Below are 56,343 nucleotides of genomic sequence, written 5' to 3' on the forward strand. Positions count from 1 at the left end.
GGAGAGCATCGGCATCCTGAGCGATCGCGAGCGCGAGGTCGCGGTGCTGGTGCTGCAGGGCAAGACCTACGCGGAGATCGGCGAGACCATCTTTATCTCGCCCCGCACCGCCGAGCACCACATCGCCCGCATCCGCCGACGCCTGGGTGCGACCTCGCGCTCCGACCTGATGGCGCGCCTGCGCATGGCGCTCGACGACGACGGGTACGCCGCCGATCCTGCGCCGGAAGCCGGCGCGGAGACCGCGCAGCCCGCCCGCATCCTCGCCGCCGCCAAACCCCTATGACCCACCCCGCGCTATGGGGGTTCCCCCCGACGCGCACACGCACCCCCTCGACCTAACGTCGATCCCAAGCAACAACCGTGAGGAGACCACAATGAGCGTGACGCTGGCGACGATGGCAGATGCGCTGATCGAATTCATCCTGAGCCTCCTGCGCGACCCGGAGGCCGCCGCCGAGTTCGAGGAGGATCCGGAGGGCGCGATGGCGGCGCGCGGGCTGAGCAATGTCTCGTACGCCGACGTCTGCTCGGTGGCCCCGGTCATCGCGGAGAAGCCCCACGTGGTCCCGGTCTCGCAGCCGGTGGTGGTGCCGGTGCCCGTGGCGCCCAAGCCCGAGTGGAATCCGGTGGTCAAGGAGATCAAGACGATCACCACCCAGCTGCAGTACACCCACATCGACGACCGCGACACCATCGTCGATCAGTCGGTGAACCAGAACATCTGGGCGAACGGCGACGTCAACCAGACCTTCGGCAATGAAGCAGTCGTCGCCTCCGGCGACAAGGCCATCGCGGCAGGCAACGACGTCGACCAGGACACCACGCTCGATCAGTCCACCGACATCGACGCCGGCAACGACGTCAACATCGGCAACGACGAGACGAACACCGACATCGACGGGTCCTACAACGACACCACCGAGACGACCACGGAGACCGACAACTCCTCCGACGTGGACCTCACCGACTCGGCGAACGACTCCTCGACGGACGTCGTCGTCGACGACTCCTTCAACGACACCACCGAGACCACGGTCGACACCTCCGTCGACGAGGACACCACCGTCGTGTTCGACTCGGGCAACGACGTCGTCATCGAAGACACCTCGGATGACACCCTCTGACACGCCCTCGGAACGGCGGGTGGGCTCGCAGGAGCTCATCCGCCGTTCCGGCGCGTCCGCACCCCAGACCCAGATGCGCCGGTCGCCGGCGCCGCCGCCGTACGAACCGCCCGCCAAGGCCGCGAAACCGGAGCGCCCCGCGCTGCACGACAAGGCCGCCGCGCCCGTCCTGGTCAAGATGCCGCCGCCCGCCGCCGTGCGCCTGGCGCAGATCAGTTGGGTGCTCAGCCTGGTCGTGGGCGCCATCGCCGTGGGGTACCAGTTCGTCATCCGCCAGTCGATCGACCCCGACATCGAAGCGATCGTCCGCGGGGTCGACGGCTCCCGCCCCGGCGAGACCGTCAGCACCGCCGCCGACATCGTCTTCTGGTGCGTCTTCGGCGCTCTCGTGACGGTGCTTCTGGTGCACATCACCTCGTTCGTGTCGTTCAACAACCGTCGAGACAACGCGCGATGGTGGATGCTCGGCACCCTGCTGTTCCTGGCCGTGTCGGTCCTGGCGGCGCGGCAGTTCGTCGCCGTCGGCGACCGGGGCGTGCCGCTCGACCGTCTGTTGCTGATCCAGCTGGGGCTGTTCGCGCTGGGCCTGCTGTTCTCCGTCATCCCGGCGGCCTTGCGCTGGACGCGGCGCAAGCACGACATCCGACGCGGCAGCCCCGGCGGCTCCGCGGCGGACTTCTGACGAAGCGGCATCCGATCCTCCCCGGTCGGATGCCGCTTCCCTTCGTTCTAGGCCGGACCGCCCGAGAGCACGGCGGATGCGCCGACACGATCGCCGCTGCCGGAGTCGGGGCCCAGGAGATCGGATGCCGCGCCCTCGACGCTGCGGACCACACCACGGCACAGATCGGCGGTGTGGCGGTCGGTCAGGGGCGACTCCGCGAGCGAGCGCCACTGGGTCAGCAGGGCATCGATGCGTTCGCGCTGCGCCGGTGCCTGCGCGTCGGCGCCGAGGCCGAGGCGTCGGACCGGGGAGAGACCGGACGCGCCCACGATGCGCTCCGCCTCGGCGAGCGCTGCGGCGTCGAGCTCGGGCGGCGCGGTGCGCAGCTCGGCCAGGAGCGACAGCTCCCGCAGGTCGTGGCTCTGTGCGGTAAGACGTTCGATGGAGGCCAGCAGCCCCGCCGTCTGCGGGCGGGGGCGCTCGCGCACGAGCCGCTCGACGCTGTGCAGGATGCCGCGTGCCTTCAGCGCGAACGCGCGGCCCCGGAACTGATCGTCGACGAAGCGCTGCACCTCGACCAGTCCGCTCTGCTGCACCAGACGGTCGGACAGGGCGGACGACGAGGTCGCGCCGCCGCGGATCAGCGCCGCCGCCAGACGGACCCCGAACAGGCCGAAGCGCCGCAGCAGGGAGCGACGCACCTCGACGCTCAGCGCGGTGTCGTCGGTGGCACGGATGAAGCGGTCGACGGTCAGCAGCAGCCGGTCGCGCGCGGCGCGATCCATCAGGGCGATGTGACGCAGGGCGATGAATTCGCTCTCGCGCAGCGTCCGGCCGCCCTCGGCGAGCAGGCCCGCCACGGGCACCACGTCGAGCGCGAGGGCGCGCAGCTCCCCGTCGCGGCGGTACCGATCGGCGATCTTCGCAGCCGACAGCAGGGAGTCGATGCGGCCCGAGCCGATCTCGTCGGCGCGCGAGAGCGCGGCCAGGGCGTTCACGGTCTGCGACTCCCCCGCGGCGGTGTCGCGGAAGGCCTCGAGGAACTTGAGGTCTTCGGCGTGCACGTGCCGGAGCAGGTAGATGATGGCATCCGCGGCCGTCGGGGTGTCCCGCGGGAGGAAGAAATCGGTGGAACGCGCCGAGTTCTCCACGCTGAGCGAGGCGATGCCCGGGGTGTCGATCAGCACGGTGGAGCGCAGACTCTCACTCGGCCACGCGACGTCGATCCACGCGACCTCCTCGGCGGTGTAGCCGCCCATGTCGAGGACCAGACGCCCCTCCTGCCGCCGCACCGGGCGCGAGATGCGCCGGCCGTCGTGCAGACGCAGATCGACCCGTGCCGTCGATCCGTAGCGGTACCACGTGATGGTGCGCGTGCACTCCCCCGCATCGGTGGGCGCGATCCGCTCGCCGATGAGCGCGTTCAGCAGCGTCGACTTGCCGGCCTTGACGATGCCGGCCACCGCCAGCCGCAGGGGCTCGCGCAGCCGCGCGCGGAACGACTCGAGCACCTCCACCGCAGCGGTGTCATCGGCGTACACGCCCAGGGCATCGTCGACGATGCGCGCGACCTCGGTCAGTCCCGCGCTCATCGCCCGACCGCCGCGGGGGCGGGGCGCGGCGCCTCGACGCCCGCCGCGGGGATGCGCCCCCGCAGCGCCTCGATGTCGCGCAGCTGCGCCTGCAGCTGGCCGATGCGCTTGTCGCGATCGGCGGTGTACGTCGCCGCGGCCTGCTTGGCCACCAGGACCGAGTCGCTCAGTGACCGGTGCAGTTCGTCGGCGATGGAGCCGAAGTGGTCGCGCGCGGTGCGCTGGACGATGCGGAGGCGGTCCTTCAGCTGCTTGCCCACCTGGAACACGGTGTCTTCGATGTGGCGGCGGAGCAGGTTCTTCGCCTCGTTCTGCCGTCGCAGCAGCCGGGCCGACATGTCCTCGCGGAACGCGCGGCGGCCCACCAGCACGCCGGCGAGCAGCGACAGCGGGTTGATGAGCGAAAGGCCGACGATGCTCGTGGCCAGGCCCACCATGAGCACGCCGCCGTACGATCCGCGCACGCCGATGTAGATCTTCTCGGCCGCGCCCATCTTGCCGTCGTCGAGGTGCTGCAGCTCCTCGACCGGATCCAGCAGGCCGTCGGTGCCGGCCACGTCGATGAGCGGGATCGACTCCTCCCCCATGCGGAACTCCTCGGCGACCTGCTCCGCCAGCCACTGGGAGCGCTCGTTGGTCCACACGAACGTCTCGGAGACCGCCGCGTTCACGCGCTGGTCCACCCACTCGGCGATCTGCTCCCAGATGGGGCCGGGGTCGCCCTCGTCGATGGCCGCCTCGCCCTCGCGCTGCACCTTGCGCAGGCGATCGCGAAGGTCGTGCTCGGTGTCGGAGATGAGGTCGGCGATGCCGTCGGACAGCGTCACCTGCCACCGGGAGGTGCGGCTGCGGAAGTCGTCGGCCTTCGCCTTGGCATCCTCGAGACGGGCGATCATGCCCGGGGTGTCCTCGGGATGCTGCAGGGCGTTCAGCTCCGTCTTGACCGCGAGCGACAGCTGGTCGGCGACGGTCATGAGATCGTGCACGGCCGCGCGGCGGTTGAGGTCCTCCGCCTTGCCCAGCACGTCGCGGCGCAGATGCGCGACGAGCTCGGGGAAACCGGACTCCTCGTTGAGATCGCGGTCCTGCTGCTCGGCGGCCAGCAGACGCAGGTCGCTCGAGACGGCGAAGACGGGGACGTCGTCGATGTCGACGCCGAGGTCGTTCAGGTGCTTCTCGTCGACGCGCTGGATCTCGCGCCACTCGGGGTAGAGGTCGGTCTTCGACAGCACCGCGGCGACGTTGGGCGAGATCCGCATCGCGTGGCGGAGGAACTGGATCTCGGGCTCGGTGTACTCCTGCGACGCATCCGAGACCAGCAGCACCGCGTGCGCGGTGGTCAGGGCGGCGAGCGTCGCCAGCGACCGGGTGGACTCGAGCCCGCCGACGCCGGGCGAGTCGACGATGCGCAGACCCCCCTTGAGGATCTCGCGGGGCAGCAGCACCTCGGCCCCCACCACGTCACCGTCCTGCTCCCCGGCGGCGCGCGCGGTGACGTAGTCGGCGAGGCGCTCGAAGGGGATGTCGACACGGCGGATCTCGCGCGACTCGCCGCTCTCGCGCGAGACGAGGACGGTGGCCGAGGGCTCCTGGGCGTAGCCGACGGAGGTGGGGACGCTCGTGGCGATGTCGTCGTCGACGGCGCATGCGGGGGCGTTGATCAGAGCGTTGACGAGCTTGCTCTTGCCCTGCTTGAACTGGCCCACGATGACCACGCGCACGTGCGGATCCTGCAGGCGGGCCCGGGTGCTGGTCAGCTTCTCGGCCAGGTCTTCGCGCCCGAGGACGGCCGAGTACTTCCGGGCCCGCTCGACCAGAGCGGTGAGTTCGCCGGGGACCGCCGTCGGAGGTGTCTCCCCCGCGGGGCCGGCATCGGTGACGGGGGACGTGGGGGATTCGGCCGCTGCGCTCACGCGAGGTACCTCTCGAGATCATGGCCGGCGCCTCTTCGCGCCGGGACAACAGAAACGACGATAGCCCTGGGCGGGAATCCCGCCCAGGGCTACCGTCTGAAGGTTTCGTCTGAACGGATCTCAGGCGTCCGGCAGATCGATGACCGGAACCTCGATGACCGTCTCGTTGCCCGAGCCCCAGACCACGTCGGCGTTGATGGTCCAGTCGTTCGTCTCGGTGTCGGTGAAGTCGTCGTTGAACGAGTCCGTCACGTCCACGTCGATCGACTCGTCGTTGCCCACGTTGTCGAACGACCACGACTGCGACGCGTCGGTGATGTCGATGTCGGTGTACGACTCGTTGTACGAGCCGTCGATGGTGACGATCTCGGTGGAGTTGCCGATGTTGATGTCACCGCCGGAATCGATCGTCGTCGACTTGTCGAGCGAGTACGAGATGTCGACGTTCCCGCCCGCAGCGACGGATCCCGAGCCGGATGCCGTCACCGCACCGTTGGCGAACGACTGGTCGACGTCGCCGAACGAGGCGATGTTCTGGTTCACCGACTGGTCGGTGATCGTCGCCGAGCTGTGAATGGCCGCCGCACCGCCGCCGACGCCGCCGAAGCCGCCGTCGAAGCCGGTGTTGTACTCGCGGTTGCCGGCGTTGACCGATTCGTCGGTCCACGAGTTGTCCTCGTAGGAGTTGTGCGAGTCGACCTCGATGTCGGCGACGACCGAGTTGTCGGAGTTGTCGGAGTTGTCGTTCCCCGAGTCCGAGATGTCCCAGTTCGTGTTGCCGGAGTCGACGTTGCCGGAGTCGACGATGTCGACGTCGGTCGTGTTCGTCTCCTCGTACGAATCGTCGACATTGCCGACGTTGTCGAGGTCGACTCCGAGGTTGGTGGAGTTGTCGGTGTTGCCGACGTTCTCCCACGTGGTGTTTCCGGAGTTGTCGACGTTTCCGATGTCCCAGACCATGATCTTCGTCTCTCTTGTCTCGTGGGTGTCTTAGAAGGGCAGGTCGACGGTGTAGCTGTTGCCGCTGTCGACGATCGCGTCGATGTTGACCTCGACGGTGGTGTCGGTGTCGAAGACCTCCGAGGTGTTGAACGACCCGTCGGCGGAGTAGCTCTCCGAGTAGTCGTTGAACGAGTCGGTCACGTCGACGTCGGTCGACGCGTCGGTGTAGCTCCAGTCGACGTCGACGGTGTTGAACGAGTCGCTCACGGTGGTGATCGAGGTCTCGTTGCCGATGTTGATGTCGCCCTCGGCGTTGAGGGTGGTCGACTGGTCCACCTCGGTCGACCAGTTCACGTCGCCGCCCGCGGCGATCGAGTCGGCACCCGAGGCGGTCACCGCGCCGTTGCCGAACTCCTGGGAGACGTCGCCTCCCGAGGCGATGTTCTGGTTGACCGACTGGTCGACGATCGTCGACTGGCTCCAGATCTCGGTGTGACCGCCACCGCTGGCCGCCGCCGCCGAGCCCGTCGAACCGCCGAAGCCCGTGTTGTACTCGCGGTTGCCCGCGTTGACGGAGGCGTCCGTCTCGGAGTTGTCGACGTAGCTGTTGTACGACCCCTCGGTCCAGGAGAAGTCGACCGAGTTGTCGGAGTTGTCGGAGTTGTCGTTGAACGAGTCCGTGACGTCCGTGGACTCGTTGTTGGAGTTCTCGTTGAACGAACCGTCGACGCCGACGGTCGTGTCGTTGGTCACCGTCTCGGTGTTGGTCTCGTTGAACGAGTCCGTGACGTCGACGTCGGCGTTCAGCGAGTTGTCCTCGTTGAGCGAGTCCGCGACGCCGAGGTTGAGCGAATCGTTGATGTCGCCAGTCGTAGGCATTTCTTCCATCCCATTCCCGGGCTGCGGCCCGCAGGTGCTGTTCGTACTGTCGAGAGTAGGAACGGCGCTCGGATCCGGCATCGGGGACCTCCCCGGTATCGGTTACGGGGTGCCCCGGGGTTTTCGGGGGTGCGAGGAGGGGGTCGGGTGATTCCCCCGCGGGTGGCGACGGGATCGGCCGCCTGCCGAGGGGAGGGGGCCGGGTGGTCCCCCCGCGGGTGGCGACGGGACCATCCGCCTGCCGAGGGGAGACGGCGCAGACCTCGTCCGCCCCCCGGCGCCCGCGAATCCGCCCGCCTAGGCTGGTTCGGTGGACACCGCCGAGCTCACCGCCCTGCTCACCCCCGAAGGGCTTCGCCTCCTCGATGAGGTGGGCCCCCTGGACTCGACGGATGACGCGGCGCGCGCCGTCTCACGACTGCGGGCGGCCGGCCACTCCCCCGATCTGGTCGCCGCGGTCGTGGGCCAGGCCCGCCTGCGCGTGCGCGCCGCCGCGAAGTTCGGGCCGTTCGCCGACCGGATGCTCTTCACCCGGGCCGGTCTCGAGCAGGCGACGCGCCTGTCCATCGCCGCGCGTCACGCGGGACGCTTCCTCGCCGCGGGCGTGCGACGCGTCGCCGACCTCGGGTGCGGCATCGGCGGTGACGCCCTGGGTCTCGCCGGTCTCGGCATCCGCGTGCATGCCGTCGACGCCGACGAGGTGACCGCCGCCCTCGCCGCCTACAACCTCGCTCCCTTCGGGGACGACGCGAGCGTCGCGCACGCGCGCGCCGAAGACGTCGATCTGAGGGAGATGGATGCCGTGTGGCTCGACCCCGCGCGACGCACCGCCGGGCACGCCGAGACCCGTCAGGTGGCATCCGGTGAGTGGTCGCCGTCGCTCGAGTGGGTGTTCGACGTGCTGCGCCGCACCCCCGGCGGCGTGAAGCTGGGGCCGGGCTTCGACCGCGCGCTGATCCCCGACGACGTCGAGGCGCAGTGGATCAGCGCCGACGGTTCGACCATCGAACTCGTGCTCTGGGCGGGCGCGCTGGCACGCGAGGGCGTGCGCCGCGCCGCGCTCGTCGTACGCGGCGACGACGCCTGGGAACTCACCGCCCCGACCGACAGCGCGGACGTCGACGTCCGCGACCTCGGCGCGTTCGTGCACGAGCCCGACGGCGCGGTGATCCGGGCCCGGCTCATCGGCGAGGTCGGTCGCGCGCTCGACGCGGGCATGCTGTCGACCGGGATCGCCTACCTGACCTCGGATGCCGCGCTCACGAGCCCCTTCGTCTCGTCGTTCCGCGTGCGCGAGCTCCTCCCCGTCGACACGAAGAAGCTCGCCCAGGCGTTGCGTGCGCGCGGGATCGGGACGCTGGAGATCAAGAAGCGCGGCGTCGACATCGACCCGGCCGTGCTGCGCAAGAAGCTGTCGCTCCGCGGCGACGAGGCGGCGACCCTGATCGTGACGCGCGTCGGATCGAAGCGGCTCGCGGTACTGGCCGACCGCGTGTGAACCTGCCGTTCCCGCGGCGACCGGCGCCCGCGTGACACTCCGGAGGAGCGCCCCGGTCAGACGACGGCGAGCTGCGAGAAGCCCCAGATCAACCAGCCGACGCTGAACAGCAGCGACAGCACGGCCAGCACCATCGCCCACGCTGCGACGCCGCGGCTGTCGTGCGCCCGACGCAGCGAGAGGGCCGAGAAGACGAGTGCGACCACGCCCAGGAGCAGAAGCCACCCGGTGAAGAAGGATGCCGTCAGCGCGAGGATCGCCAGCCCGAGCGCCCACGGCGCGAGCGAGCGCGGGGCCGGCGGGACGGGCGGCACGTACGGGATGAGGTGGTCGCCGAACGCGGCCATCTCGAGCTGGGCCGTCGGCATCCGTTCCGGATCGTCGACGAACGGCTGGTCCGCCGCTGCGAGCGACGCGCCCGACGCGGGGGCGTCCCCTCCGGGCGCGGGGGGAAGCGCCGCACCGACAGGACGCGGCGGCCCCGCGACCGTGCCCTGGGCCGTGGCCGGGACCTGTGCCACCGCACCGCCGGGAGGCAGCGGCGGGTCGCCGGCAGCAGCCGGGGCGTCTTTCCGCGCGCGCCGCGTCGGCGGCGGCATCTCGGTCATGCCGGCCCGCCGGGCACCGCGGCATCCACGTCTTCGGCCACCTGGATCTCGGTCACCGGCAGCGTCGAGTCGGCGCCGAACGCCAACGTCGAGGGGCGCCGGCCCGAGGCGATGAGCTCGGCGGCGAGGGCGGCGATCATCGCGCCGTTGTCGGTGCACAGACGCAGCGGCGGAATGCGTACGGCCACGCCCGCCGCCGCGGCGCGCTCCAGCGCGACATCGCGGAGACGTCTGTTGGCGATCACCCCGCCGCCCAGCAGCAGACGCGGCACCCCGTTGCGCGCGCACGCGTCGAGGGCCTTCGTGACGAGCACGTCGACGACGGCCTCGCGGAACGACGCCGCGACGTCGGCGACGGGCACCGGCAGGCCGGCGGCCTCGTGCTGCTCGACCCAGCGCGCGACGGCGGTCTTGAGCCCCGAGAACGAGAAGTCGTAGCGGTGGGATGCCATGTCGGAGGCGCGCGAAAGCCCCCGCGGGAAGCGGATGGCGGTGGGATCGCCGTCGGCTGCGGCGCGGTCGATCTCGGGTCCGCCCGGGTACGGCAGCTTCAGCAGGCGCGCGACCTTGTCGAACGCCTCGCCGGCAGCGTCGTCCATGGTCTCGCCGAGCAGCTCCACGTCGCTCGTCAGGTCGCGCACCAGCAGCAGCGAGGTGTGACCGCCGCTGACCAGCAGGGCCACCGTGGGGTACTCGAGCGCTCCCGCGTCGGCATCCAGGATGTCGGCGGCGATGTGCCCGACGAGATGGTTGACGGCGTAGAGCGGCTTGTCGAGTGCCACGGCCAGCCCCTTCGCCGCGCCCACCCCCACCATGAGGGCGCCCGCGAGACCCGGGCCGCTGGTCACGGCGACCGCATCGAGCTCGGCGAGGGTCACCCCGGCCTCGGCCAGCGCGGCGTCGATGGACGGCTGCAGCGCCTCGAGGTGCGCGCGGGCGGCGACCTCGGGCACGACCCCGCCGTAGCGGGCGTGCTCGTCCATGCTCGACGCGATGGTGTTGCTCAACAGCTGCCGACCGCGGACGATGCCGATCCCGGTCTCGTCGCAGCTGGTCTCGATACCGAGCACGAGGGGCGCGTCCATCAGCACCAGCCCTTTCCGATCGTGGAGGTCGACGCAGAATCGGAGGAGAGGGGCGCAGTCTGGCCGATCCCTCCGGATCCGGCGCGCGTCTCCGAGTCCGCCGACCCGGATGCCGCGTCTTCCGCACGCCGCGTCGCCCACCCGCGCAGGTCGAGCTGCATGACGATCGCGTCGACGTCGTCGGGTTGGTAGTAGCGGGGCCGACGCCCCACCTCGACGAACCCCTCCGAAAGGTACAGCTTCTGGGCGACCGGGTTGTCGGCCCGCACCTCGAGGAAGACGTCGTGCACACCACGGCGCACCGCCTCACCGAGCAGCGCGCCGAGCAGCGCACGCCCCCGCCCGCGCCCCCGCGCGGACTCCGAGATGGTGATCGTCTGCACGTCGGCATCGCGCGCGCCGCGCACCGCACGCAGCCCCGCGTAGCCCACCAGCCGACCGGCCTCCTCGACGACGACGTACCAGCCGTGCGTCGATGCGAGTTCTTCGCGCATCATCGCCGCGCTCCAGGCATCGGTCGGGAACGACGCCCGCTCGAGCGCCATGATCGCGTCGAGGTCGGTGGCCGTGGCGACCCGCGTCGCCATCAGCTCACCCGCTTCGGAGCGTGCGCCGCGACGACGTCGGGGCTGCGCAGGTACAGCGGCTCCGCGCCGGTCAGCGTGCGGCCGGCGTCGAGGGCACGGGCTGCGGCGAGGGCGATCATCGCCGCCGACACCCGGGTGGCGTCGCAGCGGCGCGCGCCGGCGTCGGCGAGGCGCGCGTCGAGCTCGTCACGCGGGCTGAGGGCGGCGTCCGACAGACGCACGGGCAGGCCGTCGTCGTCGAGTCCCTCGTAGACGCTGTACGCGAATTCGCGTCGGCGGGCGTCGGTGACCACCGCGAAACGACCGGTGTCGGTGTCGGTGAGGGCGTCCGCGAGCAGCAGGCCGAGCGCGATGCCGTCGTGGCTGGGCACCGGGATCAGCGGAACACCGCGCCCGAGGGCGAAGACCCGGGCGGCGGCGATGCCGACGCGTAATCCCGTGAAGGGGCCGGGCCCCATGCCGATCGCGACGTGCGCGGGCGCGGGCGCGACCGCCGTGGCCCTCTGCAGCAGGTCGCCGATGACCTCGGCGTGGCCGAGCGGGTTCGCGCTCTGCTCGTCGACGAGCACTTCCCCGTCGCGGGCGATCGCCCCGACGGCAGTACCGAGCGACGTGTCGATGCCGATGATCACCGTTCCAGGGTATCCGGCACCCCCGACACCGTCCCGCGAAGGCATCCGACCGCCTCCTCCGCTCCGAAGAAGCACCATGGATGCCACTGCTCTGGGCCTCCGCCGCGTCGTCGTCCCGACGGGCGTCGGACCCATCGTCGTCCGGGCCGGTCGCAACGCGGGCAGCCCCGTCGCGACGGTTCTGCTGCACGGCGCGGCCGGGTCGTGGTCGACATGGGCGCCGCTGCTCGCGGCATCCACGGTCCCGCGCCTGTCCGACGTGATCGCCCTCGACCTGCCCGGATGGGGCGAGACGCCCGGTCCCGTTCCCGATCCCGCCGATCTCGCCGTCGCCGTCGCGGCGGTCGCACGCGCGCTCGGCTATCCGCGGTGGCGGGTGGTCGGGCACTCGCTCGGCGGCGTCGTCGCGCTCGATGTGGCGGCGCGCTTCCCGAACGAGACCGTGGCGGTCGGCATCGTCTCGCCGAGCGGGGGCGGGCGCCCGCGCAGTGGCACGGCATCCGGTCGCGGGTGCCGTGCGGCTGCCGGGGCTGGCGGGCATGGTCGTGGCCATGCGCGTGCTGCGCGCGCTCGGTCCGCTCGCGGCCCCGCTCCTGCGACTGCTCCGGCGCACGGGCGCGCTGCGCGTGCTCGCCCGGCCGTTGTTCCGGCATCCCCACCGCGTCGACCGCGCGGTGACCGACGCGCTCGCGACCGAGATCCGCCCCTCGGCGTTCCTCGCCGCGGCGCGCGCGTCGCTGACGCACGACGACGGCCTCTGGCGGCGCATCGCCTGCCCCGTTCGATCGGTGCGCGGCGCTCACGACGTCTTCGTCGCCGAGCGCGACGCCCGCAGCTGGGCGACACTCCTGCGCGACTACGCCGACCGCGTCCTCGACGACAGCGGGCACTTCGCCCACGTCGAGCAGCCCGGCGAGACCGTGCGCGCCCTGCGCGACGTCTGGTCCGCCGACCGCGGGCCCCGAGCGCCCCGTTCGCGCCCCCGTCGGCGAACCGTCATGGGCTGACCGCGCACCGGCGCCTCGCAGACGGGCGCGTCGGGTTCACCGGGTCAGCGTCGATCCGGGAGGCCCGGCGCGTCTCCGGCCGGGCCGTCCGACCGCCGTCAGGGCCGCCGCGAGATCGTCACCGTCCGCGGGGCATCGGCGTCGAGTTCGACGGTGTGCACCGCGATCTCGCCGCACGCGTTGTCGACGCCGCGTCCGCCGAGGTGACGCTCGATCTCGATCTCCCACCACGTGTCGGCCAGGTACTCGGCGACCCCGCGGCCCCACTCCACGATCACCGCGGATCCCTCCACGTCGATGTCGAGGTCATCGAGCTCGACCGCCGCCCCGAGCCGGTACGCATCGACGTGCACGAGGGGTGTGCCTCCGACGAGTGAGGGGTGCGTGCGGGCGATGACGAACGTCGGGCTCTGGACGGGACCACGGATGCCGAGGCCCTCGCCGATCCCGCGCGTCAGGGTCGTCTTGCCCGCGCCGAGGGGACCGGTGAGCACGACGACATCGCCGGGCCGCAGCGCGCGACCGATCGCGCGACCCAGGTCGTGCATGTCGCCCGGACCGGCGACCTCGCGGGTGCCCAGCAGCTCCTCGGGAACGCTCACGCCTCGACCTCCCGTCGGGGGACGCGGGCTCCGACGCGCGTGACGATCTCGTAGTCGATGGTGTCGGCGGCATCCGCCCAGTCCCGGGCCGAGGGCACGCCCAGGGTCGGGTCACCGAACAGCACGACTTCGTCGCCTACCGCCACGGGGTGGTCGCCGACGTCGACGACGAACTGGTCCATCGCGATGCGGCCCGCGACGGTGAAGCGGCGCCCGCCGATCGACACCGGGCCCCGGCCCGACGCCTGGCGGGGCACGCCGTCGGCGTAGCCGAGCGGGACGAGCGCGAGCGTCGTCTCGCGCTCGGTGCGGTAGTCGTAGCCGTACGACACCCCGGTCCCGGCCGGCACCCGTCGCACGGCCGCCACGGCTCCGCGCAGCGTCATCGCCGGGCGCAGGCCCAGATCGGCGGGGCTGCGGTCCGCCAGCGGCGAGACCCCGTACAGCCCGATGCCGATGCGCACGCAGCCCAGACGAGCCTCGGGGAGCGCGATCGCCGCGTTCGATGCGGCGATGTGGCGCAGGGGCGGGGTGAGCCCGACCGACGCGGCGAGCGCGACGCCCTCTTCGAACCGCGCGAGGGCGGCCCGGTCGTCGTCGAGGCTGGTGTTCGACAGGTGCGAGAACAGGCCGATCATACGAAGGCGGCCGATGCGCTCCAACCGCGCGGCCTCGGAGAAGACGACCCGCCACTGCTCCGGAGCGATGCCGTTGCGCGACAGACCGGTCTCGAGCTTCAGGTGCACGCTCGCCGGCTTGCCGCCCGCGGCGGCCTCCCCGGCGCGCTGCAGCTGGTCGAGATCGGAGATCCCGAGCTCCACGTCGTGGCGCACGGCCTCCGCGAACGACACCCCGGGCGCGTGCAGCCAGGCGAACAGGGGTGCGCGGATACCCGCGCGGCGCAGCGCCAGCGCCTCGTCGATGTCGGAGACGCCGATGCGGTTCGCGCCGCCCTCGAGCGCCGCCCTCGCCGCGCGCAGCGCGCCGTGGCCGTACCCGTCGGCCTTCACGACCGCGATGATCTGCGACCCGGTGAGCGTGCGCAGGTGCCGCACGTTCTCGGAGATGGCGTCGACGTCGATGAGCGCTTCGCGCAGCACTCCCCGCGGCATCCTCATGCGGTGTCCTCTCGAGCGGAATCGGGGGCGGGTACCGCCGTCTCGGCCGCCTGGGCGCCGACCCCGGCGGCGGATGCCGAAGCGTCGGAGCCGGATGCCGAAGCGTCGGCGCCGGATGCCGAGGCATCGGGGACGGATGCCGCGGCGTGGGCGGCTGGCGCGTCGGCGTCGGAACCGAATCCCGCCGTCTCATCGGTCTCCGCCGCCGCGGGCTGGGGCTCACCGGCCGCGGCGGGCTCACCGGGCGCGACGAGGTCACCGGGCGGCGGAGCGTCGTCGCGGGAGGCGGCGACGTCGATATCGGTGGGCGGGGCCGGCTGCAGGGCGGGGATCACCGCGGGTGGCGCGGTCATATCGCCCGCTTCGGCGATGACGTACGCGGTCGCGAGCCCGGCGTCGTGCGACATCGACAGGTGCAGGGCCGTGATGCCGCGCGCGGCCACGGTGGTCGCGGTCTCCCCGTGGAGCGAGAAGACGGGCCGCCCCGACGGCTCGGCGGCCACCTCGATGTCGGTCCAGTGCACGCCGTCGGATCCCCCGAGCGCTTTGATCAAGGCCTCCTTGGCGGCGTACCGCGCGGCGAGCGAACGGGGCTTCAGCACGCGCTCGGCCGGGGCGAACAGGCGCGGCAGCAGGCGCGGCGTGCGCGCGAGGGTCGCGGCGAACCGCGGCACGTCGACCACGTCGACGCCGATTCCGACGATCATGAGCCCTCCCCTCGCGGCATCCTCTCCATTCTGCCGGTGCCCGCCGACATCGGCCGCCGCTCGCTCCTCCCCCCGCTTCCCGCCTCACCGCGAACCCACCGACGACGGTCAAGGCCTCCGGCTTCCCGTCGCACCGTACGTCGCGCAGAGGGGCAGGAACGACGAAGGGGCCGGATGCCACGGCATCCGGCCCCTCGACGACGGCGGTCACTCCACGGTGACCGACTTCGCCAGGTTGCGCGGCTGGTCCACGTCGAGGCCCTTCGCCTCGGCGAGACCCATCGCGAAGATGTGCAGCGGCACGACGGCCAGCAGCGGCTCGAACAGCGGAGCGGCGAGCGGGATGCGCAGCACCTCGTCGGCCGCGGGGAGCACCGCGACGTCGCCCTCTTCGGCGATCGCGATCACGCGGGCACCGCGGGCGCGGATCTCCTCGATGTTGGACACGACCTTCTTGTGCATCTCGCCCGAGCCGCGCGGCGACGGCACGACGACGAACACGGGCTGACCGGGCTCGATGAGGGCGATGGGGCCGTGCTTGAGCTCGCCCGCGGCGAAGCCCTCGGCGTGGATGTACGCGAGCTCCTTGAGCTTGAGCGCCCCTTCGAGGGCGATGGGGTAGCCGACGTTGCGGCCGAGGAACAGCACCGAGCGGGTGTCCGCCATCCAGTGCGCGAGCTGCTCGATGCGCGCCTGCTCGCTCTCGAGCACGCGGGCGATCTTGCCCGGGATCGACTCGAGTTCGGTGACCGCCTCGACGGCCACCACCGGGTCGACGGCTCCGCGGACGCGGCCCACGTGCAGGGCGAGCAGGTACAGCGCGGTGATCTGCGCGACGAAGGCCTTGGTGGAGGCGACGGCCACCTCGGGGCCGGCGTGCGTGTAGACGATCGCATCCGATTCGCGCGGGATGGTCGCTCCCTGCGTGTTGCAGATCGACAGGGTCTTCGCCCCGCGCGAACGGGCGTACTTGACGGCCATGAGGGTGTCCATGGTCTCGCCCGACTGGCTGATCGAGACGACCAGGGTGCGCTCGGTGAGAACCGGGTCGCGGTAGCGGAACTCGTGCGCCAGCTCGACGTCGACGGGCACGCGCGTCCACGTCTCGAGGGCGTACTTGCCGACCATGCCGGCGTAGGCGGCGGTGCCGCACGCGATGACGAGGATGCGGTCGATGTCGGCGAGGAAGGCGTCGAGCCCGTCGAGCTCGGGGATCTCGACGCGGCCCTCGTGGATGCGTCCACGCAGGGTGTTGGCGACGGCCTCCGGCTCCTCCGAGACCTCCTTGGCCATGAACGACGACCAGCCGCCCTTCTCGGCGGCGGACGCGTCCCACGTCACCTCGAACGGCTCGACCTCGACCGGCGCACCGGAGAAGTCGGTGACCTCGACGCCGGAGGGGGTGATCGCGACGATCTCGTCCTGCCCGATGGCGAGGGCGTTGCGCGTGTGCTCGACGAAGGCGGCCACGTCGGAGCCGAGGAAGTTCTCGCCCTCGCCGAGCCCGATGACCAGCGGCGAGTTGCGGCGGGCGCCGACGACCAGCCCCGGGTGGTCCTCGTGCATCGCGAGCAGCGTGTAGGCACCCTCCAGGCGCGACACCACCGCGCGGAACGCCTGCACCAGGTCTTTGGTGCGGGCGTACTCGCGACCGATCATGACCGCGGCGACCTCGGTGTCGGTCTCGCTGCGGAAGACGAAGCCCTCGCCGACCAGCTCGCTCTTGAGCTCGGCGAAGTTCTCGATGATGCCGTTGTGGATGACGGCGAGCTTGTCGTCGTCGGCCAGGTGCGGGTGCGCGTTGGCATCCGTCGGCCCCCCGTGGGTCGCCCATCGGGTGTGGCCGATGCCGGTGGTGCCGTTGGGCATCGGGACGGCTTCGAGGTCATCGCGGAGCACCGCGAGCTTGCCCGCTCGCTTGCGCATGCCGAGGCCCCCGTCGCCGTCGATCACGGCGATCCCCGCGGAGTCGTAGCCCCGGTATTCCAGCCGCGAGAGACCCGCGATGAGGATGTCCTGGCTCGGCCGAGGACCCACGTAACCGATGATTCCGCACATAGCCTCCGAGTCTACGGGCGCGGCCTGGGCGAACCGTGCGTTGCCCGTGCGCCGAGCCGCGCCGCGCTCAGAGCTTGCGCAGCAGCACCGACTCGACGGTGTGGTCGGCCCCCTTCTGCAGCACGAGCTTGGCCCGGTGGCGCGTCGGCAGCACGTTCTCCTCGAGGTTGGGGAGGTTGATGTCGCGCCAGTAGCCGAGCGCGCGCTCGACGGCCTCGTCGTCGCTGATGTCGGCGAACACGCGGAAGAACGACGTGGGGTTGGTGAAGGCGTTGTCGCGCAGCGCGAGGAAGCGCTCGACGTACCACTTCTCGATGTGGGCCGCATCGGCATCCACGTAGATCGAGAAGTCGAACAGATCGCTCACCGCGACCTCGTGGGGCGAGGGCGGCGGCTGCAGGACGTTCAGCCCCTCGACGATGACGACATCGGGCCGGTGCACGCTCACGTGCGCGTCGGGGATGATGTCGTACCGCACGTGCGAGTAGAAGGGCGCGCGGGCCTCGTCGGCTCCCGACTTCACCTCGCTGAGGAAGTTCACGAGCGCCCGCCGGTCGTAGGACTCGGGAAAACCCTTGCGATCCATCAGGCCGCGGCGCTCGAGCTCGGCATTCGGGTACAGGAAGCCGTCCGTGGTGACGAGCTCCACCCGCGGGGTGTCGGGCCAGCGGCTCATGAGCTCGCGCAGAAGGCGCGCGACGGTGGACTTGCCCACCGCCACCGAGCCCGCGACGCCGATGACGAACGGGGTCGTGGCATCCGTCTCGCCGAGGAACTCGCTCGTGTCGGCCCCGAGGCGCCGCGTCGCGCGGGCATAGAGGCTCAGGAGCCGGCTGAGCGGCAGGTACACCTCGGCGACCTCGCGCAGGTCAAGGCGGTCGCCGATACCGCGGAGCTGCACGACCTCGGTCTCGGTGAGGGGCTGCTGGAGCCCGCCGGCCATGCGAGCCCAGTCGTCGCGGTCGATCTGACGGTAGGGGCTCAGCGACGGCGCGGGAGCGTCGGTCTCGGCGGCGGACACCCGCCCATGCTACCGGCGGGGACCGAGTCGGGACGCCGGGCCGCGGCATCCGGAATCCGCCGTCGATGGGCGCGAGCGAACCGCGCCACTACGCTCGGAGCGTGCGCCTGGGAGTCCTCGACATCGGTTCCAACACCGTCCACCTGCTCGTCGCCAACGCCCGTGCCGGCGGCCGGCCGACGGCGACCACCTCGCACCGGTCGGTGCTGCGCCTCATGCGCTATCTGCAGCCGGACGGCTCCATCTCGCCCGAGGGCGTGCAGGGACTCGTGGATGCCGTGACCGCGGCGTGCGAGCGGGCGCGCGCCGAGGGGGTCGACGAGCTCCTGGCCACCGCGACCTCGGCCGTGCGCGAGGCGACGAACGGCGAGGCGGTCATCGCGCAGATCGAGGAGGTGCTCGGCCAGCCGCTGCAGGTGCTCGGCGGCGAGACGGAGGCGCGCTTCACGTACCTCGCGGTGCGCCGCTGGTTCGGGTGGTCCGCAGGACAGATCCTGCTGTTCGACATCGGCGGCGGCTCGCTCGAGATCGCCGGCGGCGCCGACGAGCTGCCCGACCTCGCCGAATCCGTGCCGTTGGGCGCGGGCCGATCGACGGTGCGGTTCCTTCCGCACGATCCGCCGAGCACCGACGAGATCGACGCGCTGCGCCAGCACGCGATGTCTGTGCTCGCGCCCGTGGCCGAGCGCTTCGCTGCGCTCCCCCGGCCCGACCACGTGGTGGGGTCGTCGAAGGCGATCCGCTCGCTCGCGAAGCTCGCGGGCTACCCCGTTCCGGGCTGGTCGGGCATCGACCGCATGGTGCTGCCGCGCCGGGAGCTCAAGGACTGGATCCCGCGTCTGGCCCGCATTCCCGCCGATGCGCGCGAGGCACTGCCCGGCATCACCGCCGACCGCACCTTCCAGATCGTCGCCGCCGCCGTCGTCGTCGAGCGGGCGATGAAGGCGCTGGAGGTCGAAGAGCTCGAGGTGTCCCCCTGGGCGCTGCGTGAGGGCGTGCTGCTGCGCTACATCGAGTCGCTGGAGTACTGACTCCTCCCGCCGCGCCTTCCCTCCGCCCGCGCCGGTCGCTGACTTGCGGCTTATGTACAGGCTTCCGGCGCCCGGACGTACATATGCCGCAACTCATCGCCCTGCCCGGCGCCGGCGTGGCCGCTGACTTGCGGCTTATGTACGCGCTTCCGGCGCCCGAACGTACATATGCCGCAACTCATCGCCCTGCGCGGCGCCGGCGGGCACGCGAGTGAGCGCGTCAGAGCGCGAGGCGCTCCCGCACCACCTCGGCGAGACGGTCGGCGTGAGCGCGGGCGACGTGCTCCGACTCCGCCTCGACCATCACGCGCACGAGCGGCTCGGTCCCCGATGCGCGAAGCAGCACGCGACCGGAGTCGCCCAGCTCGGCGCTGCACGCGGCGACGGCCGCCTGGACACCGTCGTCGTGCACGCCGTCGCGGTCGACGCCGCGCACGTTGACGAGCACCTGCGGGTAGACCGTCATCAGCGACGCGAGCTCGGCGAGGGTCTTCTTCTGACGCGCCATCTCCGCGACGATGTGCAGGCCCGTCAGCAGGCCGTCGCCCGTGGTGGCGTACTCGCTCATGATCACGTGGCCGGACTGCTCACCGCCGAGGGAGTAGCCGCCCTCGTTCATCGCTTCGAGCACGTAGCGGTCACCGACGGCCGTCTGCAGGACCCGGATGCCATGAGCGTCCATCGCGCGGTGCAGGCCGAGGTTGCTCATCACCGTGGCCACGAGCGTGTCGTCGACGAGCGCGCCCCGCTCCTTCATCGCGACAGCCAGGATGGCCATGATCTGGTCGCCGTCGACCACGTTGCCCTGGGCGTCGACCGCCAGGCAGCGGTCGGCGTCGCCGTCGTGCGCGATGCCGACGTCGGCACCGAGCCGCACCACGGCTTCGGCGAGCACGTCGAGGTGCGTCGAACCCACACCGTCGTTGATGTTGAGTCCATCGGGATCGGCGCCGATGACGGTGACGGTCGCACCGGCGTCTTTGAAGGTCTCGGGTGACACACCGGCGGCCGCGCCGTGCGCGCAGTCGAGGACGACGTGGATGCCGTCGAGGCGGTGGGGCAGGGAGCCCAGCAGATGCAGCACGTAGCGGTCTTCGGCATCGGCGAAGCGCCGGATACGGCCGACGCCGGCGCCCGTGGGCTGTAGGCGCTCGCCCTCGAGCGCGCTCTCGATGCGCTGCTCGACGATGTCGGGGAGCTTGGTGCCGCCGCGGGCGAAGATCTTGATGCCGTTGTCGGGTGCCGGGTTGTGCGAGGCCGACACCATGACACCGAAGTCGGCGTCGTGGTCGGCGATCAGGAAGGCGGTGGCGGGAGTGGGGATGACGCCGGCGTCGAGCACGTCGACGCCGGAGGAGGCCAGGCCCGCGGAGACCGCGGCGGCGAGGAACTCCCCCGAGACGCGCGGGTCGCGCGCGACGACGGCGGTGAGCCGACGGCCCTCCGCTTTGCGCGCTTCCGCGGAACGGCCCTGGCCCAGGACGACAGCAGTCGCCTGGGCCAGGTGCAGCGCGAGTTCGGCGGTGAGGAGGCCGTTGGCCAGCCCCCGCACCCCGTCCGTGCCGAAAAGAGGCATCCGGAGGTTCGAACTCAGCGCTTGGAGTACTGAGGCGCCTTGCGGGCCTTCTTGAGACCGGCCTTCTTGCGCTCCTTGACGCGAGCGTCGCGCGAGAGGAAGCCGGCCTTCTTCAGGGTCGGGCGGTTGTTCTCGGCGTCGATCTCGTTGAGCGCACGGGCGATGCCCAGGCGCAGCGCACCGGCCTGGCCCGAGGGGCCGCCACCGGAGATGCGCGCGATCACGTCGTACGAGCCCGCGAGCTCGAGGACCGTGAACGGGTCGTTGATCAGCTGCTGGTGCAGCTTGTTGGGGAAGTAGTCCTCGATCGTGCGGCCGTTGACCGTGATCGTGCCCGAACCGGGGACGAGGCGCACGCGGGCGATGGCCTGCTTGCGACGGCCCACGGCTGCGCCGGGGACGGAGAGCACGGGGCGCTCGGTCGCGACGGCCGACTGCTCGGCCGGCGTCTCGGTGCTGTAGTTGCTGGAGTCGATGTTCGACACTGTTTCGTCCTTATCCGGCGGCGCTTACTGGGCGACCTGGTCGAAGGTGTATGCCGTGGGCTGCTGGGCACCGTGGGGGTGCTCGGCGCCGCGGTAGACCTTGAGCTTCTTGAGCTGCGCCGCGCCGAGGCTGTTCTTGGGCAGCATGCCGCGGATGGCCTTCTCGACCGCGCGGACGGGGTTCTTCTCGAGGAGTTCGTCGTAGGTGACGGACTTGAGGCCGCCCGGGAAGCCCGAGTGGCGGTAGGCCTTCTTCTGCGTGAGCTTCTGACCCGTGAGCGCGACCTTGTCGGCGTTGATCACGATGACGAAGTCGCCGGAGTCGATGTGGTTGGCGAAGGTGGGCTTGTGCTTGCCGCGGAGGAGGACCGCCGCGTGCGAGGCCAGACGGCCGAGAACGACGTCGGTGGCGTCGATAACGACCCACTCGCGCGTGACCTCAGCGGCCTTGGGGGTGAAAGTGCGCGTCACAGTAGTGCTGCTTTCTTGATCGAACGGAGGAGTTCGTGAATCCCGCTCCGGTGGTCCGTTGCGGTGTCGATGACACGGCAACAGGGCCGGTGGAGGGCTCACGTTCGGGCAACCCGCTCGCAGAGAGGCGGGCACCAAAGGACGAGCTTACGGCATCCAGATGCCACCACCAAATGCCGCCGCGCCGCGCGGCCGGATCCCCGCGAAAGGGCTGCGCCGCCCGCAGACACGACGATGCCCCGCCGCCCGAAGGCGACGGGGCATCTCACGCGGGCACGTCCACCGCGGATGCGGGCGAGAGTGAGGACGCGCTCGCGCGGGACTCAGCGCTGGAGGAAGTCGATCAGCACGCGGTTGAACTCATCGGCGTGACTGACGTTGACGCCGTGCGGCGCACCCGCCACGACGTGCAGCTCGCTGCCCGCGATGGCCTCGTGCGTGCGCTTGCCGGAACCCTCGAAGGGGACCGTGGCGTCGCTGTCGCCGTGGATGACGAGGGTCGGCACCGTGACGTGCGGCAGGTCGTCGCGGAAGTCGGTGGTGGCGAACGCCTCCATCGACTTGAGCGCGGCGTGGTGGTCGGCCTGGTTCGCGAGGCGCTCGGCCTCGGCACGGTCGGCCTCCGAGACGGCGAGCGTGCCGTCCACCGAGAAGAAGTCGGTCGTGAACTGGTGGTAGAAGGCCTTCTCGTCGTCCTTCAGCCCCTGCTTCATACCGTCGGCGGTCTCGTCGTCGAGCGGGCCCTCGGGGTTGTCGTCGGTCTTGGCCAGGTACGGCGGCACGGCCGCGGCGAAGACGACGCTGTGGATGCGGTCCGCTCCGTGACGGGTGAGGTAGCGGGCGACCTCCCCGCCGCCCATCGAGAAGCCGACGAGGGTCGCATCCCGCAGGTCGAGGGTCTCGAGCACGGCCTGGAGGTCGTTCGCGAAGGTGTCGTAGTCGTAGCCCGAGCGCGGCTTGTCGCTGCGCCCGAAGCCCCGGCGGTCATAGGTGACGACGCGGTAGCCGGCCCCCTCGAGGGCGGGAACCTGGTGCGCCCACGACTCACCCGAAAGGGGCCAGCCGTGGATGAGGACGACGGGGCGACCCGGGCCGCCGGTGTCGTCGACGTGCAGGTCGATGTCGGTCAGGAGTCCATGGTGTGCGGTGATCTCGCTCATGGCAGCGATGGTCGAGGGCCGACCTGAACGTCCGCCCCCGCTTGACGCAGAAGTGCGCGATGGGTAAGGGGCGCGGATACGCACAGCCCGACGAGGGATGCAACGGTTCCGGTGCCGGCATCCGGCTTCGTTAGCCTGCCCGCATGGCTACGACCCGTCTCCCCGGAATGTCCCTGCTCGCCGTCGCCTGCGTGCTGACGCTCAGCGCCTGCACCCCCGCACCCGGGAACGGCGGCGCCCCCGCGGATCCCGCCCCCGGCGCGAGCGCATCGTCGGCGGGATCCGCCGGCAGCGACGACGACGGGCGGACCGTCGTCACCGCGGTCAACACCGCCGAGGCGAGTGCTGGCGGTCGCGCTTTCGAACTCGAGCGCGAGGACGACGGGTGGCAGGTGCACGTCGCCGTCGGCGATCGCGACGTCGAGGTGCTCGTGGCCTCCGACGGGACGACCGTGAGGTCGTCGAACGACGACGACGGCATCGACGGCGACGAGCGCGCCGCGCTCGATGCGGCCGTCACCACGCTCGCGGATGCCGTGCGGATCGCCGCGACGCGCAACGCCGGCGGCGAGCGGCTCGACGAGGTCCAGCTCGAGGACGAGGGCGGAACCTGGATCTGGCAGGTGGACCTCTCCGGCGGCGGCACGGTGCGCGTCTCGGCCGCGGACGGCTCGATCCTCTGACCCCGGCGTCCGATGCAGAGCCGCTCGCCGGACGCAACCCCTCCCGCCGCAGCGGGCAGACGCGCGTGGTCCTCATTACACTCGCGCCATGAGCCCTGCCCTCGATTCCGACGGTCATAGTCCGAGCGCCCGGGTGACCCCGGGCGAGGTTCTCCCGCGGGCGGTGATGCGCCCGTGAACGATTTTGCGCTCAACATCGTGCTCGTGGTCGTCTTCGTCCTGATCGGCGGGGTGTTCGCCGCGACCGAGATGGCTCTGGTGACGCTGCGCGAGAGCCAGGTCAATGCTCTCGCCGCCCGCGGCAAGCGGGGCCAGAAGGTGGCGGCCCTGGCCCGCAACCCCAACACCTTCCTCTCCGCCGTGCAGATCGGCGTCACCGTGGCGGGATTCGCCTCGGCAGCCTACGGCGCATCGTCGATCGCCCCGTCGGTCGCCCCGCTGTTCGAGGGTCTGGGCCTGCAGCCCGGCCCTGCCGCCACCGTGGCGACCATCGCGCTGACGCTGGTGATCGCCTATCTGTCGCTCGTGCTGGGCGAGCTCGTGCCCAAGCGCCTCGCCATCCAGCGCAATGCGGCCTTCGCGTACGCGGTCGCCCCGGTGCTCAACGGGTTCGCCGCCCTCATGCGGCCGGTGATCTGGTTGCTGTCGATCTCGACCAACGTGCTCGTCCGCCTGCTCGGCGGGGACCCGAACAAGACCGGTGAGGAACTCACCGAGGAGGAATTGCGCGACATCGTGTCGAGCCACGAGGGCCTGCCCGCCGATGAGCGACGCATCCTCGACGACGTGCTGTCGCTGCGCGGACGGCACGTGAGCGAGGTCATGCGCCCGCGCCCGGAGGTCGTGACCCTGGATGCCGGGGGAACCATCGCCGAGGCGCGCGACATCGTGCGTGATCTGCCGTACTCGCGCTATCCGGTGGCGGAGCAGTCGATCGACGACGTGGTCGGGTTCGTCCACGTGCGCGACCTCTCAGACGACACCGCCCGGCCGCTGAGCGCGGTGATGCGCGAGATCCGCTACATCCCCTCCACCGCACGGGTACTGCCCACGTTGACGGCGATGCGCGCCGACGGGAGCCACATCGCGGTCGTGGTGGACGAGTACGGAGGCACGGACGGAATCGTCACCCTCGAGGACCTCGTCGAGGAGGTCGTGGGCGAGATCTTCGACGAATACGACACGGATGCCGAGCAGCCGCTCGCCGAAGGCGAGCACGGCGTGGTGGAAGGGCGCCTCAACCTGCAGGACTTCGAAGAGGCCACGGGCGTGACCCTGCCGCGCGGCGCGGCCGACACCGTCGGCGGATTCGTCGTGGAGCGGCTCGGTCGCCTCGCGCGGGCCGGCGACACGGTGGAGGTGGACGGCGCGACTCTGCAGGTGCGCACCGTCGAGCGCCGACGGGTGGCGGAACTGCTCGTGACGCGGCACCCGGTGGACGAGAACAGCTCGACGGACGGCGCCTGAGGCGTTCTTCGGTCGCCGTGTGAGGCGTTCTTCGGTCGCCGTGTGAGGCGTTCTGCGGTCGGTGCCCGCGGCATCCTCCGGCCACCGCGCCCGGGTGGCCGTCAGGCGATGCCTGCTCCTCGCGAGGCGATGGCGTCACCCAACTCGAAGTGATGCCCGTTGATGGCGAGCAGGTCCCGCTCGCCGTCGGGAAGAAAACCAGGTGGTGCCGTGGAGCTCGCGTCGCTTCGGCTGATCATGCGCCCCATGCTCACGCGTCGGGCGGGCGTCGCGTCAGGGCTTGACATCGCGTCGACACGCCCGACCAGCCCGGTTCGGTTGTGCACAATTGAGTTGCATGCAATGCTTTGGACATGCCCGCCGTCGACGCCCTCGTGTGCTTCGCGCTCTACGCCGCCAACCGCACGACCACTCAGGCCTACCGCGTCCTGCTCGACCCGTTCGGACTGACCTACCCGCAGTACATCGCCCTGGTGACCCTGTGGGCGGACGGCGAGCAGACGGTGAAGAGCCTCGGCGAGGCCCTGCAACTGGACTCGGGCACCCTGTCGCCGATGCTGTCGCGGATGGAGGCGGCCGGGTACGTCACCCGCACGCGCAGCACCGACGACGAGCGCGTGGTCGGCATCGCCCTGACCGAGCGGGGCACCGCGCTGCGCGAGGAACTCGCCCACGTCCCGCGATGCATCGCCGCCGGCGCCGGGTTCACCGACGCCGAGGCCGCGCGCGACCTCATCGACGCACTGCATCGACTCACGGATGCCATGAAGAGCCTTCGCGATCACCCCGACACGGTGCTCGACGCTGTCGGCGCTCCCCGCCCCCGGGCGTGAACGCGCCCTCCCCCACCACCCCTGGAAAGGACACCCCCATGGAAGCCCTCTACACCGCCGAAGCCGTCTCCACCGGTCACGGACGCACCGGTCATGTGACCGCCGGCAGCCAGATCGACCTCGACGTCGCGCCCCCGAAGGAGCTCGGCGGCTCGGGCCAGGGGACCAACCCCGAGCAGCTGTTCGCCGCGGGATACGCCGCGTGCTTCCACGGAGCGCTGCACGCCGTGGCCCGCGGCCACAAGGTCGCCCTGGAGGACTCCTCGGTCGGCGGGCGCGTCCAGATCGGCTCCAACGGCCAGGGCGGCTACCAGCTCGCCGTGCTGCTCGAGGTCGTCCTGCCCGGCATCGACGCCGCGCTCGCCCAGCAGCTCGCCGACGAGGCCCACCAGGTGTGCCCGTACTCGAACGCGACGCGCGGCAACATCGAGGTCACGGTCACCGTTTCGGAGGACTGACCTCCGCCCCGGCCCCGGGGCGGGGCGCTGAGCCCACGAATCGCGTCCTGTCCCGGTCTTTCCGCACCCCGGCGCCGTCCACCTCCGCTCGACGCCGGCGCGTCCGGGCACGCGTCAGCGGAGCTCGAGCTCCTGCTCGGTCTTGGCGTAGGAGCGGCGGAGCCACTGGCCGAACCCGGGCTGCGACAGGCACGCCGACGCGCTCTCGCAGGTGACGACCGGATCCTGCGACGCGTAGGTCCGGTACACGTTCACCTTCGCGTCGAGCGCCTCGCCGTCGACGTTGGTCGGCCGGTGTTGGGACGGGTAGCCGATGAAATACGTGACGGCCTCCGCCGGCACACCCACGGAGGGAGCCACGGCTCGCACCAACGAACCGACGCAGGAGTGATCCGGGTGGTCGCCCCGGGCGAACGCGCTCTCGTGCGGGATGTTCGTCGTGACGTGATCGGGGACGCCCGCGCCGATCAACTCGGCGAGGGTGTCGGTCAGGCGGCTCGCATCGAGCACCGGTCCCTCATCGATCGGGCGGAGCGCGGGAACGGTCCCGTTGATGAGCTGCGTGAGCCCGGCATCCCCGGTGCTCGCGAACCCCTCCGCGTTGAGGTTGCCGTCGGGCAGCCGCAGAACGGTGATCGACAGGCGGGCGTCGTCGACGGGCACGAAACGCGTGACGCGCGCCCCACTGAGCAGTGTGATCTCGCGCGTGTCCCACGGCGAGGTGCGGCCCCGCATGAGGTCGTAGGCGGCACGGATGCCGGCCTCCCTCTGCTTCGCGTACCCGAGCCCGCGTCCGGCATCACCGGCGGTGACGAACACCGTGCGCAGCGTCGCCCCCGACGCGATCACGCCCGCGAGGTGGGGATTGGCGAAGATGATGTCGTCGTCGGCGTGGGCCCAGACCGCGACGGTCGTGTCACCGGCCGGCTCCTCGAAGGCGGGCGAGACCTGCCGCGGCGATGCGCTCGGAACCGAGGCGATCGGGCTGAGCTGCACCCAGGCCCCCTCCGGTCCCGCCGAACGGCGGACTTCGCGGTACAGCAGGGCGCCGCCCGCGCCCAGCGCGGCGAGACCTCCCACCGCGATCCCCCCGAGCACCATCGTGCGTCGGCTGAGGGCGGGACGACGTCTCGCCAGGCGGTCCGGATCGGCTGGGTCGCCCGTCGAAGGCTCGTCGATGTCACTCACGGCGACTCCGTCCTGTCATGCGCCCCCCGGCGTCGGATTTCGGGTCCTCGCGCCCGCGGGCGCCCCTCGACGTTATCGCGCTCGTTCGAGCGGCCCGGGCGCGCCGCGGGTCGGGCGGTTGGTTCCCCCGGGCGACCGCGGGGGTCGACGTCGCGGTGCACGACGAACGCATCGGCGATCCTCAGCGCGCACCTAAGGACGGTCGTGACACTCGCCCTATGCAGATCTCCTCTCCGCCGCGGTCGCTGTCGCCCGTCGCTCTGCGCGTTCGAGCGGTGCTCAACGAGTGGGACCCCATCGGCGTCCATTTCATCGGTCAGGGGTGGCCGGACGACGAGTACGACGACCTGATCCTGCCCGTCCTGCACGCTCTCGACATCCGCCCGTCCGTCGACGAACTGGCCGCGGAGCTCAAGGCTGTCGTCGAGGTCGACTACGGCCTGCCGACTCCCGACGGATGCCATGACGCGGCGCGTGCGCTGCTCGCTCTCGACTCCTGAGCCCGCGCGGTAACCGACCGATCCGCGGTCGGGCAAGCCCTCCCACCCGGCCGAACGCCCGCTCTAGGGTTCCGAGCATGGTCGATCTCAGCCGCCCGCAGACACCCGATCCCTACCCGCTCCTCCCTGCCGTCGCCGCATTCGACGTCGTCAGCGACGACATCGACGACGGGCGGCCGCTCGATGACGCTCAGGTGGCCGACAAGGGCAACACGTCCCCCCACCTGCGCTGGACGAACGTTCCCGAGGGCACCAAGTCGTTCACGGTGACGTGCTTCGACCCGGATGCACCGACGCCCAGCGGCTTCTGGCACTGGGTTCTGGTCGACCTCCCGGCCGACGTGCGAGAACTGCCGTCGGGTGCCGCGTCGGCGCCCCTCCCCGCGGGCGCCTTCCACCTGCGCAATGACGGCGGCGAGGCGGGCTTCATGGGTGCTGCTCCCCCACAGGGCGACCAGCCGCACCGGTACTTCTTCGTCGTGCACGCCGTCGGCGCGGACAGCCTCGGCATCGCGCCGGATGCCAGCCCCGCCGTCGCCTCCTTCACCCTGGCCTTCACCACCCTCGGCCGCGCCATCCTGCACGGCACCTACCGCCACTGATCGACGATGACGCCGTGAGTCGGGGTCCGGCTCGATCGGGATCCCCTTCGTCCGGCGGCGCCCGGCTTCGTCCGACCGACGAGCGGCTGCGACCACCCTCGCGCACCCGTCGCTCGCCGTTCACGTTTCGGGTGTATGAAGACCGTAACCGGGTGAAACAGCAGGTGACATTGGCCTGTTAGTGTTCGCGAGGTGGGATCGACGCAGGTCGATCGGGGGGAGGCCAGGTCGTGACTATCGACCTTCGAGACAGCGGATCCGCATCGGATTCACAATCGCCGGCACCGGAGCCATCGAAAGCGCCCGTTGCGGCGGAGCGGCCCGCGCCCATGTATCCTCGCGACCCCTGGCGTCGCCTCTATCGTCGCAACCTCGTCGTCACCGACCTCCTGTCGCTGATCTGGGTGGTCTACGGAACGCAGCTGCTGTGGTTCGGCCTGGGGAACGCCCAGCTCGCCGCGCGAAACGACGGCCGGATCAGCGATCTGTCGTACTGGACGTTCTCCGCCATCCTGATCGTGACGTGGATGTGGGCCCTGGCCTTCGTCGAGTCCCGCAGCGACCGGGTGATCGGAACGGGCTCGGCGGAGTACGTCCGCATCGCCGACGCCAGCTTCCGCCTCTTCGGCACCGTCGCCATCATCGCCTTCCTGACGCAGATCGACGTCGCGCGCGGCTACCTCCTCATCAGCCTGCCGCTCGGCATCCTCGTCCTCATCTTCACCCGGTGGATCTGGCGGCGGTGGTTGATCGAGCAGCGCTCCAAGGGGCGGTATTCGGCCAACGTCCTGCTGGTCGGCTCCCTCAGCTCGGTCACTCAACTGGCTCGCGAGTTCGCGCGGACGCCCAGCGCGGGGTATCGCGTCGTCGGGGCGTGCGTGCCGAACGGCAAGATCGCCGACGTCATCCCCGGTACGGAGATCCCGGTGATGGGACATGTGGGAGACGTCACCCGCGCCCTCGAAGTGACCGGGGCCGACACCGTGGCCGTCACCAGCGCCGACGACCTCCCGGCCGACAAGGTGAAGCAGATCTCGTGGAGTCTGGAAGCCGGGCGGCAGCACCTCGTGCTGGCACCGAGCATCATGGACATCGCCGGTCCTCGCCTGCACACCCGTCCCGTCGCGGGCCTTCCCCTCATCCACGTCGAGACACCGAAGTTCTCCCGGGGCCAGAGCTTCCTCAAGCGCACCGTCGACCTCGTCGCCGCATCGGTGGGCATCATCCTGTTGAGCCCGCTCCTGGCCTTCCTCATGCTGGCCGTGCGACTGTCCAGCGAGGGGCCGATCTTCTTCCTGCAGACGCGCGTGGGTTTCCGCGGCCGCGAGTTCCGGATGATCAAGTTCCGCTCGATGGTCGTCAACGCCGAGGAGCTCCTGGCTCAGCTGGCCGCCCAGCAGCGGGACTCCGGCAACGAGGTGCTGTTCAAGATGAAGAACGACCCGCGGGTGACCCCCATCGGTCGCATCATGCGCAAGTACAGCCTCGACGAGCTGCCCCAGCTCTTCAACGTGATCGGCGGTTCGATGTCGCTGGTCGGCCCGCGCCCCCCGCTCCCCTCCGAGGTCGCCGTGTACGCCGACCATGTGCACCGGCGCTTCCTCGCCAAGCCGGGCATCACCGGCCTCTGGCAGGTCAGCGGACGCTCGTCGCTGTCCTGGGAGGAGTCGGTCCGGCTCGACCTGTCGTACGTCGAGAACTGGACCCTCCTCGGGGACTTCGTCATCCTCGGCCGCACCGCCCGCGCCGCGCTGGCCCCGGGCGAAACCGCCGCGTGACCCTCTTTCCTTCCGTCCCTCATCCGCGCGGCGGCGTCGTCGGCGTGCGGCAACATTCACCTGAAAGGCTCCCATCGTGCGTTTGTCTGTAGTTGGTTGCGGCTACCTGGGGGCCGTGCACGCCGCGGCCATGGCATCCATCGGTCACGAGGTCGTCGGTATCGACGTCGATGAGCGCAAGATCGCCGCGCTGAGCAAGGGGGAAGCGCCCTTCTTCGAGCCCGGCCTGCAGGAGATCCTCACGGAGGGCATCGCCTCGGGTCGCCTGTCGTTCACGACCGACATGTCCGCCGCGCAGGGCGCGAAGGTGCACTTCGTCGGTGTCGGCACGCCTCAGCAGGCGGGCGGTTACGCCGCCGACCTCACCTACGTCAATGCCGCCGTCGACGGCCTGCTCCCCTACCTGAGCGAGGGAGACATCGTCGCCGGCAAGTCCACCGTGCCGGTGGGCACGGCGGCCGGTCTCGCGCCGCGCGTCGCCGAGCGCGGGGCCACCCTGGTCTGGAACCCCGAGTTCCTCCGCGAGGGCTGGGCCGTGCAGGACACGGTCGACCCCGACCGCCTCGTCGCCGGTGTGCCCACCGAAGACGGCGCCCCCTCCGCCGAGGGCGAGCGCACGGCGCAGGTGCTGCGCGAGGTCTACCACCCCTCGATCGCCAAGGGCACGCCCTTCATCGTCACCGACTACGCCACCGCCGAACTCGTGAAGGTGTCGGCGAACGCGTTCCTGGCGACCAAGATCAGCTTCATCAACGCCATCGCCGAGATCGCCGAGGTCACCGGTGCCGATGTCACGACCCTGGCGGATGCCATCGGTCACGACGCGCGCATCGGTCGCCGCTTCCTGGGTGCGGGCATCGGCTTCGGCGGCGGGTGCCTGCCCAAGGACATCCGCGCCTTCTCCGCCCGCGCCGAGGAGCTCGGTCGCGGCGAGTCGGTCGCCTTCCTCCGCGAGATCGACGCCATCAATCTGCGTCGCCGCGACCGCGCCGTCGAGCTGACCACCGCCGCGCTCGGAGGCAGCGTCTTCGAGAAGAAGGTCGCCGTGCTCGGCGCCGCCTTCAAGCCGCACAGCGACGACATCCGCGACTCCCCGGCGCTCGACGTCGCGGTGCGGCTGCACGGCCTCGGGGCTCACGTGACGCTGACCGACCCGGCCGCCATCGACAACGCCCGTCGCATCCATCCGCAGCTGACCTACGAGGAAGACCTCGACACGACGCTGCGCGACGCCGACGCCGTGATCGTCGTCACGGAGTGGGACGAGTACCGCCGGGAGCTCTCGCCCGAACACGCCGCGTCGCTCGCACGCGGGCACGTGGTCATCGACGGACGCAACTGCCTCGACCCCGCCGCCTGGCGCGCCGCCGGGTGGACCTACTTCGGCATGGGTCGCCCCTGAGCGCCACCCCGCGCCCGCAGACGCCCCGGCCCCACGGCCGGGGCGTCTCTCATGGGGCAGGGGGCAGCGTCAACGGTCGCGACGGATCTCGCCGCGCGTCGTAGACCGGTTCCATGTCGACGACAGCATCGAAGCCCGACTCCCCCACCGATCTGCACAAGCGGTCGTGGAAGTACGTCCTGCGCAAGACCGTCCGCGAATTCGGCTCGGACCAGTGCACCGACATCGCCGCGAGCCTGGTCTACTACGGGGTGCTGGCGCTCTTCCCCGGACTCATCGCGGTGTTCTCCCTGCTGGGCGTCGTCGGGCAGAGCGACGCCGCCGCCGAGACCGTCCTCGGAATCGCCCGCGACGTCGCCCCGGGCGGCACGGTCGAGCTCCTCGAAGAGCCGGTGCGCGAGATCGCCTCCTCCCCGGCGGCGGGCTTCGCCCTGGTCACCGGACTCGTGCTGGCCATCTGGTCGGCATCCGGATACGTCCGCGCTTTCGGTCGCGGGATGAACCGCATCTACGAGATCGAGGAGGGTCGCCCGTTCTTCAAGCTCCTCCCGGTGCAACTGCTGCTGACGGTCGTGACGGTCGTACTGGTCGCCCTCTCCGCGCTGCTGCTGGTGGTGTCCGGCCCGATCGCCCAGGCGATCGGCGACGGACTCGGCCTGGGTGATGCGGTGGTCACGACATGGAACATCGCCAAGTGGCCGGTGCTCCTGGCCGTCGTGGTGGTGATCCTCGCGATCCTGTACTACGGCTCCCCCAACGCCAAGCAGCCCAAGTTCCGCTGGATCAGTGTCGGCGCGATCGTCGCGATCCTGATCCTGGCGGTGGCGACGGTCGGCTTCGCCGTCTACGTGGCGAACTTCTCCAACTACGACCGCACGTACGGCTCGCTCGCGGGCGTCATCGTGTTCCTGCTGTGGCTGTGGATCGCCAACATCGCGATCCTGTTCGGCGCGGAGTTGGATGCCGAGCTCGAGCGCGGTCGGCAGCTGCAGGCCGGCATCCCCGCCGAACGCGAGCTCCAGTTGCCGCCGCGCGACACCACGAAGATCGAGAAGACGCGCGAGAAGGAGGAGAAGGACGTGGCCGAAGGGCGCCGCATCCGTCAGTCGCACGGGACGGACGCAGACTCGTCGGACACGGCGTGACGCTCTGGTGTGCCGGCCCCGCCCGCCCCGCCGATCGATCGCTCCCTCGGGGTCGGGGTCGGCAGGCGCCCACCCCGGCGCCGGTGGACCTCGCCTGTGGATGAGTCCGGAGGCCCCGCGCATGCGCATGTCAAGATGTGCATGCCGCACCGAGGAGCCCCATGAACATCACCCCGATCCGTCTCCCTTCCGACCCTGCCGACGACGGCGATGACGTCGACGACATCGCGGGCGGCTTCGCCCCGCACTGCCCCGGCTGCCTCCGCACCTGCGACCCCTGGGAAGCCGGTCGCAGTGCGGCGTGGCGGTGTCCGGACTGCGAACTCGTCCTGATCGGGTGACCAGGGGCGGGCTACGCTGACCCCGTGGTGGCCAGCATCCTGATCTCGATCTCCGCCGTCGTCTCGGCGGTGCTCGTCGGTTTCGTCGCGCGCCGCATCCTCGGCACGGCGGTGGGATGGCCCCGCAGCATCGTCGTGGGCCTGCTGGTATTCGTGCTGGGCGTCCCCTCCGCCGCCTGGACCCTGCGGCAGACCGGTCTGGCGCAATCGGGCGACGCGATCGCCGCCGAGGAGGTCTGGCTGTGGGTCGGCCTGGTGGCCCTGTCTCTCGCGTGGGTCTTCGCCCTCGGGGTCGCGGCACTGGTGGCCAGCGAGGCCATCTTCCCCACACGTCCCCTGCCGAACCCGGTCGACCTCGTCCGCGCTGCGCTGCGCCAGCGCAAGCGCACCCGCCGGTATCTCGAGATCCTCGCCATCGCATCGCGTCACGGCGTCGGCTGGCTTTTCCACGGGGGGCGCTCCCGGGTCGAAGACCAACTGAGCACGTCGGAGGAACGGGCGAACGCCATCGTCGCGACGATCAACGACGCCGGCGTCAGCTTCGTCAAACTCGGCCAGGTGCTCTCCACCCGCCGCGACCTCGTCCCCGAGCCCTATCTGAGCGCCCTGGCCTCGTTGCAGACCAAGGCGACCGCCCTGCCCTGGGCGACGGTGCAACAGGTCATCGAAGCCGATCTGGGGTCACCCGTCGGCGACGTGTTCGCCGAGGTGGAACCCACGCCACTCGCCGCGGCATCCGTGGCGCAGGTGCACCGGGCGCGGCTGCTCGACGGCACACGCGTGGTCGTGAAGGTGCAGCGCCCCGCGGCACGCGCCCAGGTCGAGGCGGATGCCGACATCATCGGCCGGCTCGCCCACCGCGCCGAGGCGCGCACCCGCGTCGGCCGCGACCTGCGCCTGGAGGCGGTTGCGCGGGGCTTCACCGCCACCCTCCTCGAGGAGCTGGACTACCGCATCGAGGCACGCAACACCGCCATGATCGGGGCGACGCTCGACCAGATCGATCGCGCGGAGCCGGCTCGCCGGGGAGTGGTCACCGTCCCCCGCGTCTTCGCGGACGCGTCGCACCAGCGAGTGCTGACGATGGAGCTCGTCGACGGCGCCGCGCTGAGCGACTCCGCCGACCGACTGGCCACCATGGATGCCGAGCAGCGCGACCGCCTCGCGCAGGTGCTCATGTCGACGGTGATCGAGCAGATCCTCGTGTTCGGCGTCTTCCACGCCGACCTGCATCCCGGCAACGTGCTGCTGCGCAGCGACGGGACGTTGGGCCTGATCGACTTCGGCGCGGTGGGGATCATCGAGCGCAGCCGCCGTCAACAGCTCACAGCTCTGCTGCTGGCCGCGCTCAGCGAGAACGACGTCGCCGCCGCCGATGCGCTGCTGCTCATCGTCGACGTCCCCGACGATCTCGACATGGACGCCTTCCGTCATGACGTCGGCGTGGTGCTCACGACCGAGCACCTCCGCACCACCGGGCACGGATCGATCTTCACCCGCATGGTCGACGTCATCCGGCAGCACCGCATCGCGCTTCCCGGCGAACTCGCGTCGGCCTTCCGCAGTTTCGCCACGCTCGAGGGATGCCTGCGGGTGCTGGTCGACGATTTCGACATGGCCGGGCGCGCGCTCCCCCTCATGCCGATGCTGCTGCGGCGGACCCTCTCGCTCTCCCGGATGGCGACGGACCTTCAGGCGCAGTCCGTCATCGCGCTGGCACGCCTCGAACAGGTCCCCCGGCGACTCGATGCCCTGCTCACCGGCGCCGAGAAGGGGTCGATCGGCATCACGCTGCGCGGACAGGACGGCTCCGACGTCAGCGGCATGCTGTCCCGCGCGACCGGCGAGATCGCGTCGACGCTCGTGTCGATCGCCGCGGTGGTGATCGCCGTCGTCCTCGTCATCGCCGGCGGCGGCCCCGTTCTGGGCGGATCGATCACCTTGTTCGCGGTTCTGGGTGCGGTGATCGGTCTCTTCGGCTTCCTCGGTCTCCTGCGGATCGTGCGACGGGGGTTCACTCGTCGCACCTGACGGCCCCTCCCCGACCGTCGCTCGCGAGGGGACCGCCGCTCTCGATCGCCTCGTGCAGTCGCCGCTGCAGAACGCGCGCGCCGTCGCGCGTGAGCGCGAGGGACACTCCGATGCCCGTTTCGATGACGATCCACGTCTCGGTGTCGTCGACGCGTCGCAGAGCGCCGATCTCGAGCTCGGTCTCGTCTCCCGGGCCCCTCGCCTCGCCCGGTCGTGCGCGGACGGTCGCGGCGATCCCCGCACTGCGGTGGTCTTCGTCATCGGGGTGCACCGTGTGACCGTGCGCGGTGACGCACCACCCGTGGATGCACCCTCGTTGCTCGTCGCGCCGGGGGGAGAGGGACTCATGCATGCCTGACACCTTTCTCACGGGACGTCGCCGAAGGCGACGACCAGAACATCGGTGGGCACGAACGAAGTGAATCGCGAACCTCCGACATCGCCGTCAGCGCGCGGGAGGAAGGCCCCGCGGAGGCGTCGGGATGAGATCGCTCAGGGGGACGTCCAGCACGTCGGCGAGCGCGACGAGGGTGCGCAGGCGGGGGTTCGCCGCGGTCCCGGGGTTGGATTCGCCCTTCTCCAGCTTGCGGTAGGTAAACGTGGCGAGTCCGGCGGCGTGCGCCACCTGCTCCTGCGACATCCGCTTCGCCGTGCGCGCCCGCAGCATGCGCTCGCCGAGATCGCGGGCGAAGTCGGTCCAGGGCGTGGGCTCGTCGCTCATGCGTCCAGCTTGCAGGTCCGCCCACGCTCACATGAACATGTAAACATGCCTCTCGGGTTCACTGCTCCCCCTCGCACCAGCGATGCCGCCGGGTGAGGATTCACCGTCAGCGGGTGAGTCGACCAGCGATCACTCGCCCCCTCCGCGCGGTCACGGCTCGCGACCCTCCCCCGCCGACCCACCCGGAGCAGTCGTTCGGCGCCCCCCTCGCGCCGCGGTCGACGAGCCGCACCGAACGGTCGGAGGCACCTCGCACCCGCCCGCCCGACCACCGGCGCCCGCCCCCTCCCCCCGGAGGGGGCCCCGCCACCCTCGGAGCGGGCCACGGGGCGCTCGCGCTTCTCGTCGACTCACCCCCGACTCGCCCGCATCCCCCTCGCGCCTCACCCGACCGTGGACGAACGACGTCTTCGCACGACCGGGATCGGTGGGGCCGAGACCGCGGTACAGGGTCCGCCTCCGCTCCGCCGGCGCGGCTTCCCGGGCCGATGCCGCGGGCCGAAGTGCCCGCAAGAGGTCGAGGGGTGACGAGGGGGGTGACGAAGGAGGGGGTGAGAAAGGGATGACAGAGGGGATGAAAGATGCGATTTTCGCCGGATCGGCCTCGTCCTCACCCGCAGGATCATCTCTACGCGGCTGACGCTTCGCCGCGCCGACGAGCCTCTTCGCCCGCCCGAGGAAGAGGACGTCGCCACCACCTGGAGGTTCTGATGCTCATCGACGTGGACACCATTCCCACCGGCGTCCGGGCCACACGACGGATCAGCCGGTTCTGGGCACCCCGCCCTGAATCCCTCTCCCTCCTGCGCGAAGCGCTCACGAGCGACGTCGTGCTGCTGCGCGGTCCGGCGGGCGTGGGGAAGACGTCCCTGCTCCGGCAGTTCGCGGCATCCCTCGACGACGACACCGAGCGCGGAGTGCAATTCATCGACGGCAGCGTCACGCCTCCCGACAGTGCGCCGCAGCTGCTGGCCGCCTTCGCCGACGGGCCGCGCACGCACGTCCTGGTGGTCGACAACCACGTCGAGGGGGTGGGACTGTCGACCGAGCACCTCCTCGAGCTCCTCCGTTGCGACCCGGACCTGCGGATCGTGGTCGCGACGCGGCAGACCACCGGGCTGGAGAGTCCGCTGGTCACGCTCGAGTTCGACGTGCACGTGCTCCCGACCGACCACCTGCTCCTGACGAGGGACGAGCTGGCCGCCGTCCTCGCTCTGAACGGCGTGGTGACGACCGACGTCGGAATCGACGCGCTCGCTGAGCGGACCTACGGCTGGGCGGCGCTCATCCAGCTCGCTGCGGCACGCCTGCGATTGGAGGGTCTTCCGCTGCGCACCCGCGCGGAGGCGATGGCGGTGGCCGACTACGCCAATGCGGCCTTCACCGCCGACCTCGAGCAGCGTCTGAAGATGCCCGTCTCGGATGACGTGCGTCTGCTCGCCGTCGCGCCCCACGTGACGGTCGCGATCGCGGATGCCATGGGCGTGAACACCGTCGAGGGTTCGACGGGCGAATTGGTCGCCCACCTGCAGGCAACGGGGTTCATGTGGCCCAGCTCGACGCGACTGACGCTGGCCGAGCCTGTCCGGGAGCAGTGGTTGCGGGAGGTCACCGCACGTCGCCCCGACGACGTGGGCCGAGCACGCCTGCGTCTGCTCGAGCACCTGGTCACCGGGGGCGAACCCCTGCTCGCGGCCCAGTTGGCGGCGGACGCCGAGCAGTGGGCGGTCCTCGCCGACGTGCTGCGCTCGTCCGGTCCGGAGATCTGGGCGCGAGACGCGGAGGTCTTCGATCGGCTGGTCGCGATCCTCCGCACGCGAGCACCCAAGACGCCCGCGGTGGTCGATGCGCTGCTCTCCCTCGATCCCGAGATGGCGGCCTCGCTGGACACCCCCGCACTCGTCATGGCCGCGCTCGCCCAGCTGCCGGATGCCAAGATCGCCGCAGCGAGCAACATCGACACCTTCGCGCTGCGCGTGAGCCTGCTCCGCGCGGCCGGCCGGTTCGCCCTCGCGACCGAGACCGCCGCGCTGCTCGACGAGGCCGTCCGCCGCTCCCGAGACCTGAGCCCCGAGGTCATGTGCGAGGCGTGGTATCAGGTGGGGATGACGGCGTTCGCGATGGGGACCCTGCGCGAGGCGCGCCTGATGCTGAGTCAGGCCGAACGCATCGCTCCCCCCGCCCGGCGCATGAGCGCGCGGGGCGCCATCGCGGTCATCGACCTCCTGGAGGGCGACGTGCGCGGCGCGCAGCAGGTGGTCGCACCGGACCGGGACGACAACTGGCGCGGCTCTCCCTGGGGCGAGGGCATCCGGCTCGCCGAGGCGTGGCTGCGACTCGAGTCGGGTGATGCGCCCGGCGCTCGCGCGATGCTCGACCGACTCCCTGCGACGGCCGGGGCGCGGGAGCTGTGGCCGTTCGCCGCGGCCGTGCACGCCCTGTCGTTCCTGCTCTCCGGGTCCGCGTCCGACGCCCTCGGGCTCCTGCGCACCTGGATGTCACGGGCGAGAAGCACGCCACCGTCGCACTTCCAGTCCACCCAGATGCTCACCGCGCGCGCGAAGGTGCTGATCGCACTGCGTCAGGCGCGCAAGGCCCTGTCCTTCTTCGAGGGGCCGTTCGCGCTCGCCCCGGCGACGGCCCCGGCCATCGCCCTGGCACAGCTGTACGCCGGACGACCGCACGAAGCCTTCGTCATGAGCGTGAAGTGGGGGGCGCATCAGGAGCCGTCGCCCAGAGCGGCGCTGGAGAGCCTGGTCGTCGGAATCATCGCCGACGTGCGGCTGAACGGCGGCGCGGCCCACCGCACGGCCGCTCAGCGCGCCGAGGCTCTGAGCGCGCGGCACGACCTGTGGAGTCCGTGGAGCGCGATTTCGCCGGAGGACCGCGCCTTGGTGCTGCCGATGCTCTCGCCCGCCGCGCGCGACGAGATCACCCGACGTTGCTCGTTCTTCGCCTCGTCGGTGAGCGTGCCGCATCTGACCAAGCGGGAACAGGTGGTGCTCGCCCACCTGACCCCGACGTCGACGATCGCCGACATCGCGAAGGCGCTCGTCGTCTCCCCCAACACGGTCAAGACGCAGCTGCAGAGCCTCTACCGCAAACTCGAGGTGTCCGATCGCGCCAGTGCGATTCGGGCGGCGCACGCCTGGGGGCTCATCGAGGCCGAGACGGATCTCTGAGGGAGCGTGCGCGCCGTCGGCGCCGCGCGCTCCCGACGACCACCCGCGCGAGCGCCAGGATCACCATGACGACGATGACGCCCGGCGCGGACAGGGGCACACCCGCTCCGCGGAGCACCAGCAGGATGACCACGAGCGCCGCGAGGGGCAGCAGCCACACCGCGATGCGGCGGACGCGCCGAAGTCCGGCTCCCCGTGCCCTGTCGCGGCCGCTCATCGGGTCGAGGCGTCCCGTCGCCCGGCCGCCCGATGATCTGCCGCGACGTGCAGACCGAAGACGCCGAACCAGGAAATCGCGAGCGTCGCGGCCGTGAACTCGAAGTTGCCCCCCAGCACCGTGTCACCTCGGAAGAGGGCGATCATCGCACCGGTGAGGGACGTGGACCCCACCGCGACGAGCGTGACGACGCTCGCCGCGCGCATCCACGGACGGCGCCGCAGCGCGGCGACCTGGCCCATGGCCACGATCGCCAAACCGAAACCCAGGACCGCGAACGAGATGTGCACGAGGTCCTGCGGCAGCGCCCCGGGGGTGAACGGCACGGGACACCCGGGTGAGCACGTGATCACGGAGGCCACGGCGAAGCACATGCCGCACGCCAGCAGCGTCGTCGCGACCGGCCAGCCGACCACGTACCCGTCTCCGTGCGCGACCGCTGCGCGATCGACGAGGACCGCGGCGACAGCAAGCAGAAGGAGTGCGAGATTGAACAGCGGGGCCGTCGGCATCCCGGTCGCTCCCAACTGGCTCACGTAGTGGACGCTCGGCTCGGCGACCCGGCACATCCAGATGAACGCGGCGCTGGCGAAGGCCGAGAAGCTCCCCACCAGGGCCAGCCGCCCCGGACTCACGCGCGCGCGCCGGGATGGTGCGCGAACGGGCCGTTCGAGGGTGTCGGTCATCGGCTCCTCCTGATCGGGCTCGGCAACCCTACCGCTTCCGGCTTCGCGCGCCTGCGCGGGCGGGTGATGCGTCGACCCTCCGGGGTGATTTTGGCCGTATCGGCCCGATACACGCCCGCGGGATCGCCATGCTGGAGTGGCGGGCAGAGCGACCGCGTCGCCGGCGAGCCGGGGGGCCGCCCCGCTTGATGCCGTCGCTCTGCCCGCACCCGCCTCGGTGTCCCGTCGGTCGACACCCAGCGCGCGCATCGCATCGTGGCGGGCGAATCAACGGGTGAGAAATGGGCGCGATCAGCCACCGAGCGCCCACGGGTGTGCGAACCTCGACACCGAGCGGTCGCCGAGCGGTTCTCCCCCAAACGTTCCGACTCACCGATGGTGCCCGTTCATCCCCCGATGCGCGGTCCCGTGGCTCCTGCCCCAGCCGCGGGACCGCGCACCCTCCCTCGGGCGGCCGCCGCACGGCGCCCCCGTCGCGAGAGCACCGGATTCCGGGGAGCGAGACGCCGGATCGGAGGACGGACGCCTCCCCCTGCGCCGGCTCGCCCGGGTACTCGGCATCCCACCGGCGGATTCGAGCGCGGGCGCCGCCGCCGGGTTAGCGTGGTGCGATGCGAAACGTCCCCCTCGGCTCGAGCGGCCTGACCGTTCCCAACGTCGTCGCCGGCATGATGCGCATCGACGACATGTCGGACGCGGACGTGCGTTCGCTCTACGAAGCCGCACGGCACGCGGGGATCGACTTCTTCGATCACGCCGACATCTACGCGCGGTCGTTGCATTCCGCCGAGCGCCGATTCGCTGAGGCGCTGGGGCTCAGCGCCTCCGAACGTGGCGAGATCCGCCTGCAGACCAAGGCGGGCATCGTCCGCGAGGGACCGTACTTCGACTTCTCCTACGAGCACCTCGTGTCGTCGGTGGAGGAATCCCTCCGCGCGCTGCACACGGACTACATCGACGTCCTCCTCCTGCACCGTCCCGACGCCCTGGTCGAACCGGCCGAGGTGGCGCGAGCGTTCGACCACCTCGAGAGCACGGGCAAGGTGCGGGCCTTCGGAGTCTCGAATCACACCCCGCGCCAGATCGATCTGCTGCGAACCGCCGTTCGGCAACCGCTCGTGGCCAACCAGGTGCAGCTGTCGATCGCGCATGCGCCGATCCTGACCCAGGGCCTCGCCGCCAACATGGAGAGCGCGGCCCAGTCCGCCGTGCTCGACGGCGGCGGCCTGGTCGAGTATTGCCGGATCGCCGGCATCACCCTGCAGGCCTGGTCGCCGCTGCAGGGGACGCGCGGCGGCGGCACCTTCCTCGCCAATCCCGAGTACCCCGAGCTCAACGCGGTCATCGATGAGCTGGCGCAGAAATACGACGTTCCGCCTCTCGCGATCGCGGTGGCGTGGATCACCCGGCATCCGGCCGACATGCAGGTCGTCCTGGGGACGACGAACCCGGGGCGCCTCACGGACGCGGCCGTCGGATCCGACCTGCGCCTCACGCGAGCCGAGTGGTACGCGTTGGTGCGGGCGGCCGGCTACCTCGTCCCCTAGGAAAGCGCACCCGGATCAGTCGCCGCGGCGCTTGCGCCGGCCGCGGGTGATCACGATGATGCCCCCGATGACGACCACCGCGGCGGCGATCAGCGGGATGAGGACGAAGCTGAAGCGTCCCGCCTCCGCCTCGGAGTCGGGTTCGCTCTGGGCCGAGTCGTCCGCCGAGGACGCGGACGGGCTCGCCGGAGCGGGGCTCGGCGTCGCGGGCGCCGGTTCCGCCGTCGCCGCCGACACGGAGACCGTCACCTGTCCGAGGACGGACTCGCCGGTCCCGACCGCGATGACGACGTCACCGACTCGCGTCGGGGTGAACTCGACGGTGGCCGTGCCCTCGGAGACGGGCGCTTCGGCCGTGGTGGCACCCGTCTCCACGCCGTCACCCGAGAACGCCCCGGAGTCGGTATCGGCGAGGCCGAAAGTGGCGGTCTGGAGTCCGCCGAGGCCGGATGCCGTGACGGTCGTCGTCTCCCCCAGCACCACGGACGCGGGGGCCGCGGTGAGAGATGGCGTCGCCGCGGTCGCGGGGGACGCCGCGCCGGCGAGCGCCACGAGAAGGACGGCCAGAGCGGGCAGAGACATTTTGATGCGCACGGGGGATCCCTTCGTCGGTGCCGGTAACGCTAGCCAGCGTCGAGGGTCCGCGCGGGACGGTGGACGGCGGGGCTCACGCGCGATATGGCTCGCGTCGCACCCGCACGTTTAAGCTGTCAGCAGCCCGCGGGAGGAGGACCGGATGAAGTTCGTCACGCACGTCTCCGTCGGTCCGCTGCTCTGTGCGATGAGCGCGATCATCTGCGCGATCCCCACACTCCTGCTGCCGGCGGACTCGCCGAACGCCCCGAAGACTGCTCTTCTGGCCGTCGGCGCCGTGGTCTTCGCCGCGGGCGTCATACGCGTGCGGAGGGAAACACTCTCCCGGAGAGAGGCGTCTGCGGAGCGCGACGACGAGAACGGATCCTGATACCGCACGTGCGCGGGTGCGACCTCCGCGTCACGCGCTGATGGACGCCTCGAGTGCATCGGCGATGACGATCGAGATCGGCTCGGTGGGCACGTCCCACGCGGCCGGAATGCTCGCCTGCGCGCGTCGCCCCGCCGACGCCGAGGCGGTCCGGGCGAGGATCATGCCGCGCGAGCGAAGGGGCGCGGAGCCGCCGACTGCGCCGGGGAGGCAGCGGGGACGGGCTCGTCCATCGCGATGTCGAGGCTGAGTCCGCGGGAGGAGTTGGCGTCGTTCGCCATGCGCTTGAGCAGGTTCTGGTCCAGCGTCTCGGGCTGCTCGGAGTCGAACACGAACCGAAGCGGGATCGACGGTTGCAGCCAGATGGTCGAGCGGCCGGCGGGCTCCCCCGGTCGGTGCACCCAGGAGAGGGTGAAGCTCTCACCGCGGCGCAGCTTGGTCGCGACGACGACCTTGACATGCGCCAGGAGACGGTCGTCGATGCTGATCGGTTCGGTCGTCGTGCCGTAGTAAAGCTTCGCCATGATGTGCCCCTCTGCTCGTTGCTTGAGAACGAACTTACTAGGTAGACTAGCGAATAGGCAAGCGAGATATTAGGAACGCCGATGAAGAGAGACATCACGACGCCTCCGTCGTACTGGTACAGCGACAGCGCGGAGGACGATCGCGGCGCCCGCGTGATGGAAGCGCTGCGCTCCTACCGTGCGGCCGAGATGGACATGCGGCGACGCACGCAGACATCCATGTCGATGGGCGAGAACGAACTCCGCGTCCTGCGCCACCTCACCCGTGCGTGCGCAGCAGGGCGGGAGGTGACGCCGATCGATCTGGCTCGGCACCTCGGCGTGTCGACGGCGTCGATCACGGCGCTGCTGGACCGTTTGGAACGCTCCGGACACCTCGAGAGACGACGGCATCCCTCCGACCGTCGCAAGATCCTCGTCTCGTCGACGGGGCACGCCGATGTCGAGATGCGCGACACGCTTGCTTCGATGCACGCGCGGATGATGCAGGCGACCCGGGGAATGAGCGATTCCGAGGCCGAGGCCGTCACGTCGTTCCTGCACCGCATGCAGTGCGCCGTCGCCGACGTCTGCCACTCGGCCGGGACGGACTGCTGCGCGATCGCCACGCGACCGGCATCGCCCACCACGACAACGCGCCTGCTGCCCACGGGGGCCGCCGCTCCGGAGGTCGCCGCGTGAGCGCGTCGGTTCAGGCGGTCGTCAGGATGCACGTGGACGAGAAGGCGGACGTCGTGCTGTCGATCGCCCCGGCCGCCGGGTGGGTCGTCGAGGAGGACCTGCAGATCGTCGTCGACGGCGAAGTCATCTCCGCCGTCGAGCAGATGGACGCGCACGGAACGCGACTGCACCGTGCGACCCTCCCCGCCGGCACGGCGGAGGTCGTCTATCGCGCCCAGGTCGCACCGCCGACCGCGCCGGCCCCGTCCGACGACGTGGACCCGGTGCGGTATCTGCGTCCGAGTCGGTACGCCCCCTCCGACGACCTCGGCGATGCCGCAGACGCTTTCGCCGGGCTCAGCCCGCGCGAGGCCGTGGAGCGCATCCCCGCCTGGGTGTTCGAACATCTGTCGTACGTCCCGGGCTCCAGCGGGCCGACCGACACCGCGGTCGACACGCTCCGGGCGGGTGAGGGCGTCTGCCGCGACTACGCGCACCTGACGGTCGCGCTCCTGCGTGCGAGCGGGGTGCCGGCGCGCCTCGTCTCCGCGTTCGCCCCGGGGCTGGAGCCGATGGATTTCCACGCGGTCGTCGAGGCCTTCGTCGACGGACGGTGGGAGGTCGTGGATGCCACCCGCCTGGCGCCCCGCGACCACCTCGTCCGCGTCGCCACCGGCCGGGACGCCGCCGACACGGCCTTCCTCACGACGCTCTCGGGGGCGATGACCCTCGAGTCCGTCGAGGTGATGGCGGTGGCCGACGGCGAGATCATCGCCGACGACCACTCCCGAGCCGTGCTCATGCGCTGACCCCCACAGGGCGGACAAGCACGCGATCGGCCGGTGGGCGAGAGGGGTTCGCCCGTCCCGATGGGGACTCCGCTGCCCCTCGAGCGGCGGACTTCCCGCGAGATCCGGAGGTCGCGGCGGGGGCCGCCGTCACCCCGTCGGGTTCCCCGCACGGTCATTCGGCGACGCGGACGACCTCGGCGATCACCCGGGGATCGGCAAGCACGCGGAAGTGGCCGCCGCCGGCCAAGCGGACGTTCCGGGCCCCGGCGAGCTCGCTTCCCTCCGGGATGTGCGGGTCGAACGCCCCGTACACCGACACGATGCGCGCGTTGGCGTCCGCAGACGCGGCCAGCGCGCGCATCGTGGCATCCCCCGACGCGAAGGCACGCAGCGAGGGCGTCGGCATGAGACGGCTGTAACGAGAGCCGCCGAACGGCGTCGCGACGGCGACCAGCGCCCGCACGCGTGCGCCCGCCGGGTGGAACGCCATGACGTGCTTGCCGATCAGCCCGCCCTTGCTGTGCGCGACGAGCACGACGTCGGACAGACCGCGAGAGACCAGGAAGGCCGCGACGCGCGAAGCCTGCTCGGCGATCGGCCGGCGATTGTCACCGAGCTCGTCGACGACGTGCACCGGGTGACCACGCTCGTGCAGCGCGCGCGCAAGCGGTTCGAGGAACCGCCAGGTCTCGTAGATGCCGGGAAGCAGCACCACGGGCGTGCCATCCCCCGTCTCGAGCCCGTCGGCGCCCTCGCGGCTCGTGAGGGCACGCCACTGCCCGCGCAGCGCGTAAGCGTAGTCCCGCGCCCACCACCCCAGGTCGCGCAGGCCCGCACCGATCCTCGTCTTCACCGTCGTTCCGGCATCCGTCGACATGTCCTCATCCTCATCGCGCCCGCGGCACGGGTCAGCCGGGTTGCGAAGGCGCCGCCGCATACCGACGCTCGGGACGCAACCCCGAAAAGGGGCGCAGGGGGCCGCTCTATGGTGTGGCGCATGGACATCTCCGACATCCGCTGGAACGAACCCGCCCGCCAGAAGATCCTGGACGACGCCGACAACGTGCTGCGGGAGGCGGTCGTCGCGATCGCCCGCGACAGCGACGGCATCTCGTCCGACGAGGCCTTCGCGCAGATCAACGCCCGCATCAAGGACCGCTTCATCGACTACGAACCGGGTCCGGACATCCGCACCTACGCCGACGCGATCGCCGCCGGCGAGATCCCGACCGACGACGCCGCATGACCGCCTCGCTCCCGGGTGCGCCGTGCGTACCCGGGAGCGCTGTCAGCGCAGCCTGCGGATTGCCTGAGATCCGGATGCCGACGCGCATGCCCGGCGTACTCTTCCTGTAACCCGCCTCGGCATCGTCGAAGCGGGCGGCGCCCCTCTGGCGTCCTCGATGACCCTCGCCCGTCGAGCCTTTCCCCCAGCTGGCTCCGGACGGGGGTCGTCGACCTTCTCCCCTCAGCGATCCTCGCCGTACCCGCGGATGCTGCGCAGGTCGTCCTTCAGGTCTTCGCTGGGCAGGTCGTCGTCCACGACGGCGGCGTCCGCGGCACGCTGCTGCTGGGCACCGTCCTTCTTCTCCTCCACACCGGCGTCGGTCGCGCCGTCCATGACGGGGGCGTCCTGGGTCTCTTCGCGATCAGTCATCGTCGTCCTCCTCGGCTCCATGTGAGAACGAAATCCTCCCGCAGCCCGCCGACGAGAAGGTGGGGCTTGCGCGCCGGCTCGAGGTGGTCCGTCGCGCGGACGCCTGGCGTGATCGCCGGCGCGACGCCGGTGGCAGCAGAGCGCGGCGCCTCCGTCCGGACGAGGATCGTCGGTGACGACGGATGCGCGGGCCCCGCGACTCAGTGGTGCACGGGATGCCGGCGCTCGAGCGCCGAACCCTCCACATCGACGTTGGGGATGATGCGGTCGAGCCAACGGGGCAGCCACCAGGCCGAGCCGCCCAGCACGTGCATGACGGCGGGCATCAGCAGCATGCGCACGACGAAGGCGTCGAAGAGCACGCCGAGGGCGAGCCCCAGGCCGAACGACTTGATGATGACGGCTTCCGAGGTGATGAAGCCCGAGAAGACGGCGATCATGATGATCGCCGCGGCGGTCACGACCGTTCGTCCGGCGCGGAATCCCTGCGCGACCGCCAGCCGCGGCGTCGCCCCGTGCGCCCATGCCTCGCGCATCCCCGTGGTGAGGAAGAGCTGGTAGTCCATGGCGAGACCGAAGAGGATGCCGACGAGGATCACCGGCAGGAAGCTCAGGATCGGGCCGGGATTGTGCACCCCGAACACGTCGCCCAGCCATCCCCACTGGAACACGGCGGTGACGGCGCCGTACGTCGCGAAGAGCGACAGAACGAAGCCGGCGGTCGCGATGAGCGGCACCAGCAGCGACCGGAAGACGGCCACCATGATCAGGAACGACAGCCCCACCACGACGACGAGGTAGATCGGCAACACATCGGCGAGACCTTCGGAGATGTCGATGTTGATCGCGGCGGCACCCGCGACCCCGAGTTCGATGTCGCCATCGATGGGAGCAAGCGCACGCAGGTCCCGCACGAGGGTATCGGTCGACACCGCGTTCGGCCCCTCGCGGGGGATCACCTGGAAGGCCGCGAGAGTGCGGTCGTCGGAGACGGCGACGGGCGCGACAGCGGCGACGTCGTCCTGTGCGAAGAGCTCGCGGGCGATGACGAGCTGAAGACCCTGGACGTCTTCTTCCGCCGTGTCGGCGGGAAGGGCGGCCGTGACCAGGAGCGGCGCGTTGGCGCCGGGGCCGAACGCTTCCTCCGACCAGGTGAAGGCCTGGTAGCCGGTGGAGTCCTCAGCTTCGGAGCCGCCGTCGGGCAGCCCGAGGCGCATCGAGAGGGCGGGGATGGCGACCACCAGAAGGACGACGGTGGCGACGAGCATCGTGACGACGGCGCGCAACGTGGACATGGGCTTCACGGTCGGGACCGTGGCGACCGCTCCGGTGCGGGCCGCGCGGCGGGGGTGCTCCTCGGCATCCATCGGCTCGACCCCCTGTCGCGCGGCACGGCGCGGATGCGCCGATCCGTGCGCGGCGGCGACGCGCGCCCGGGCGCGCTTGCTCAGGATGCGCATTCCTGCCAGGCCGAGAAGCGCCGGGATGAGCGACACCGCGATGAGCACCGCGACCAGGACGCTCACGGCGCCGGCGGTGCCCATGAGCCCGAGGAACGGGACGCCGGTGATGTTCAACGCGAGCAGGGCGACGATGACCGTGAGACCGGCGAACACCACCGCGGTGCCCGCCGTGCCGTTGGCCAGGCCGATGGACTCCTCCACCTCGGCTCCCTGCAGGAGCTGTCGCCGGTGGCGGTAGAGGATGAACAGCGCGTAGTCGATTCCGACGGCGAGGCCCAGCATCACTCCCAGGAAGGGAGTGACGGATGCCATCTGGATCACGCCCGAGAAGGACAACGTCGCCATCGCCCCGATCGCGACGCCGACGATGGCGGTGAGGATCGGGAACGCCGCGGCCAAGAGCGAACCCAGCACCACGACGAGCACGATACCGGCCACGGCGACGCCCACGACCTCGCCGACGCCGAAGATCTCGGGGATGCCCTGCGAGATCTCGGTGTTGAATGCGACCTGGGCACCGTCGACGGGCTCGGCGGTGAAGTGCTCGACGACGGCCTCCTTCGACGCCTCCGACAGCTCGAGGCGCGGCAGGTCGAACGAGACGTTCACGATCGCGGTCGACCCGTCGTCGGACACCAGGCGGATGGCATCCGCGAACGACAGCAGTTCGGCGCCCTCGTCGAGCTGCGCCTCCTGGTCGGCGATCTGGGCGAGCCCGTCGGTCAGCTGGGTCTGCTGCTGCTCGAGCGCCGTGCGCTGCTGGTCCAGCTGCGCCTGCTGCGCGTCGAGAGCCTCGAGCTGCGCCTGCTTCTGGGCATCGGGCAGCGGTGCCGCGTCCAGCTGCGCGCGACCGGCGTCGAGTTGCTGTTGAGCCTGATCGAGCTGTGCGGCGCCGGCGTCGATCTGCTCTTGGCCCGATTCCGCCTGGTCGCGCGCATCGTTGAGCTGCTGGCGACCGTCGACGACCTGCTGCCGTTGGTCGTCGAGCTGCTGCTGCGTGGCGAAGGGGTCTGTCACGCGGGCGACGTCGGGCAGGTCTTCCGCCGAAGACACGAGGGCGCTGATCTCGGCTTGCTGATCGGCGGTCAGAGCCGAACCGTCGTCGGTGCGGTACACGACGGCACCGGACGCGCCGCTGAAATCGGGCAGTTCGTCCTGTAGTTCGGCGATCACGTCTCCGGATGCCGTTCCCGGGATGTCGAAGCTCGAGCTCAGGCCCTTGAACCCCAGGGCGAAGCCGCCCGCGACGACCCCGAGGATCACCGCCCACGCGATGATCACGGTCCACGCGCGCCGAGCGGCGAAGGTTCCGAGACGGTGCAGCAGTTCGGCCATGCGGGGTGTGTCCTCTCGTGCGGTGCGCGCGAGGGAGCACCGTCGGCTCCGACCAGTCCGAGCAAAGATAACACGCACCGTCTCGTCTCGGTCCTCGCCGCCGTCGCGCAGAATGTGAGACATGACACTTCCGCGCAGTGGTCCCGTCCGCAGCGAGGCGGCACGTCTGGCGATCCTCGACGCCGCCGTCTCGCTCTTCGCCGAGCGCGGTTACGACCACTTGACGATGGAGGGGATCGCGCGCCGCGCAGGTGTGGGAAAACAGACCATCTACCGGTGGTGGCCGAGCAAGGGCGACGTGATCGCCGAGGCCATCCTCGAGGGCCGCCTGCTCGGTGGGCACCGGGAGATCCCCGACAGCGGTGACGCTCGGACGGACCTCGCCCGGTGGCTCACCGACCTGTTCACCCTGCGCGGCAGCCCCCAGGGCGAGGGCCTGCTGCGCTCCCTCGTCGCGGCGGCGGCCGGGAGCGCGGAGACCGGACGGCGTCTGCGCGCCGAGATCCTCGCCGCCCCCCTCATGGACCGCCTCTCCCAGGCGATGGGCGGGGCGAGCGGCGCGCGGCTCGACGCCGCCGCTGACGCGTTGCTGGGCGCCGTCATCCTCCGAGCGCTGAGCCGCGAGGACTTCGACGGCGACGACATGCTGCTTCTCGTCGACGCGATCGTGGGGACGGCACCCGGCGCGGCTGAACGGTCCACGGGCGTGGGATAGCGTCGGAGGCATCCACGTTCCCCGACACGATGAGCACCCGATGAACCGACCCAAGCTGCAAGACGTCGCCGCGCGCGCGGGCGTCTCGGTGACGACGGTCTCGCGCGTGCTCAACAATCGGGGGTATCTCAGCGACGACATCAAACGCCGCGTGGACGACGCCGTCTCCGAGCTCGGCTATCGCCCGAACGAGATCGCCCGCTCGCTCATCGGTCAGCGCTCGACGCTCGTGGGCCTCATCGTGCCCACGGTCGCCGACCCGTTCTTCGGCGAACTCGCCTCGCACGTGGAGGGGGCTCTCGCCGCCCGGGGCTACAAGATGCTGCTCTGCGACTGCCACGACACCCCCGAGCGCGAGGAGAAGTACCTCGACCTCCTCCAGGGGAACCGGGTGGACGGCATCATCAGCTCCACGCACAATCGCGATGTCGCCGGTTACGGACGCGCCGACCTCCCCATCGTGGCGATCGACCGCCGGCTGGGCGAAGGCATCCCCACCGTGAACAGCGACAACCGCACCGGCGGCGTCCTGGCCACCGAGCACCTCATCTCCCGCGGCTCGCGCGCGCCCGTGCACCTGACCGCCACCGATCATCCCGGTAATCAGCGCGCGGCGGCCTACCGTGAACGCATGGCCGCGCACGGTCTCGAGCCGCGCGTCATGGCCTACGGCTACAACACCTCGCTCGACGAGCGGCGCGCCGCGATCGAGACGTGGCTGACGGTCAACCCGTGCGACGGCGTCTTCGCCAGCGACGACCTCACCGCCCTGATGGCGCTGGAGTGGGCCCGCAAGACCGGGCGTCGCGTGCCGGACGACCTGCGCGTCGTCGGATACGACGGGTCCGCCGGCCTGCAACTGGCCGTGCCCGGACTCACCACCGTCCGACAGCCCATCGAGCGGATGGCGGCGCGGGCGGTCGACCTCCTGATCGAGAGGATGACGGATGCCGCGGCGGGCGCGACCGCTGAGGCTCCCCTCCCGGTGGCGTTGCGCCACGGCTGGACGTCCTGACACCCCTCCGGCACGTTTCACGACCGGCACGCGAGCGGGCGGGGATCCGGGCAGCCGAGGCGAGGATCGTCGAGTGCGCCGGCGCGCTCCCGACGTCCGGACACGTGCCCGCGCATCAAGACGGCCGCACCGAGTGGGGGAAGACCCGGTGCGGCCGCCGGCCGACGACGCATGCGCTTCGTCGCGCGGCGTCGGGAGGGAACGCGACCGCACCGGGTGGGGGTTGCGGTGCGGTCGCGCGTTCAGGGGGTGTTCGGGTCGTCGACCTCCATTGGCGTCACCGACAGATCCCGGATGCCGATCCTCTGGCCGACGGCCTCGACGGTGACGCCGGCGCGGGCGTCGGCGTAGGCGGCCGAGGTGAGAGATGCGCGGCCGTCACCGGTGAACACCTCGACGGAGGACACGTCGACGAGGATGTCGAGGGCGAGTGAGCCGTCGGCCTCCACGGGGGCGGTGCGGATCTCGCGGTACGTCTCGGGCATGGCATCCGCCACCGCGTCCCGTCGGCGATCGATGAACACCACTCCCGCACCGGCGTCGTACCCGACGGTCACCTCGGCGTCGCCGGAACCGAATCGCAGGCGCACCTCGCCCGCGTCGGGTGCATCGATGCGCGCGCGCAGGCGGAACGCGCGCGTCGAAGGCTGGACGGGAAGGTCGACGATGTCGCCCGGCACGACGGTGAAGCTCGACGCCGTCGCGCTCTCGCCCTCCCGCGCCTCGAGGGCCGCGACCGGCTGCGACAGGAGCGACAGCCGCCCGTCGATCTCTCGGAGGACGATCTCGCGCGTGGTCGAGAGCGATCCCCCCTGCCAGCGCCCCCCGGGGAGGTCACGGGCGTAGGCCCAGTTGTTGATCCAGCCGAGCGCGAACCGGCGCTCCAGCCGACCCTGGTCACCGTCGCGCGGGTCGTTCCAGGTCACGGCCGCGTAGAAGTCGGCACCGCCGTCGAGCCACTGCGGTTCGTCGGTGTCGGCGGTGAAGCGCTCACCGTCCCAGGCGCCTGTCCAGTACGCGAAGCCCGTCGTGCCGCCCGTCGACGACGCGTGGGCGCTCACGCCGAGCACCCACGTGCGCCGGCCCGAGGTGGGGTCCACCATCTCGAACAGATCGGGGCACTCGAGCAGCCCGTAGTCCGTACGGACGAAGTCGGAGACGTAGGTCCACTCGCGGAGGTTCTTCGAGGTGTAGAACCCCAGGCGCTGCCCCTCGGCGAGCACCATCACCCACTGCTGGCGCGCGTCATCCCAGACGATCTTGGGGTCGCGCCAGTCGGTCGCACCGGGATTGTCCATCACGGGGTTCCCTTCGTAGTTCCGGAAGCTGAAGCCGCCGTCGGTCGAGACGAACAGCGACTGACGCTGCACGCCGTCGTCCTGCTGGGTCGCGAGGGCCACGATCGCCCCCGCCCCGAACCCCGCCGTGTTGCGCTCGTCGACGACGGCGCTCCCGGTGAGGATGTCGCCGAGCCCGTTGCGGTACTTCTCGATGGCGACACCGCGGTTCTTCCACGTGACCATGTCGGTCGAGGTGGCCAGGTGCCACGCGGTGCCGTTCCCCTCGGGGTAGTCCGCGTTGTAGAGGTAGTACAGCCGCCACTCGCCGTCGACGAAGACGGGGCGCTGGGGGTCGTTGATCCAGTGCTCCTCGGGAGTGAGGTGGAAGGCCGGACGGAACCGTTCCCAACCTGCGGGGATGGCGAAGGGATCGGTCGTCGCGGTGGGTGACGGCGTCGGCGACGGCGTCGGCGACGGCGTCCCCGTCGAATCCGGGGAACCCACGGGTGGGCGCGGCCACAGCAGCACGACCAGGAGTACGGTGACCAGAAGCGCGACCAAAGGGAGCGGGAGGATGCCGTAGGGGCCCCTGAAGCCACCCTCGCGACGGGGAGCGGGCAGCGTCATGGGCGGCTTCGGTGACGGCGGCGGTACAGGAGAGACATTGCCGACCCGACCGCACCCAGGGCGCCCGCGAACAGAAGCGGAAGCCAGGAAGCATCCACTCCCGTCGCGGCCAGGCGGGCGGGCGCCGCCGCAGCGGGCGACTCCTGCACCGTCGGTCCGGGCGCCGCGACGGGCGAGCCCTCCGAGCGCCCGGGCCGGACGACCGCCGGCGGGGTCGGGTCCCCCGCCGGCGGTGTCGGTGTCACCACCGGCGGTGTGGGGGTCACCACCGGCGGTGTCGGGGTCACCACCGGCGGTGTCGGGGTCACCACCGGCGGTGTCGGGGTCACCACCGGCGGTGTCGGGGTCACCACCGGCGGTGTCGGGGTCACCACCGGCGGTGTCGGGGTCACCACCGGCGGAGTCGGGGTCACCACCGGCGGAGTCCGGGGTGGGGTCCGGCTCCACGCGCGTCCCCACGAACTCCACCCGGCTCGTCGCCACCTCGTGCGGCTTGTCGACGAACGATGCGACCGAGACCTCCACGATCTCGTCACCCACCGGCACGACCGTCACGCTCAACGTCGTGCGCGAGCACACGATCTCGACCCGGTCGGCCGGCAGCTCGACGGGGTCGACGAGGTACCCCGTCTGGGGATCCACATCCGCGGTCGCTCGAACGCGCACGCCCGCCTGGCAGTCGAACCGCTGGCCCGCACCGAGCCGGTCGACGATCCGCAAGGTGTCCCACGGCCCCCGGGGCGACTCCAGCACCCACCTCGCTCGCGCTTCGGTGTCGTTCGTCCACGTACCGTAGCTGTTGCCCCGGGTGCGGTCCGGCGGGCCGAAGAACGGACCGGGCCGCTGCCCGGGAGTGAGCGTCGGCTCCGCGTACGTCGTCGATGTCGTCGCCGTCGCGTCACCCTCGCGGGAGTCGACGGTCAGAGCGAGGGCGGGAGTCGCAAGCACGGTCGCCCCGATCACGCCTCCGGCGGCAAGGACGACGAGACGGGAGCCGACGCGGGTCACTGCTCGCTCACCTCGCGAGCGTTGCGCCGACGACGCGAGACGACGAGAGCCCCAGCTCCCAGGCCCACGGCCGCGACGGCCAGAGCGCCACCGACGAAAAGCGCCGTCGAGTCCACACCCGTGATGGCCAGGGGCGAACCGGGGCGGGCGGTGCCGGTACCGGCGGGTCCTGTCACCGAGGCCGGGACGGGGTCGGCGGAGACGCCGGGCTTGGACGCGGGGACGGAGGGCGAAGCCGAGGGCGACGTCGTGGGCTGAACCGGTCCGGGCACCGAGGTGATGCCGCCGGCAGCGAGCAGCAGGGTGGAATCGAGCTGACCGTCGACCGTGTCGGCGACGGCGGCGACGATCTCCACCGGCTTGCCCGGGGTGACCGTGGCCGTGCAGGTCAAGGCGACCGAGTAGCCGTTCATCTCCGTGTCGCGCGTGCCGGGGTTGCCCTCTTTCGTGAGGTTGGAGACGAACAGCTCCGGGTGGGTCTCGGCGTTGATGCTCTTCAGGCCCACCGGCACGTCGCCCAGCGTGGAGCACAGTCGACCGCCGACATAGACACCGAAGGCGTCGCTGTAGTTGCGCTCGGACCATCCCGCGTACTCTTCGCTGCCAATGTGATAAACGATTGTCAGGCTCTCGCCCTCGGGAACGACCTGCAACCGCAACTCAGCCGCATCGTACGTCGTCGACGCGAACGACGACTCGAGCAGCGCCGAGCCGGCCCCGCCGAGGTCACCCGTGGTGGTGAGCTTGGCGTTGGGGCCCGTGAGGGCCGACGCGGTGAAGTCGACGTCGGAGGCGGCGGCGGGATCGGCGGCGCGCAGCGACCCGGTGGTCAGCGCCACTCCCGACACTGCGCCGGAGGGAAGACCCAGGTCGAGGCCCGAGAACGTTCCCGCCTGCACGGCGCGACCGGTCGACAGGCTGGCCGACGACAAGGAGACATGGCCGCCGATCAGGGATTTCGCGGCCGTTGCGGCATCCTGACCCTCGAAGGTGGACAAGGTGGTCGCGGCGTGCGCCGGCGCGGCGGCGAGCAGCAGGATGGCGGCCGACGACACGGCTGCGGCTGCTGACACCGCGAGGGGGACGCGCCGCGCAGGTGTCCTGCGGGCGAGGGGGACGTGCTGGGTCATGACACTCCTGAGGATTGCGGTGGGCGCGACGAAGGGGGTCTTTCGGACCGGTTCACGTCGTCGCGAAGAGGGTGGCTGGTGCGGGCTCAGACGACCGCGTGAGGAGGGATGCCACGGAGCACGCCGCTCGGCTGCTCGCTGCCGAGAGTGCCAGACATTCTCGGCAAACTCAAATTCTGCCAATCGTTTGACACACTCTGCCCCGCGCCATACGCTGACCGCGAGGAGCAGGAGCCACGTCTCGCGACAGAAAGCAGATCCGACGTGACCATCACGCACAACCGAGTAGGACGCACCCGCGTCCGGCTCGCGGCGATCGCCGCAGTGATCGCCACCACCGCCGTCTTGGCGGCGGGAGTACCCGCGCAGGCGCAAGCCGCGCCCGCGGCCGCGGCCGCGGCCGTTCCGGGCTACCCGGCCCCGACCGAGCACACCCAGAAGGCCTACGACCCCGAGGACGACTTCACCGCGAAGTGGACTCGCGCCGATGCGCGGCAGATCAAGGCCATGAGCAACCCCAACGCCCCGTCGCGTGCGAACTCCATGCCCGAGGAGTACACCATGCCGACGGTGCCGCAGGACTTCCCCGACATGAGCAACGAGCAGGTGTGGGTCTGGGACAGCTGGACCCTCACCGACGGGAGCTCGGCGCAGCCCAGCTTCAAGGGCTGGGAGGTCGTCTTCTCGCTCGTCGCCGACCGCAAGCTCGGCTTCGACGACCGTCACACGTACGCCAAGCTCGGCTACTTCTACCGTAAGGCCGATGTGGCGGAGCGCCCGAAGAACGGCGGCTGGACCTACGGCGGCCTGGTCTTCCCGGACGGGGCATCCGGCGCGATCTTCGAGGACCAGTCCTTCAGCCACCAGACGGAGTGGTCGGGCTCGACCCGCATCTTCGACGGCAACAAGCTGCGCATCTTCTACACGGCGGTGGCGTTCTACCGCAACGAGGACGGCTCCAACCGCAAGCCGTACGACCCGCGCCTGGTGCAGAGCGAGGGGCGCATCTTCGCCGATGACAAGGGCGTGTGGTTGACCGGCTTCCGCGACCAGCACGACATGCTCAAGGCCGACGGCGAGTACTACCAGACCGGCGCGCAGAACGAGTTCTTCAACTTCCGCGACCCGTTCACCTTCGAGGACCCCGCCCACCCCGGCAAGACCTACATGGTCTTCGAGGGCAACTCGGCCTTCCCCCGCGGCGAGCGCTCGTGCACCGAGGAAGACATGGGCTATGCACCGGGCGATCCGTACGCCGAGACCGCCGACCAGGCGATGGACATGGGCGCGCACTTCCAGCTCGCCAACGTCGGACTCGCGGTGGCCGAGAACGCCGCCCTCACCAAGTGGCGCTTCCTGCCGCCCATCCTGTCGGCCAACTGCGTGAACGATCAGACCGAGCGTCCGCAGATCTACATCAAGGACGGCAAGTACTACCTGTTCACCATCACCCACCGCAGCACGTACGCGGCCGGTATCGACGGCCCCGAGGGGGTCTACGGTTTCGTGGGCGACGGCATCCGCAGCGACTTCCAGCCGGTCAACCGCGGGTCGGGCCTTGCGCTCGGCAGCCCCTCGAACCTGAACTTCGCGGTGGGCACGCCCTTCGCACCGGACTACAACCAGCACC

56 protein-coding genes and 2 pseudogenes (1 of these 58 only partly in view) are annotated in these 56,343 nt (G+C 71.0%); 27 read left to right on the forward strand and 31 right to left on the reverse strand.

Translation table 11 applies throughout. The features are described from left to right. The 3 genes from QE392_RS00005 to QE392_RS00015 form a co-directional block, all read left to right on the forward strand. The coding region (locus QE392_RS00005) for a helix-turn-helix domain-containing protein (protein ID WP_307446096.1) at nt 1-286 on the forward strand (286 nt) is incomplete at its 5' end. A 91-nt stretch (nt 287-377) separates the two neighbouring features. After that, the gene (locus QE392_RS00010; protein WP_307446097.1) at nt 378-1,127 is read left to right on the forward strand and encodes an IniB N-terminal domain-containing protein; all 750 of its coding nucleotides are present in this window, start codon (nt 378-380) and stop codon (nt 1,125-1,127) included. Then, nucleotides 1,114-1,809, forward strand: a complete 696-nt coding sequence (locus tag QE392_RS00015; protein ID WP_307446098.1) for a hypothetical protein — start codon at nt 1,114-1,116, stop codon at nt 1,807-1,809. The genes QE392_RS00010 and QE392_RS00015 overlap by 14 nt, the downstream gene beginning before the upstream one ends. 47 nt (nt 1,810-1,856) lie before the next feature. Here QE392_RS00015 and QE392_RS00020 read toward each other — a convergent pair whose 3' ends face one another. The 4 genes from QE392_RS00020 to QE392_RS00035 form a co-directional block, all read right to left on the reverse strand. Then, a complete protein-coding gene (locus tag QE392_RS00020; RefSeq protein ID WP_307446099.1) occupies nt 1,857-3,383 on the reverse strand; it encodes a dynamin family protein in 1,527 nt (508 codons plus the stop codon). Further along, nucleotides 3,380-5,296 carry a dynamin family protein gene (locus tag QE392_RS00025; protein ID WP_307446102.1) on the reverse strand — a complete coding sequence of 639 codons (1,917 nt, stop codon included), beginning with the start codon at nt 5,294-5,296 and terminating at the stop codon, nt 3,380-3,382. The genes QE392_RS00020 and QE392_RS00025 overlap by 4 nt, the downstream gene beginning before the upstream one ends. Nucleotides 5,297-5,416: 120 nt before the next feature. After that, a complete protein-coding gene (locus QE392_RS00030; protein ID WP_307446104.1) occupies nt 5,417-6,256 on the reverse strand; it encodes a hypothetical protein in 840 nt (279 codons plus the stop codon). Nucleotides 6,257-6,286: 30 nt separating this feature from the next. Next, nucleotides 6,287-7,117, reverse strand: a complete 831-nt coding sequence (locus QE392_RS00035; protein ID WP_307446106.1) for a hypothetical protein — start codon at nt 7,115-7,117, stop codon at nt 6,287-6,289. 310 nt (nt 7,118-7,427) lie between these two features. Between QE392_RS00035 and QE392_RS00040 the strand changes: the two genes are divergently transcribed. Further along, a complete protein-coding gene (locus tag QE392_RS00040; RefSeq protein ID WP_307446108.1) occupies nt 7,428-8,615 on the forward strand; it encodes a class I SAM-dependent methyltransferase in 1,188 nt (395 codons plus the stop codon). A 56-nt stretch (nt 8,616-8,671) separates the two neighbouring features. On the opposite strand, the gene QE392_RS00045 is transcribed toward QE392_RS00040, so the two are convergent. The 4 genes from QE392_RS00045 to tsaB are packed head-to-tail and all read right to left on the reverse strand — an operon-like array spanning nt 8,672 to nt 11,527. Further along, entirely contained in the window at nt 8,672-9,223 is a 552-nt protein-coding gene (locus QE392_RS00045; protein WP_307446109.1) for a hypothetical protein, read from the reverse strand. Next, a complete protein-coding gene (gene tsaD / locus QE392_RS00050; RefSeq protein ID WP_307446112.1) occupies nt 9,220-10,308 on the reverse strand; it encodes a tRNA (adenosine(37)-N6)-threonylcarbamoyltransferase complex transferase subunit TsaD in 1,089 nt (362 codons plus the stop codon). Before tsaD ends, QE392_RS00045 begins: the two co-directional genes overlap by 4 nt. Next, a complete protein-coding gene (gene rimI, locus QE392_RS00055) occupies nt 10,308-10,895 on the reverse strand; it encodes a ribosomal protein S18-alanine N-acetyltransferase (protein ID WP_307446115.1) in 588 nt (195 codons plus the stop codon). The genes tsaD and rimI overlap by 1 nt, the downstream gene beginning before the upstream one ends. Further along, nucleotides 10,895-11,527, reverse strand: a complete 633-nt coding sequence (gene tsaB / locus QE392_RS00060; RefSeq protein ID WP_307446118.1) for a tRNA (adenosine(37)-N6)-threonylcarbamoyltransferase complex dimerization subunit type 1 TsaB — start codon at nt 11,525-11,527, stop codon at nt 10,895-10,897. Before tsaB ends, rimI begins: the two co-directional genes overlap by 1 nt. A 76-nt stretch (nt 11,528-11,603) precedes the next feature. Between tsaB and QE392_RS00065 the strand changes: the two are divergent. Next, nucleotides 11,604-11,903 (forward strand): annotated as a pseudogene (locus tag QE392_RS00065) (alpha/beta fold hydrolase); the annotation flags it as partial. Between the two features lie 112 nt (nt 11,904-12,015). Then, nucleotides 12,016-12,534, forward strand: a complete 519-nt coding sequence (locus tag QE392_RS00070; protein WP_307446120.1) for an alpha/beta fold hydrolase — start codon at nt 12,016-12,018, stop codon at nt 12,532-12,534. Between the two features lie 98 nt (nt 12,535-12,632). Here QE392_RS00070 and tsaE read toward each other — a convergent pair whose 3' ends face one another. From tsaE to coaA, 5 genes and pseudogenes are all read right to left on the reverse strand, one after another. Continuing rightward, nucleotides 12,633-13,136 (reverse strand): tRNA (adenosine(37)-N6)-threonylcarbamoyltransferase complex ATPase subunit type 1 TsaE, encoded by a 504-nt coding sequence (gene tsaE / locus QE392_RS00075; protein ID WP_307446123.1) that lies wholly within the window; start codon nt 13,134-13,136, stop codon nt 12,633-12,635. Further along, entirely contained in the window at nt 13,133-14,254 is a 1,122-nt protein-coding gene (gene alr, locus QE392_RS00080; RefSeq protein ID WP_307446126.1) for an alanine racemase, read from the reverse strand. Before alr ends, tsaE begins: the two co-directional genes overlap by 4 nt. Nucleotides 14,255-14,613: 359 nt before the next feature. Beyond that, nucleotides 14,614-14,961, reverse strand: a pseudogene (locus tag QE392_RS00085) (holo-ACP synthase); the annotation flags it as partial. 207 nt (nt 14,962-15,168) lie between these two features. After that, nucleotides 15,169-17,019 (reverse strand): glutamine--fructose-6-phosphate transaminase (isomerizing), encoded by a 1,851-nt coding sequence (gene glmS / locus QE392_RS00090; protein ID WP_307446129.1) that lies wholly within the window; start codon nt 17,017-17,019, stop codon nt 15,169-15,171. Between the two features lie 67 nt (nt 17,020-17,086). After that, nucleotides 17,087-18,040: a type I pantothenate kinase gene (gene coaA, locus QE392_RS00095; RefSeq protein ID WP_307446131.1), complete on the reverse strand. Its 954-nt coding sequence runs from the start codon at nt 18,038-18,040 to the stop codon at nt 17,087-17,089. Nucleotides 18,041-18,141: 101 nt separating this feature from the next. On the opposite strand from coaA, the gene QE392_RS00100 reads away from it, so the two are divergent. Beyond that, nucleotides 18,142-19,071, forward strand: coding sequence for a Ppx/GppA phosphatase family protein (locus tag QE392_RS00100; protein ID WP_307446135.1), 930 nt, complete (start codon nt 18,142-18,144; stop codon nt 19,069-19,071). Nucleotides 19,072-19,291: 220 nt separating this feature from the next. Here QE392_RS00100 and glmM read toward each other — a convergent pair whose 3' ends face one another. From glmM to QE392_RS00120, 4 genes are all read right to left on the reverse strand, one after another. Beyond that, a complete protein-coding gene (glmM, locus tag QE392_RS00105; protein ID WP_307446139.1) occupies nt 19,292-20,647 on the reverse strand; it encodes a phosphoglucosamine mutase in 1,356 nt (451 codons plus the stop codon). A gap of 14 nt (nt 20,648-20,661) precedes the next feature. Next, nucleotides 20,662-21,132: a 30S ribosomal protein S9 gene (rpsI, locus tag QE392_RS00110; protein ID WP_074696481.1), complete on the reverse strand. Its 471-nt coding sequence runs from the start codon at nt 21,130-21,132 to the stop codon at nt 20,662-20,664. A gap of 24 nt (nt 21,133-21,156) precedes the next feature. Continuing rightward, nucleotides 21,157-21,603, reverse strand: a complete 447-nt coding sequence (gene rplM / locus QE392_RS00115; RefSeq protein ID WP_295838049.1) for a 50S ribosomal protein L13 — start codon at nt 21,601-21,603, stop codon at nt 21,157-21,159. Between the two features lie 323 nt (nt 21,604-21,926). Beyond that, nucleotides 21,927-22,763, reverse strand: a complete 837-nt coding sequence (locus QE392_RS00120) for an alpha/beta fold hydrolase (RefSeq protein WP_307446144.1) — start codon at nt 22,761-22,763, stop codon at nt 21,927-21,929. A gap of 143 nt (nt 22,764-22,906) precedes the next feature. On the opposite strand from QE392_RS00120, the gene QE392_RS00125 reads away from it, so the two are divergent. Further along, nucleotides 22,907-23,446 carry a PepSY domain-containing protein gene (locus QE392_RS00125; protein ID WP_307446147.1) on the forward strand — a complete coding sequence of 180 codons (540 nt, stop codon included), beginning with the start codon at nt 22,907-22,909 and terminating at the stop codon, nt 23,444-23,446. A gap of 174 nt (nt 23,447-23,620) precedes the next feature. After that, nucleotides 23,621-24,913: a hemolysin family protein gene (locus QE392_RS00130; protein WP_307446151.1), complete on the forward strand. Its 1,293-nt coding sequence runs from the start codon at nt 23,621-23,623 to the stop codon at nt 24,911-24,913. A gap of 101 nt (nt 24,914-25,014) precedes the next feature. Here QE392_RS00130 and QE392_RS00135 read toward each other — a convergent pair whose 3' ends face one another. Further along, complete coding sequence (locus QE392_RS00135) at nt 25,015-25,152, reverse strand: hypothetical protein (protein ID WP_307446154.1); 138 nt, start codon at nt 25,150-25,152, stop codon at nt 25,015-25,017. 114 nt (nt 25,153-25,266) lie between these two features. Between QE392_RS00135 and QE392_RS00140 the strand changes: the two genes are divergently transcribed. Both QE392_RS00140 and QE392_RS00145 read left to right on the forward strand, forming a co-directional pair. Beyond that, a complete protein-coding gene (locus QE392_RS00140; RefSeq protein ID WP_307446156.1) occupies nt 25,267-25,746 on the forward strand; it encodes a MarR family winged helix-turn-helix transcriptional regulator in 480 nt (159 codons plus the stop codon). 38 nt (nt 25,747-25,784) lie between these two features. Next, nucleotides 25,785-26,204, forward strand: a complete 420-nt coding sequence (locus QE392_RS00145) for an organic hydroperoxide resistance protein (RefSeq protein ID WP_307446160.1) — start codon at nt 25,785-25,787, stop codon at nt 26,202-26,204. A gap of 114 nt (nt 26,205-26,318) precedes the next feature. Here the strand turns inward: QE392_RS00145 and QE392_RS00150 are convergent, their stop codons facing one another. Further along, nucleotides 26,319-27,392, reverse strand: a complete 1,074-nt coding sequence (locus QE392_RS00150) for a PIG-L family deacetylase (protein ID WP_307446163.1) — start codon at nt 27,390-27,392, stop codon at nt 26,319-26,321. Between the two features lie 218 nt (nt 27,393-27,610). Here QE392_RS00150 and QE392_RS00155 point away from each other — a divergent pair, with 218 nt between their 5' ends. The 7 genes from QE392_RS00155 to QE392_RS00185 all read left to right on the forward strand — a co-directional run bounded on the left by QE392_RS00155 (nt 27,611) and on the right by QE392_RS00185 (nt 35,191). Further along, on the forward strand, nt 27,611-27,892 hold the full coding sequence (locus QE392_RS00155; RefSeq protein ID WP_307446166.1) for a hypothetical protein: 282 nt from the start codon (nt 27,611-27,613) through the stop codon (nt 27,890-27,892). Between the two features lie 77 nt (nt 27,893-27,969). Further along, complete coding sequence (locus QE392_RS00160) at nt 27,970-28,494, forward strand: YbhB/YbcL family Raf kinase inhibitor-like protein (protein WP_307446168.1); 525 nt, start codon at nt 27,970-27,972, stop codon at nt 28,492-28,494. 329 nt (nt 28,495-28,823) lie between these two features. Further along, nucleotides 28,824-30,272 (forward strand): sugar transferase, encoded by a 1,449-nt coding sequence (locus QE392_RS00165; protein WP_307446172.1) that lies wholly within the window; start codon nt 28,824-28,826, stop codon nt 30,270-30,272. A gap of 76 nt (nt 30,273-30,348) precedes the next feature. Continuing rightward, the gene (locus QE392_RS00170; RefSeq protein WP_307446175.1) at nt 30,349-31,674 is read left to right on the forward strand and encodes a UDP-glucose dehydrogenase family protein; all 1,326 of its coding nucleotides are present in this window, start codon (nt 30,349-30,351) and stop codon (nt 31,672-31,674) included. Nucleotides 31,675-31,787: 113 nt separating this feature from the next. Further along, nucleotides 31,788-32,819, forward strand: coding sequence for a YihY/virulence factor BrkB family protein (locus QE392_RS00175; protein WP_307446178.1), 1,032 nt, complete (start codon nt 31,788-31,790; stop codon nt 32,817-32,819). Between the two features lie 161 nt (nt 32,820-32,980). After that, nucleotides 32,981-33,160: a hypothetical protein gene (locus tag QE392_RS00180; RefSeq protein WP_307446181.1), complete on the forward strand. Its 180-nt coding sequence runs from the start codon at nt 32,981-32,983 to the stop codon at nt 33,158-33,160. A 24-nt stretch (nt 33,161-33,184) separates the two neighbouring features. Further along, nucleotides 33,185-35,191, forward strand: a complete 2,007-nt coding sequence (locus QE392_RS00185; protein WP_307446184.1) for an ABC1 kinase family protein — start codon at nt 33,185-33,187, stop codon at nt 35,189-35,191. On the opposite strand, the gene QE392_RS00190 is transcribed toward QE392_RS00185, so the two are convergent. Then, on the reverse strand, nt 35,175-35,543 hold the full coding sequence (locus tag QE392_RS00190) for a hypothetical protein (RefSeq protein WP_307446187.1): 369 nt from the start codon (nt 35,541-35,543) through the stop codon (nt 35,175-35,177). The genes QE392_RS00185 and QE392_RS00190 overlap by 17 nt on opposite strands. 93 nt (nt 35,544-35,636) lie before the next feature. Continuing rightward, nucleotides 35,637-35,912 carry a helix-turn-helix domain-containing protein gene (locus QE392_RS00195; RefSeq protein WP_307446193.1) on the reverse strand — a complete coding sequence of 92 codons (276 nt, stop codon included), beginning with the start codon at nt 35,910-35,912 and terminating at the stop codon, nt 35,637-35,639. A gap of 710 nt (nt 35,913-36,622) precedes the next feature. Here QE392_RS00195 and QE392_RS00200 point away from each other — a divergent pair. Continuing rightward, a complete protein-coding gene (locus QE392_RS00200; RefSeq protein WP_307446194.1) occupies nt 36,623-39,094 on the forward strand; it encodes a LuxR C-terminal-related transcriptional regulator in 2,472 nt (823 codons plus the stop codon). On the opposite strand, the gene QE392_RS00205 is transcribed toward QE392_RS00200, so the two are convergent. Together QE392_RS00205 and QE392_RS00210 are read right to left on the reverse strand one after the other, a co-directional pair. Further along, nucleotides 39,069-39,311 carry a hypothetical protein gene (locus QE392_RS00205; RefSeq protein ID WP_307446197.1) on the reverse strand — a complete coding sequence of 81 codons (243 nt, stop codon included), beginning with the start codon at nt 39,309-39,311 and terminating at the stop codon, nt 39,069-39,071. The genes QE392_RS00200 and QE392_RS00205 overlap by 26 nt on opposite strands. Beyond that, a complete protein-coding gene (locus QE392_RS00210) occupies nt 39,308-39,997 on the reverse strand; it encodes a DUF998 domain-containing protein (protein WP_307446202.1) in 690 nt (229 codons plus the stop codon). Before QE392_RS00210 ends, QE392_RS00205 begins: the two co-directional genes overlap by 4 nt. A gap of 611 nt (nt 39,998-40,608) precedes the next feature. On the opposite strand from QE392_RS00210, the gene QE392_RS00215 reads away from it, so the two are divergent. Next, nucleotides 40,609-41,544 (forward strand): aldo/keto reductase, encoded by a 936-nt coding sequence (locus QE392_RS00215; protein ID WP_307446205.1) that lies wholly within the window; start codon nt 40,609-40,611, stop codon nt 41,542-41,544. 15 nt (nt 41,545-41,559) lie between these two features. Here the strand turns inward: QE392_RS00215 and QE392_RS00220 are convergent, their stop codons facing one another. Continuing rightward, on the reverse strand, nt 41,560-42,138 hold the full coding sequence (locus QE392_RS00220; RefSeq protein WP_307446208.1) for a hypothetical protein: 579 nt from the start codon (nt 42,136-42,138) through the stop codon (nt 41,560-41,562). Between the two features lie 142 nt (nt 42,139-42,280). Here QE392_RS00220 and QE392_RS00225 point away from each other — a divergent pair, with 142 nt between their 5' ends. Continuing rightward, on the forward strand, nt 42,281-42,508 hold the full coding sequence (locus QE392_RS00225; protein WP_307446213.1) for a hypothetical protein: 228 nt from the start codon (nt 42,281-42,283) through the stop codon (nt 42,506-42,508). A gap of 30 nt (nt 42,509-42,538) precedes the next feature. Here the strand turns inward: QE392_RS00225 and QE392_RS00230 are convergent, their stop codons facing one another. Beyond that, nucleotides 42,539-42,673, reverse strand: a complete 135-nt coding sequence (locus QE392_RS00230; protein WP_307446216.1) for a hypothetical protein — start codon at nt 42,671-42,673, stop codon at nt 42,539-42,541. Continuing rightward, a complete protein-coding gene (locus tag QE392_RS00235) occupies nt 42,670-43,032 on the reverse strand; it encodes a DUF7882 family protein (RefSeq protein WP_307446220.1) in 363 nt (120 codons plus the stop codon). The genes QE392_RS00230 and QE392_RS00235 overlap by 4 nt, the downstream gene beginning before the upstream one ends. A gap of 81 nt (nt 43,033-43,113) precedes the next feature. Here QE392_RS00235 and QE392_RS00240 point away from each other — a divergent pair, with 81 nt between their 5' ends. Next, on the forward strand, nt 43,114-43,713 hold the full coding sequence (locus QE392_RS00240; protein ID WP_307446223.1) for a MarR family winged helix-turn-helix transcriptional regulator: 600 nt from the start codon (nt 43,114-43,116) through the stop codon (nt 43,711-43,713). 26 nt (nt 43,714-43,739) lie between these two features. Continuing rightward, nucleotides 43,740-44,501 (forward strand): transglutaminase-like domain-containing protein, encoded by a 762-nt coding sequence (locus tag QE392_RS00245; RefSeq protein WP_307453972.1) that lies wholly within the window; start codon nt 43,740-43,742, stop codon nt 44,499-44,501. Between the two features lie 154 nt (nt 44,502-44,655). On the opposite strand, the gene QE392_RS00250 is transcribed toward QE392_RS00245, so the two are convergent. Beyond that, nucleotides 44,656-45,360: an esterase/lipase family protein gene (locus QE392_RS00250; RefSeq protein WP_307446226.1), complete on the reverse strand. Its 705-nt coding sequence runs from the start codon at nt 45,358-45,360 to the stop codon at nt 44,656-44,658. Nucleotides 45,361-45,480: 120 nt separating this feature from the next. On the opposite strand from QE392_RS00250, the gene QE392_RS00255 reads away from it, so the two are divergent. Then, complete coding sequence (locus tag QE392_RS00255; protein ID WP_307446229.1) at nt 45,481-45,729, forward strand: hypothetical protein; 249 nt, start codon at nt 45,481-45,483, stop codon at nt 45,727-45,729. Nucleotides 45,730-45,951: 222 nt separating this feature from the next. On the opposite strand, the gene QE392_RS00260 is transcribed toward QE392_RS00255, so the two are convergent. Continuing rightward, the gene (locus QE392_RS00260) at nt 45,952-46,140 is read right to left on the reverse strand and encodes a hypothetical protein (RefSeq protein WP_307446232.1); all 189 of its coding nucleotides are present in this window, start codon (nt 46,138-46,140) and stop codon (nt 45,952-45,954) included. Between the two features lie 200 nt (nt 46,141-46,340). Beyond that, nucleotides 46,341-48,938 (reverse strand): MMPL family transporter, encoded by a 2,598-nt coding sequence (locus QE392_RS00265; RefSeq protein ID WP_307446237.1) that lies wholly within the window; start codon nt 48,936-48,938, stop codon nt 46,341-46,343. 121 nt (nt 48,939-49,059) lie between these two features. Between QE392_RS00265 and QE392_RS00270 the strand changes: the two genes are divergently transcribed. Together QE392_RS00270 and QE392_RS00275 are read left to right on the forward strand one after the other, a co-directional pair. Further along, nucleotides 49,060-49,653, forward strand: coding sequence for a TetR/AcrR family transcriptional regulator (locus tag QE392_RS00270; RefSeq protein ID WP_307446240.1), 594 nt, complete (start codon nt 49,060-49,062; stop codon nt 49,651-49,653). Between the two features lie 40 nt (nt 49,654-49,693). After that, nucleotides 49,694-50,668: a LacI family DNA-binding transcriptional regulator gene (locus tag QE392_RS00275; RefSeq protein WP_307446244.1), complete on the forward strand. Its 975-nt coding sequence runs from the start codon at nt 49,694-49,696 to the stop codon at nt 50,666-50,668. A 242-nt stretch (nt 50,669-50,910) separates the two neighbouring features. Here QE392_RS00275 and QE392_RS00280 read toward each other — a convergent pair whose 3' ends face one another. After that, nucleotides 50,911-53,583, reverse strand: coding sequence for a GH32 C-terminal domain-containing protein (locus QE392_RS00280; protein WP_307446246.1), 2,673 nt, complete (start codon nt 53,581-53,583; stop codon nt 50,911-50,913). Continuing rightward, the gene (locus QE392_RS00285) at nt 53,580-54,713 is read right to left on the reverse strand and encodes a choice-of-anchor L domain-containing protein (RefSeq protein WP_307446249.1); all 1,134 of its coding nucleotides are present in this window, start codon (nt 54,711-54,713) and stop codon (nt 53,580-53,582) included. The genes QE392_RS00280 and QE392_RS00285 overlap by 4 nt, the downstream gene beginning before the upstream one ends. Before the next feature lie 264 nt (nt 54,714-54,977). Here QE392_RS00285 and QE392_RS00290 point away from each other — a divergent pair, with 264 nt between their 5' ends. Next, nucleotides 54,978-56,343, forward strand: the 5' portion of a protein-coding gene (locus tag QE392_RS00290; RefSeq protein WP_307446252.1) for a glycoside hydrolase family 68 protein. The gene runs 254 nt beyond the window's last position; the window shows 1,366 of its 1,620 coding nt (coding positions 1-1,366); its start codon is at nt 54,978-54,980; its stop codon lies beyond the right edge, outside the window.

It is taken from the genome of Microbacterium proteolyticum, from assembly GCF_030818075.1.
Classification (GTDB): Bacteria; Actinomycetota; Actinomycetes; order Actinomycetales; family Microbacteriaceae; genus Microbacterium; species Microbacterium proteolyticum_A.

Coding starts and splice junctions, on each gene's coding strand:
- QE392_RS00010 (WP_307446097.1), top strand. CDS start 378: ATGAGCGTGACGCTGGCGACGATGGCAGATGCGCTGATCGAATTCATC.
- QE392_RS00015 (WP_307446098.1), top strand. CDS start 1,114: ATGACACCCTCTGACACGCCCTCGGAACGGCGGGTGGGCTCGCAGGAG.
- QE392_RS00020 (WP_307446099.1), bottom strand. CDS start 3,383: ATGAGCGCGGGACTGACCGAGGTCGCGCGCATCGTCGACGATGCCCTG.
- QE392_RS00030 (WP_307446104.1), bottom strand. CDS start 6,256: ATGGTCTGGGACATCGGAAACGTCGACAACTCCGGAAACACCACGTGG.
- QE392_RS00035 (WP_307446106.1), bottom strand. CDS start 7,117: ATGCCTACGACTGGCGACATCAACGATTCGCTCAACCTCGGCGTCGCG.
- QE392_RS00045 (WP_307446109.1), bottom strand. CDS start 9,223: ATGACCGAGATGCCGCCGCCGACGCGGCGCGCGCGGAAAGACGCCCCG.
- tsaD (WP_307446112.1), bottom strand. CDS start 10,308: ATGGACGCGCCCCTCGTGCTCGGTATCGAGACCAGCTGCGACGAGACC.
- rimI (WP_307446115.1), bottom strand. CDS start 10,895: ATGGCGACGCGGGTCGCCACGGCCACCGACCTCGACGCGATCATGGCG.
- alr (WP_307446126.1), bottom strand. CDS start 14,254: ATGAGGATGCCGCGGGGAGTGCTGCGCGAAGCGCTCATCGACGTCGAC.
- glmS (WP_307446129.1), bottom strand. CDS start 17,019: ATGTGCGGAATCATCGGTTACGTGGGTCCTCGGCCGAGCCAGGACATC.
- glmM (WP_307446139.1), bottom strand. CDS start 20,647: ATGCCTCTTTTCGGCACGGACGGGGTGCGGGGGCTGGCCAACGGCCTC.
- QE392_RS00120 (WP_307446144.1), bottom strand. CDS start 22,763: ATGAGCGAGATCACCGCACACCATGGACTCCTGACCGACATCGACCTG.
- QE392_RS00125 (WP_307446147.1), top strand. CDS start 22,907: ATGGCTACGACCCGTCTCCCCGGAATGTCCCTGCTCGCCGTCGCCTGC.
- QE392_RS00135 (WP_307446154.1), bottom strand. CDS start 25,152: ATGATCAGCCGAAGCGACGCGAGCTCCACGGCACCACCTGGTTTTCTT.
- QE392_RS00140 (WP_307446156.1), top strand. CDS start 25,267: ATGCCCGCCGTCGACGCCCTCGTGTGCTTCGCGCTCTACGCCGCCAAC.
- QE392_RS00145 (WP_307446160.1), top strand. CDS start 25,785: ATGGAAGCCCTCTACACCGCCGAAGCCGTCTCCACCGGTCACGGACGC.
- QE392_RS00155 (WP_307446166.1), top strand. CDS start 27,611: ATGCAGATCTCCTCTCCGCCGCGGTCGCTGTCGCCCGTCGCTCTGCGC.
- QE392_RS00160 (WP_307446168.1), top strand. CDS start 27,970: ATGGTCGATCTCAGCCGCCCGCAGACACCCGATCCCTACCCGCTCCTC.
- QE392_RS00165 (WP_307446172.1), top strand. CDS start 28,824: ATGTATCCTCGCGACCCCTGGCGTCGCCTCTATCGTCGCAACCTCGTC.
- QE392_RS00175 (WP_307446178.1), top strand. CDS start 31,788: ATGTCGACGACAGCATCGAAGCCCGACTCCCCCACCGATCTGCACAAG.
- QE392_RS00180 (WP_307446181.1), top strand. CDS start 32,981: ATGAACATCACCCCGATCCGTCTCCCTTCCGACCCTGCCGACGACGGC.
- QE392_RS00190 (WP_307446187.1), bottom strand. CDS start 35,543: ATGCATGAGTCCCTCTCCCCCCGGCGCGACGAGCAACGAGGGTGCATC.
- QE392_RS00195 (WP_307446193.1), bottom strand. CDS start 35,912: ATGAGCGACGAGCCCACGCCCTGGACCGACTTCGCCCGCGATCTCGGC.
- QE392_RS00200 (WP_307446194.1), top strand. CDS start 36,623: ATGCTCATCGACGTGGACACCATTCCCACCGGCGTCCGGGCCACACGA.
- QE392_RS00205 (WP_307446197.1), bottom strand. CDS start 39,311: ATGAGCGGCCGCGACAGGGCACGGGGAGCCGGACTTCGGCGCGTCCGC.
- QE392_RS00210 (WP_307446202.1), bottom strand. CDS start 39,997: ATGACCGACACCCTCGAACGGCCCGTTCGCGCACCATCCCGGCGCGCG.
- QE392_RS00215 (WP_307446205.1), top strand. CDS start 40,609: ATGCGAAACGTCCCCCTCGGCTCGAGCGGCCTGACCGTTCCCAACGTC.
- QE392_RS00225 (WP_307446213.1), top strand. CDS start 42,281: ATGAAGTTCGTCACGCACGTCTCCGTCGGTCCGCTGCTCTGTGCGATG.
- QE392_RS00230 (WP_307446216.1), bottom strand. CDS start 42,673: ATGATCCTCGCCCGGACCGCCTCGGCGTCGGCGGGGCGACGCGCGCAG.
- QE392_RS00235 (WP_307446220.1), bottom strand. CDS start 43,032: ATGGCGAAGCTTTACTACGGCACGACGACCGAACCGATCAGCATCGAC.
- QE392_RS00240 (WP_307446223.1), top strand. CDS start 43,114: ATGAAGAGAGACATCACGACGCCTCCGTCGTACTGGTACAGCGACAGC.
- QE392_RS00245 (WP_307453972.1), top strand. CDS start 43,740: ATGCACGTGGACGAGAAGGCGGACGTCGTGCTGTCGATCGCCCCGGCC.
- QE392_RS00250 (WP_307446226.1), bottom strand. CDS start 45,360: ATGTCGACGGATGCCGGAACGACGGTGAAGACGAGGATCGGTGCGGGC.
- QE392_RS00255 (WP_307446229.1), top strand. CDS start 45,481: ATGGACATCTCCGACATCCGCTGGAACGAACCCGCCCGCCAGAAGATC.
- QE392_RS00260 (WP_307446232.1), bottom strand. CDS start 46,140: ATGACTGATCGCGAAGAGACCCAGGACGCCCCCGTCATGGACGGCGCG.
- QE392_RS00265 (WP_307446237.1), bottom strand. CDS start 48,938: ATGGCCGAACTGCTGCACCGTCTCGGAACCTTCGCCGCTCGGCGCGCG.
- QE392_RS00270 (WP_307446240.1), top strand. CDS start 49,060: ATGACACTTCCGCGCAGTGGTCCCGTCCGCAGCGAGGCGGCACGTCTG.
- QE392_RS00275 (WP_307446244.1), top strand. CDS start 49,694: ATGAACCGACCCAAGCTGCAAGACGTCGCCGCGCGCGCGGGCGTCTCG.
- QE392_RS00285 (WP_307446249.1), bottom strand. CDS start 54,713: ATGACCCAGCACGTCCCCCTCGCCCGCAGGACACCTGCGCGGCGCGTC.